The sequence below is a fragment of the Kingella bonacorsii genome, from assembly GCF_016623605.1.
In the GTDB taxonomy this organism is placed as follows: domain Bacteria; phylum Pseudomonadota; class Gammaproteobacteria; order Burkholderiales; family Neisseriaceae; genus Kingella_B; species Kingella_B oralis.
This window is the reverse complement of record NZ_JAEHNZ010000005.1, coordinates 53,769-110,644: the sequence shown is the minus strand read 5'-3', so window position 1 is coordinate 110,644 and position 56,876 is coordinate 53,769. Positions and strand designations below refer to the sequence as shown.

The window sequence follows — 56,876 nt, the reverse complement described above, 5'->3', positions numbered from 1 at the left end:
TGTCGCCCAAGCCCACGCCGCAGGCTTCGCCATCAAGCCGCTGGTTGGCGCAAGCAGCATCGTGCTCGCCCTAATGGCATCAGGCGCAAACGGGCAAAGTTTCGCCTTCAAAGGCTACATTCCTGCCAACAAAGACGAGCGCATCAGCAGCCTGAAAACGCTGGAAACCCGCTCACGCCAAGCCAACGAAACGCAAATATTCATTGAAACGCCGTATCGCAACGATGCCCTACTCGCCGACGCCATCGCCGTCCTGCACGACGAAACCCGCCTGTGCATTGCCTGCGATTTAACCCTGCCCAGCCAGCAAATCATCAGCCAAAGCGTGCGCCAATGGCGCAAAATGCCCGCGCTGCCAAGCTTAAAAAAACGCCCCGCGATTTTTGTATTACACGCAGGGCAATAGGCAGCCTGAAACGCAGTTTTAGTGCAACTCAAACCCATCCAACAAAAAACCGTTTGGCATCCACACCAAACGGTTTTGTTTTCGCATCACAACCGCGCTTCGCTACACAGATTGCCTTGGGGTAAACAACGATTTCAGGCTGCCCCACCATCGCGCCCGCGCCCATCCAATGCGCCATCCTTTGCCCACCATGGTTGTGGGCAAGCAAGCTCCCATTTTCAGGCTGCCTCCCCGCACACAAGGCAGCCTGAATTTTTTTGGATTTTAAACGACTGCCATGCACCGCTAAGTGCGTTGTAGCACTTCAACACGCCGTGTTCACCGGGCAAGCCGATGATGATTTTCAACGCTTCGGCGGCTTGCATCGTGCCGATGATGCCCACCAGCGGCGCGAACACGCCGAAGGTGGCGCAGGCGGTATCAGGGCTTGGCGTGTCGGGCGGGAACAGGCAGGCGTAGCACGGGGCGGCGGCAAGGTCGGGGCGATAAACGGCAAGCTGCCCGTCAAAGCGCACCGCCGCGCCTGATACCAAGGGTTTGCGCACGGCAACAGCGGCGGCGTTAATCGCTTGGCGCGTAGCGAAATTGTCGCTGCAATCCAATATCACATCGCAGCGTGGCGCGAGTGTTGCCAACGCAGCGGCATCCAGTTTGCCGTGCGTTTCAATGCGGCAGCCTGAATTTTGCTGCTGCAGAAATTGTTGCATAGCGTGGGTTTTCAGGCTGCCGATGTCTTGCTCGCGGTAGCTGATTTGGCGTTGCAAATTGGTTTCATCCACGCAGTCGTGATCGGCGATGATGAGCGTGCCGATGCCTGCGGCGGCAAGATAGGGCAAGGCAGCCGCGCCCAAACCGCCGCAGCCAACCACCAGCGCGGTGGCGTTGAGCAGTTTTTGCTGCCCTTCTATGCTGATTTCGTTGAGCAGAATGTGGCGGCTGTATCGTAGGAGTTGGGCGTCGTTCATGGATGGGGAAAGCTGGGGAAAGTGGAGCGCAGGGATGGAGAAAGAGAAATGTGTTTTAACTACGCTAAACTGCGTTTCAGGCTGCTTTTTATAATCAAATCAGTTTTAAAACACATACTAAACAAAAAGTAAACTATCTCATTAAACAAACATTTAGCAAAATACTATGATTTTATCTCAATCATCAAATGTTAGATTTCTTTCAAAAATACCTTTTCTTAAAAATACCCACCTTAAATTAAAATCAACAATATCATGTAAATTCTCCCCATTATCAGGAATAACTAAAATTTCCAAATCGCTTTTGTAGTAATGTGATGAAAGAACATATCCTTCTATCAATGAAAAGTCTTCCATCTCATCTTCAGTAGGATTGCAGTAAAAAATAGCAATTATTTTTAGACATTTACCATCAAAATTTAATGCAATTGCCCTTAAAGATTCTGTAACAACACCAATTAAGCCTTCTTGGATTGTGATAAATGCACTTCTCCATAAGAACATTAACTCCTCATATGTTATGTTGTTTTTTACATAGAAATTTTCATCAATCAGTGGAAAACTACGCGGAATTTCCATAAATATCAACACTTTCTAAACATTAAAACTCATTCATTTCACCATATTATTTGACTGCATTAAGGCAGCCTGAAAAGGGTTTAGCACGCCTGCGCTTACAGCTTGCATCCATGTTGGCAAGCCGCTGCTACGCCATTTTCAGGCTGCCTCATCTTCCAGCGCATCATTCAATCTGCGCTCAATCTCATCGGCATCAAACGCTTGGGCAATCAGCTCAAAACGGCTGTCGCGCCGCCATGCGATTTGGTTCGCGCCCCATTGCCCGTCTGTCCAGTTCAGCCACACCCATGTACCCAACACTTGAAACACGCCTTTGGCGCGCACCAGCCCTTGCGTAAACTGGGGCAAGTCGTTGAAAAATTGGGTGAGTTTTTCGCCATCAAAATTGCGCCCTGCGGGGAAGGTGTAGCCTTGCGATTGGTAGCCCAGCGTGTTTTCGGGCAGGGCTTGAATACGGTAGCGCGATTTTTCGGCGGTGGGTGTATCAAGCCAAGCGATGTCTAGCTCGGCGTTGCGCACTTCGGCAACCAGCGATTTGGGCGGAAACAACTGGGCGGCTTTGGCGCGAAAGGCGGCGATTTGCTCGCTTGTGCACAGGTCTAATTTGCTGGCAACCAACACATCCGCCACGCTGATTTGGTCGCGGTAGAGCGGATTTTGCGCGTAGTTATCGTCAATAAATTGGCGCGGGTCGATTAACGTGAACACGGCGGCGATGTCCAGCACGGCGGCAAATTCGGGCGTGCGCAGCTCATCAATGATGCCCGCTGCGTGCGCCAGCCCGCTGGCTTCAATCAAAATGCGCTGCGGCGCGTTTTTTTTCAACATGGCGCGGATAGTGCTGTCCATCTGCGCGCCCGCGCTGCAACACAAGCAGCCGCCTGATATTTCGGCAACGGGGATGCCGTTTTCCGCCAGCACCGCGCCGTCTATGCCAATTTCGCCAAATTCATTAACGATAATCAGCCATTGCTCGTTCTGCGGTTTTTGCGCAATCAGGCTGCGGATGGCACTGGTTTTGCCTGTACCGAGAAAGCCTGTGAATAGGTGGGTGGGGATTTTTGGGGGCATGGGGGTTCCTTTGGTTTGTAAGTTATAAGGTTGAGGCAGCCTGAAAACCATTCCCCATTTTCAGGCTGCCTTTCATCTGTTGCTGCCGCGTTGTGACTTACTGTTCCAGCTCAATCGCCGCCGCCAGCAGCGACAATCTTGCCATCACGCCGTAAACATACAAGCGGTTGCCCGCGCAATCGGGGCAATCGGGGTTGGGGCGCGGGATGCCCAGCTCGTCCCATTGCTCAAACACGCGCTTGCAATGCTCTTCGGTTGCCGCGTCCGCCGCGCTGCCTGCGCTGGGGATACTTTCGTTCAGCGGCACAAACACCATACCGCCTGCGTTCAGGTTTTCATCGTTGCCGCGCCCTTCGTGCACACGGAAAAAGCCGCCGATAACGAACCTGTCCATCATGTAAACCACAGGCTCGGACACAGCGCCGCCCAGCGTTTCGTAGGTATAAATCCCTTCTTGCACAATCACTTCGCTCACTTCTAAGCCTTCTTTCACCTTCGCCATTTTGTTGCGGTTTTTGCGGTTCAGCCCGCGCACTTCGTCGGCAGATTTCACGCTCATCACGCCCATGCCGTAAGTGCCTGCATCGGCTTTCACAATCACAAACGGCTTGTCGGCAATGCCTTTTTCGTTATATTTGGCTTGGGTTTTGGCTAACACGCGCGCCACCGCCGCCGCCAGCGCGTCTTCGCCCTCGCGTTCTTGGAAATCCAGCCCGCTCACCTGCTCAAAATAGGGGTTGATTTGCCATTCGTCGATGCCTAAAAGCGCGGCGAACTCGGCGGCAACTTGGTTATACGCGGCAAAATGGGCGGTTTTGCGCCGCGTGGTCCAGCCACCATGCAGCGGGGGCAGCACGGTTTGGCTGATGCCTTGCAGAATTTCGGGCACGCCTGCGGATAAATCGTTGTTAAGCAAGATAAAGCAAGGCGAAAAACCATCCGCCAAGTGAACGCGCTCGCGGGTGCGTTGCAAGGGTTCCAGCGTGATTTTGTCGCCCAAGGCGGTTTCAAATTCGGCGGGCGCGGTGATTTCGGGATTCAGGCTGCCAATGCGCACTTCAAAGCCCGCATCGCGCAAAATGCCCGCCAGCGCGTACACATTTTGCAGATAGAAGGTGTTGCGCGTGTGGTTTTCGGGAATCAGCAGCACCGATTTCGCGCTCTCGCAGGCGCGCTCCACCGCATCTTGCGCGGCAATGGTGCTCAACGGGATAAAGTTGGGGTTCAGATTATTGAAGCCGCCGGGAAACAAATTCATATCAATGGAAGCCATTTTGTAGCCCGCGTTGCGGATGTCCACCGAGCCGTAAAACGGCGGGCGGTGCTGCTTCCATTGGCTGCGAAACCATGCTTCTATTTTGCTGTGGTTTTGCAGCAGCGTTTTTTCAAAATCAAACAGATATGGGGCATATTCGGGTTGGATAACAGGCAGTTGCATGGCGTTTCCTTATGTGTGTGAAAGGGAAATTATAAACCAATGCGCACGGAAGATTGGGCAGCCTGAAAACGGTTTATCGGCGCAATAGACCGGCACGCGGCAAAGGGCAACAAGGCGGCGCGTTCAACCGCCGGCGCAATTTTCAGGCTGCCTTTCAATCCGCATCGCGCGTCATCAAAGGCAGCCTGAAATTCAAACCGCATCACAAACCGTTGGTTACCAACCATTCCAACACCGCCGTGCGCGAAAGCCCCGTTTCCGCCGCCAGCTTATCCAGTTTCTCAATCGTTTCCACTTTCAAGCGGAAAGAGCATTGGCGCACGCCGCGCTGCGCTTCTTTTTCCTTGCGCGACAGAGTAGGTTTTTTCGGTTTTACAGCTTGGTTCATGGTTGATTTCCTTTTATTTTTGTAAATTAAAACTATTGTTCTAAACAGCATTGCGCCCGCCGTTTATAAACGCAGCTTAACACAGATTAGCAAAATACAAATCTGATTATAAAGCAAAATCATATTTTAGGCAGCCTGAAAATCACCGCCCGTTTACATTTTAAAACCATACCCAACCCGCCATAATTTGTTAAACTCGCACCCGTCAAATTAACCCCCGTTTACACGCCATGCCCCACATCAAAGCCCTTGCCGCCCTAGCCCTTGCCACGCTGCTAGCCGCCTGCACCAGCGCTCCGCCCGAAGCCGAGCTGCCCGCCAAACCCGCGCAAGACCCGCTGATGGAAATGCTGAACAACCGCCAAGCCGCAGCCGAGCCGCCATTTTTCAACCAAGCTGCCGCGCCCGTGGCGCAAACAGGCTTTCTTGCCAACCCCAATGTGCAAGCCTTTATCCAATACCAACACCAGCACAACGGCTTGCCGCTGGATTATCTGAACAACTTTTTCGCCCAAGTGAACTATCGCGGCAACCTAATCAACACCATGAACCGCCCCGCCACCACCCAGCCGTGGTACAAATTTGCCGCCAACAATTCAGGCAGCCTGAAAATCAGCGCAGGGCGAGCGTTCTACGCGCAAAACCGCGCCGCCATCGACCGCGCCGCGCAGCAATACGGCGTGCCCGCCGAGTTAATCGTTGCCATCATCGGCATAGAAACCCAATACGGCAAAAATTCAGGCAGCATCCGCGTTGCCGATTCACTCGCCACGCTGGCTTTTGACTACCCCCGCCGCGGCGCGTTTTTCCAAAAAGAATTGGGCGAATTTTTGCAACTCGCGCAACAAGAAAACCGCGACCCGTTCAGCTTCACAGGCAGCTTCGCCGGCGCGATGGGCATGCCGCAGTTTATGCCGTCCAGCTTTCGCCAATACGCCGTGGATTTTGACGGCGACCGCCAGCGCAACATTTGGAGCAGCATCCCCGATGTGGCCGCCTCCGTTGCCAACTACATGAAACAATACGGCTGGCAAACGGGCAAACCCATGCTCATCGGCGCAAACGTTGCCCAAGAAACCCCGCAAATCCAAGCCCTGCTCAACGAAAAAACCGCGCTCAACCACACCATTGGGCAGTTGCGCCAAATGGGCGTGCAGCCCTTGGGCAGCGTTGCCGACAGCGAACCCGCCCTACTCTATCGCCTAGAAACCGCCCCCAACCAATATCAATACTACATCGGGCTCAACAACTTCTACACCGTGTGGCACTACAACCACAGCCGAATGTATGTAACCGCCGTGTGCGATATTGCTAACGGCATGGGCGGCGGGTTGTGAGCGTATGTCGTGCGCCAAAGGCAGCCTGAAAACGCCATTTGGCGAAATGAAGCCCAAAAGGCAGCCTGAAACACCATTCAACATAACCATCACCATGAAACTCAACCGCCCCTTCAACACCCTAACTCTGGCCCAATACCGCCAAATCATCCCGCAACACGCCCGATACGCCGACTTCAACCCGCTCGCGCTCTACCGCTCCATATTGGAAAACCACAAACTCGGCGAAACCGAAAAGCAAGCCGTGTTAGCGTTGACAAAGCAATATTTCCCCAAGTTCTACGATTTTTTGCTGGTCAAAGATTTCAACACCTACGTCGCGCTTTCCCGCCTCGGCTTGCCGCCGCTTAGCGCCGCGCAGCAATGGGATTACAGCGAGCAACTGCGCGCCCAAGCCCGAAAAATCCTCGCCCGCAAACGCATCCGCAACTGGCGCGTGGGTGCGGAAACCAAATCGTGGCGGTTGACCGTCAGCCGCAAACATCCCGAGCAAGGCTTGCAGTGCGTGCAAATCATGACGCAAGCCAAGTCCAACAAAAACATCTGGCGTTCCAACCAAATCGTCCATCGCCAACACCGCAAGCATCAAGCAGCCGAATTACGCGAAATTTGGCAAGAATACGAATAACCCCAAGGCAGCCTGAAAAAGACAACCCCATGATTTACCTAAAAAACATCATCTACTACATCGTTCTCGCCCTCACCCTCCCCATCATGTTTCTCTGCGCCGTGCTTGCCGCGCCGTTCCCCAAAGGCGTGAACCGCGTGGGCAAAACGTGGACAGCCCTATTATTGTGGGTGTTAGAACACGTTGTTGGGCTGCGCTACGAAGTGCGTGGCAGAGAAAACATCCCCGCTGCGCCCGCCATCATCTGCTCCAAACACCAAAGCGGCTGGGAAACCTTTGCCCTGCAACAAATCTTCCCCTTGCAAACCTATGTTTTAAAGAAAGAATTGTTCCGCATCCCCTTTTTCGGCTGGGCGCTGAAACTGGGCGGCGCCATCGGCATTGACCGCAAAGCAGGCGCAGATGCCATGCGGATGCTGTCCGAACAAGGCTTAAAGCGCAAACAGCAAGGCTTGTGGATTGTCATCTTTCCCGAGGGCACGCGCGTGCCGGCAGGCGAACGCGGGCGCTACAAACTGGGCGGCGCGCGCATGGCAAAACTGTTTGAAATGGACATCGTGCCCGTTGCGCTCAACAGCGGCGAATTTTGGGCGAAAAACGCCATCTGGAAAAAACCAGGGGTGATTCAAGTGGTAATCGGCGAGCCAATTTCCTACCAAGCCGCCGAAAGCGAAGCCGATTTGATGCAGCTTTGCGAAGATTGGATTGAAGCGCGGCAAGCAGAAATTTCCAATGTGAAGCCCAAACAGGCAGCCTGAAAATTGGCGATAGCTCGTCGCCAAATGTGTTATTCAATAGGGCTTTGCTGCTCAGAACGATGTCGGCGAGCCTTTAATGTTCAATCGTTGCAGGTTTGACAACAGTATCAACCTGAAACGAATAAGGCAGCCTGAAAACAAGAAATACCCCGCCCCCCGTTTTCAGGCTGCCCTTACCCACCCAACCCATGATTCAAATCCACACCCTAGCCAACCACGCCCCCATCGCCCTACACATCAAACGCAACACCCAGCGCAACATCATCATCCGCGCCCGCGATGCCAGCAGCCTCAACCTCAGCATCCCCAAATGGTTCAGCCCTGCCCAACTGCAAAACTGGCTGCGCGACAACGAAGCCACGCTTATCCGCATCCTGCAACAAGCCCACGCCGCGCTGGCAGGGCAGCCTGAAACCCTGCCGCCCAGCATCCTGTTTACAGGTGCCCCCTACGCCCTGCGCCCCGCCCCCGTCGCCCAAATAGAACGCTGCGACCGTCAACGCCTTTTCAGGCTGCCGCAGCAATCCAACCCCGCCGAGCAACGCGATTTGCTGCGCCAACACCTGTTTCAGGCTGCCCATGCCGCCCTGCTGCCCAAACTCGCCGCCCACAGCCAACGCCTGCAACTCATCCCCGCCGCCATCAGCCTTACCCGCGCCAAAACCTTTTGGGGCGTATGTCGCGCGCGCACGGGCATCAAGCTCAACTGGCGGCTGATTTGCGCCCCCGAAAGCGTGCAAGACTATGTGTGCATCCACGAACTCTGCCACCTGCGCCACCCCAACCACAGCCGCGCCTTTTGGCAACTGGTGCAACGCCACAGCCCGCAAAGTCCCGCCGCCCAAGCATGGCTCAAACAACACGGCAAAACATTATTCGCACTTGGTTGATTTTGCGGCGAGTTTCCCCATATAGCACCAACGCGATAACGCCGCCACCGCTTATCGCCCCCCATCCCCATCAATCAAATATCCCAAGGCAGCCTGAAAAGCCGAAAAGGACACCTTAAAATGAACAAATCTCTTCTCTCCCTAACCATCCTCGCCGCCCTCGCCCTTGCCGCCTGTGGCGACAACACGCCCACTCCCCCCGCCGCATCCGAGCCGCCCAGCATCATCAAACAAACCGAGCCACCCAAAGCCGATGGCACAGTGGGCATGATGCTGCCCGATTTTGCCCAACTGGTTGCCCGCGAAGGCGGCGCAGTCGTTAATATCCAAGCCTCGCGCGAACGCGATGAAGACGACAACAACGGCAACGAAGACCCATTTATGGAATTTTTCAAACGGCTCACCCCCAACGCCCCCGACTTTTCCGAAGACGACAACGCCACCAGCGCCAACTTCGGCTCGGGCTTTATCATCAGCCCCGATGGCTACATCCTCACCAACACCCACGTCATCAAGGGCATGACCAACATCAAAGTAACCCTAAACGACAAACGTCAATACCCCGCCAAGCTCATCGGGCAAGACGAAAAATCCGACGTTGCCCTGCTTAAAATTGAAGCCAAAAACCTGCCCACCGTCAAAATCGGCAACCCCGACGAGCTGAGATCAGGCGAATGGGTGGCGGCTATTGGCGCACCGTTTGGCTTTGAAAACAGCGTTACCTCGGGCATCGTTTCCGCCAAAAACCGCACCCTGCCCGATGATGGCTATATGCCATTTATCCAAACCGATGTTGCCATCAACCCCGGCAATTCGGGCGGCCCGCTGTTCAACCTGAAAGGGCAAGTGGTTGGCATCAATTCGCAAATTTACAGCCGCAGCGGCGGCTTTATGGGCATCTCGTTCGCCATCCCGATTAACGTTGCCATGAACGTTGCCGACCAGCTTAAAGCCACAGGCAAAGTGGAACGCGGGCAACTGGGCGTGGTGATCCAAGAAGTCAGCTACGATTTAGCCAAAACCTTTGGGCTAGACAAAGCCACAGGCGCGCTGGTTGCCAAAGTGCTGGCAGGCAGCCCTGCAGAACGCGGCGGCTTAAAAGTGGGCGATATTATTCGCAGCGTGAACGGCAACGAAGTGCGCTCATCCAGCGATTTGCCGATGACCATCAGCTCGCTCAAACCCAACCAAACCGTAAAACTGGGTGTGTGGCGCAAAGGGCAGATGCTGGATGTAGAAATTAAGCTCGGCACGCAAAACGACATCGCCGCCAAATCCGAACGCCAAAGCAGCGACCGCGGCGATAATGTGGACGATTTCCAATTTGCCGCCGCAGGCTTAACGCTGATTGTGAACAGCAACGGCAATATTGTGGTGAGCAATGTGAAAGGCATCGCCGCCAACGCGGGCTTGCGCCGTGGCGACATTTTGCTGGAAGTAGCGGGCAAAGAAGTGCACAGCCAAGAAGAATTTAACGCCGCTATTGAGAGCGCAGGCAAAAACATCCCCTTGCTGGTGCAACGCGGCAGCAGCAATTTGTTTATGGCGTTGATTTTGCCCTAATCGCCTAACCGTTTTCAGGCTGCCTCATTGCAATATTAAGGCAGCCTGAAAACATGATTAAGCCATTTCAGGCTGCCTTTATCACATCGTGTTGCCCGCTTATTCATCCGCCCCAAAGGCAGCCTGAAAACTATCAACCCCATTATGCAACCCGCCTTAGAAAGGTATCCACCATGACCGAACAAAAACCCCTTATCGCTTTCCCCACCCACTTTGACCTCAAAATCATGGGCGCAGCCCACCCCGATTTTGCCAGCGAAATCCTAAAAACCATCCAGCAACACGCGCCGGACACCACCGAAGAGCACGTCAAAATCCGCCCCAGCTCCAAAGGCAACTATCTGGGCGCAACCGTAACCGTGTATGCCGAAAACCAAGAGCATCTGGACAACATCTATCGCGCGGTAACCTCGCATCCGATGGTGAAAGTGGTGTACTAAATCTCTTTTAGTAGGCAGTCTGAAATATGAAAATCAAGAATCTAGGCATGGTGGACTACGCCCCCACGTTTGAAGCCATGAAACAATTTAACGACCACCGCACGCTCAACACCGAAGATGAACTTTGGCTGGTGGAACACCCCCCCGTGTTCACGCAAGGCTTGGCGGGCAAACCCGAGCATTTGCTGTTTTCAGGCAGCATCCCCGTGGTGCAGATTGACCGCGGCGGGCAAATCACCTACCACGGACCGGGGCAAGTGGTCGTGTACACCATGATAGACTTCAAACGCCGCAAAACCAGCGTGCGCGCCATCGTTTCCGCGCTAGAAAACGCCATCATCGCCACCCTTGCCGAATACGGCATCGCCTCCGCCAACGACCCTGCCCGCCCCGGCGTGTATGTGGGCGCGCGCAAAATCGCCTCGCTCGGGCTGCGGATTAAAAACGGCTCGGTGTATCACGGCTTGGCGTTGAATGTGAACATGGATTTAGAGCCGTTCCACCAAATCAACCCCTGCGGCTATGCGGGGCTGGAAATGGCGCAGATTGCCGACTTTGTGCAGCCCTGCCCCGGCTGGGACGAAGTGGCGGAAAAATTGGCGGCGCATTTGGTGCGCGAGTTGGATGATGAAAAACTAAAACAATAAATTTCAGATTTCAGGCTGCCTTAACATGAACCATCTGCTTATAGATTTTGAAAACATCCAGCCCAACAATCTAGACAAACTGGACGACGAAAACACTCATATCTGGCTGTTTCTCGGTGCAAACCAGCAAAAAAGCATATCGTTGGAATTTTGCCAATCACTCTGCCGTTTTGGTAAAAACGTTCACTTTATTCGCGTAAAGAAAACGGGCAAAAACGCGCTGGATTTTTATTTGAGTTTTTATCTCGGAAAAATTACCGAACAAGATCCCGCTGCGCTGATTGGCATCTTGTCCAAAGATGGCGGCTACGATGTTTTAACCGAACACATTAAAGACAACCAACTCGCCCAAAACATTGCCCGCATAACCTGTTTAGACGAAATCCAAAGCCTGCCCCATGCCAAACAGCTTGAAAAACAGCAGCCTGAAAACGACCAAACCACACTACCTGCGCCCAACAACAGCTATTCCAGCAAAGACCTAGCTGCCGTATTACGCGCTCTGCGTGAACCTGCCGCATTTTTACCACGCCTTTACAACAATTTAGTCAACCGCATACAGCACATTATTTTGGCAGACCAATGGGCAAACTATTCCGCCGATATGCGCCAAGAAAACGCCGAGAAACTCGCTGCCGCCTTGTTGCGCAAAGGCTTGATTAGCCAAGAAGCAGATGGATTGCTACGCTACCACCTAGATGCAGACTTCATACTCAACCGCGTGCAAGAACGTGTGTTAGCCAATAAAGCCTCTACTGTTGAAAAACTAAGCAACGTGATACGCAGCAGCCTATTGAGCTTTGCCATAGAAAGCAGCGCAGCAGATATTCAGCAATTTATTGAAAACTTGGTTAAACAAAATCTCATCAAAATCCAACAAAACAAAATCAGCTACGCCCCATTTAGGCAGCCTGAAAAGCCAAAAGCCTATCAACCCGAAACCGCTGCATGGCAGAAAATTACCCAACTATTAAGCAAAACCAACCGCCCAAACAAATTAAGCGGGCTACGCAATTTATTAAAATCACAAGAGAAATCACTCAATTTAAAAACTGGCGAGACCGAGCAAATCATTGCTTATTTGCAAAGCAAAAACCGCATTCAAATCAACAACGAAAAAATCATCTATCTATCATGACCCCCACCCACCACACCGTCCTTATCACCGGCGGCGCAACCGGCATCGGCTTTGCGCTGGCAAAAAAATTCCACAGCGCAGGCAACCGCGTGATACTCGTGGGCAGGCGCGAAGAAGCCTTGCGCCAAGCCGCCGGCCAGCTTTCAGGCTGCCTCATCGCCGTTGCCGATGTGTCGCAAGAAACCGACCGCGAACGCCTTGTGCGCGATTTTCCCGATGTCAGCATCTTGGTGAACAACGCGGGCGTGCAGTTCACCCAGCCTTTTGCCACGCAAACGGCAGAGCAAATCGCCCAAGAAATCAACATTAACCTCACCGCGCCCGCCCAGCTCACGCTCGCCTTTCTGCCGATTTTGACCGCGCAGCGCGAAGCCGCCGTGGTCAATGTGTCCTCAGGCTTGGCGATTGTGCCCAAAGAAACCTGCGCCGTGTATTGCGCCAGCAAAGCCGCGCTGCACAGTTTCAGCCAAACCCTGCGCTGGCAGCTGGAAAACAGCCCCGTGCGCGTGTTTGAACTGATGCCGCCGATGGTCGCCACGCCCATGTCGCAAGGCAAAGGGCACGCCCACCTCAAAATCTCGCCCGACGAATTGGCAAACGAATTTTGGCGCGACTTCCAGCGCAACCACTACGAAATCATGGGCGGCAAAACCAAGCTGCTCTATTGGCTCAACCGCCTCTCCAACACGCTGGCGCAACGCATCATGCGAAAAGGTTTATAATCGCCGCTTTTGGTTTAAGGCAGCCTGAAAACAGGTTTACCCAGCCGCAACCCCTTTCACGACAACAAAATCCTTCATTCCCTGTTTTCAGGCAGCCTGAAAACGCCACCCACACAGAAAGCAGAGCCATGCCCACCGAAACCACCAACCCGCTAGACAACGCCAAAGGCGTGAAACACAAAGGCGCAAGCAAAACCGCCCGCATCCCCATCAAAGTCGTTCCGCTGGAAGAAAAAATCAAAAAACCCGCTTGGATTAAAGCCAAAATCCCCACGGGCAAAAAATTCTTTGAAATTAAAGACATCCTGCGCACGCAAAAAATGCACACCGTGTGCGAAGAAGCCAGCTGCCCCAACATCGGCGAATGTTTCAGCTACGGCACCGCCACCTTTATGATTATGGGCGACATCTGCACCCGCCGCTGCCCGTTCTGCGACGTGGGTCACGGCCGCCCCAACGAGTTGGACAAAGACGAACCGAAAAACCTCGCCGAATCCGTTGCCGCCATGGGCTTGCGCTATGTGGTGATTACCTCGGTGGACAGGGACGATTTGCGCGACGGCGGCGCACAACACTTTGCCGATTGCATCAACGAAATCCGCAAAACCAGCCCCAACACCAAAATTGAAATTCTGGTGCCCGATTTCCGCGGCCGCTTAGACATCGCGTTGGAAATTCTGGCGAAAAATCCACCCGATGTGATGAACCACAATCTGGAAACACACCCCCGCCTTTACAAACAAGCACGCCCGGGCGCGGACTACAAACACTCGCTGGAACTCTTGCGCCGCTACCGCGAAATGATGCCGCACATCCCCACCAAATCGGGCATTATGGTGGGCTTGGGCGAAACCGACGACGAAGTGCGCGAAATCATGCGCGATATGCGTGCCAACAATATTGAGATGATTACCGTGGGGCAATATTTGCAGCCATCCAACAGCCATTTGCCTGTGCTGCGCTACGTTACCCCCGAGCAGTTCAAACAGTTTGAAAAAGAAGCCTACGCCATGGGTTTTACCAACGCCGCAATCGGCGCCATGGTGCGCAGTTCATACCACGCCGATATGCAGGCGCATGATGTGCTGGAAGAGCAAAAGCATAAGGGCGGGTGCGGGCATCACTAATCCATCACTAATCTCGCGTGAACACAAAAAGGCAGCCTAAAAACGCTTCAACACGTTTTCAGGCTGCCTATCCGTTCACGCCCTATTTAAACTGCTTGGACACATCCAAAAACACCCGATGGTTGTCGTATTTATAATAAAAATGGTTGCTGTCCACGTGCGACCACCTCCAATTCAAACGCGGCTCAAACCCGCGCCATACCAGTTTTTTATGCGACAGCGACAAGCGCATGAAATACTCTTCCTCGCTGCGCTTGATATTGAAAAAATCCGCCCCGCGATACTTGCGCTTTTGCACGCTGCCATGCAGCGCAGTGGTCAGATTATGCCCGCTGCCCCATTGCCGGTTCCAGCCCAAGCCCAAATTGCCAATTTTTCTCATAAGGAAAATTCTAACTTAAACAGGGTTTCCTGAGTTATCTAGGATAGTCTCTTACTATCTTACTAAATTAAGGAAACGTTTCAACATATAGCCGCCCGAAGGCGGCTGCAATATCATCTTGCGTATAAGTCGCTGCGTTGCCATGTTTCAACACACAGCCGCCCGAAGGCGGCTGGGGTTGCGTAGTGTTAGCAATCAATCCTACTTGCGGTTTCAACACACAGCCGCCCGAAGGCGGCTGGGTTTCCAGCGAAAACGCGCCTTTTGCCAACGCGATGTTTCAACACACAGCCGCCCGAAGGCGGCTGGGCGATTTGCGAGCGTTAGAAAACGTGTTATTTGCAGTTTCAACACACAGCCGCCCGAAGGCGGCTGGCAATATTTAACTTAATCATTTTCAATCCCATTATAGTTTCAACACACAGCCGCCCGAAGGCGGCTGGCGAGTATTTGTTGAGTTATGGCGTTATGGACAAGTTTCAACACACAGCCGCCCGAAGGCGGCTGGCAAGATTTAAAATTAGTGTATAATGTGAAACATGGTTTCAACACACAGCCGCCCGAAGGCGGCTGGTGGACAATACCATTTTACATTTAAAACCTTGTGGGTTTCAACACACAGCCGCCCGAAGGCGGCTGGTGTATTGTCCCTATGCGCCGACCTGAATATGCCAAGTTTCAACACACAGCCGCCCGAAGGCGGCTGGAGCCTCTCTCAAAAGCCTTGCTCCATCAGGTTTCGCAGCCCCGAGTTCGCTAAGCTCCCAAGAAAAGCGCGTGCGCGAGTATAACACAGCCTTTTCCGTTACACCCGCATTCGCAATATCCTGATTGTTAAAGAACAATCCCAATTCGCCAACCCTGCCGCATTTTCATGAGAACCGCAGGTTGGCGATTCACACAATCAACGTATCCTTAAACACATCCACCGCCGGTTTCGCGCCGTGGTGTTCCACTTTGCGCCGCCATTTGCTGCCTAAATGGTAAAAGCGCAGGCTGTCGGTTTCAGGGTTGTAGGTTTTCAAGAGTTTGTCTTTTAAAACAACCCACTGGTCGGGTGCGATGTCGCATTCGAACACTGAATACTGCACGCGCACGCCGTAGTCCAGACACAATTTCGCCACGCGCCGCAACCTTGCCTGTCCTTCCGCGTCTTCCAGCGAAATATCGTAAGTAATCAGCATCAGCATTTTGTATTCCCATGTGCAGGCTGCTTTAGAGGTCGTCTGAAAACATCCAACCCGTTTTCAGGCAGCCTGCAAACCTATCTCATCAAAAACGGTGGATATTCCGCCAAATCCCCGCGCAAATGGCGCGCCAGCAGCATTGCCTGAATATACGGCAGTAGCCCGATTTCCACTTCCTCCCCCAAAAACGGATGAACGATTTTTTCCTGCTTTTTCGCCTGCAAAGCTTGGAACAACAGCTTCCTCGCATCCACTTTCAAACTTACCGCACCACTTGCTTCGGCAACAAAATCATGTGGTTTGAGTTGTCCACGGTTAATTAGCGACAGCACCAGCCTGTCCGCCCACCACGCGCGGAATTCTTCCAAAATATCCTGCGCCAAACTGTCGCGCCCCGGTCGGTCGGCGTGCAGAAAGCCCACCTGCGGATCCAGCCCCACGCCTTGCAGCGCGCCGCTGATGTCCTTACCCAGAATGCTGTACACAAACGACAACAGCGCATTCACCCCGTCTCTGGGCGGACGACGGTTGCGCCCGTCAAAAGAAAAGCCGCTTTTTTCGCTCAAAAGCTGCCCAAATACGCCAAAATAACGCGCCGCCGCATCCCCCTCAATGCCGCGCACCACGTCCAGCTCCGCCGCGCTCTTCAACTGCCGCAGCGAAATGTTCAAAGAATCCACCGCACTTTGAATTGCCGCATTCTCGCCGTAATTGCGAATCTGCCGCTGAAGCACCCGCTTACTCGCCTGAATCTTCGCCGCAATGATATTGCGCGCAATCGGCACAGGATTTTGCTCCGACACCCGATACTGCGCCCGACGCAACAGCACATTACCGCTCTGCCGCCCCTGAAGTCGCCCCAAATAACGCCCATTTTCCGTAAAAAACGCCAAATTCACATTATTTTCGCCACAAAACCCCAACAAAAACGGCGACACCAGCACATTACCAAAACAGAAAATATGCCCGATGGAATGCACCGGCAACTGCGCCACCTTCTTGCGCTCCTGCTCCACCACCAGCGTCTCCCGCTCTTTATGCAGATAGCTGCCTTGGGTGGTGATGTAGAGCGTGTTTTGTAGTTTGCGCATGGGAAAATTCCTTGGGGTTTGACCACACTTTTTTGGGTATTTAACAGGGTTGATCCACCTGAAAAACGGTAGGTCGGATTCTCGAATCCGACATTTTCAAAATTACCGCAACAATTTCAAATCATATAAATATCAAAGTAGTTGTCGGATACAAGTATCTGACCTACACAAACTACACTTTGGGAATTGATTAAGTTGGGCTACCTGAAAATGGTACTAACTCATACTTATTTCCATCCCATAACTTAAACTCCAAAAATTTTGGCTTGCCCTCTTCTGTTAAATCAAACTTAGTAACTTCAATAGAAACATAATTTTTATTATTTTTTAATAAGCTATTTGCCAAATCAAAAATGGTTTTAGCAATATGTTGCGTATACGAAGTATGGCCTATACCATAACCTGCTAAAGTTTGCCCCAAATTAAAAGGCATATAAGTACTACCATCATCTAGTGTTATGGCACCATTGATATTTGAATTCCTATAAGACTTTATATCTTTTGTATCTGAAATAGTTGGAGATATATCAATCATATTCTCTACTTTACAATGACTAATGAGATTCGGTTTTTCCTTGTGAATAATTTCTAAAACATCTTTTTCATACCAAATATCTCCATATCCTTTTCCATGCTGTTTACTAACAACAAAAAATACCTCACTATCCGTTACAAGCCCCAAAGCAATTTCACCAGTCCTCTCAATAAAATCATTTTTTACCATTTCTCCAAGGTGGAAATGCTTAATACCAAAATTATCTAACATCCCATCAACTGAATTAGCAATGATTGATGACTTACTTAAATAAGCATTAACATCTTCTCCATTAATTAATTTTTCTTTTAATCTATCAAAGCCTTTTTTATTTTCGGGAGAAATAGAAAATTGCTTAGATAAAATAACATTTCTGGGTTTGGCAATTACTAATTTCGAACGATAATTAAGATATTGTATAAAATATGGAACTTCTCCAGATTCATCATAATCAATATTCTCTTTTATAAATTTATCTTTTGCCCAATTATTTACTATTAAAAGAGCATCATTATAAGTAAATTTCATTGATTTTTTGTGCATAATTTAAAATCCTATATTGTATTAATATTCCCCAAACAACCCCTCCACATACCTCACACTCCTATCCCGTTTCCCCAACAATTCCGGCTGGCAGATTTCCACCAGCGAGCAGGCTTTGCAGCGTTTACCGTAGTCGGGCGGCGGGGTTTGGCCGCTTTTTAAAAGTTCGCGCACGGCGGCGATGGTGGCGAGTGTTTGGGCGCGCAGGTCGTCTGAAAACACAACGGGGACGCGGTGGCGGGTTTGCATATACCACAGCGCGCCCTCAGAGACGGTTTGCCCCGTCATTTCTTCCAAACACAAGCCTTGGGCGCAAAGCTGGATTTCGTCCATCGGATCGGGTTTGGGCTTGCCGCGTTTGTATTCCACGGGTTTCAGACGGCCTGTTTTCGTTTCCACTTCCACCAAATCCAACACGCCGCTGATGCCCAGTTTCTCCGCCGACACATGTACCGTCCGCTCAAAGCGCACGCCCTTGCGCGTTTCCGGCTCACCCGAATCCACCCGCTCGTGCAGCGCCTTGCCCTGTGCGGTCAGATAGTTCTCCGCCCACGCCTGCTCGTTGTGAATCAAGGCGCATTGGCGCGGGCAGAAGGCGTAGTGTTGCAGGGCTGAAAGGGGAATCAGGCGCGTGTCCTGATTTTCCCCTTGGGTTTTGGTTAAAAGTGCGGTCATTTTCAGCCTAATTTACGCAGCAGCTTGGTTTCGCCAAGATTTTGATCGTCTACCCTGACAAGGTAATCGTCAAAACTCCTTGCTACTTCCACACCATCTTTTTTGGCTATCTGAATGCGTTTGAACAGACTATCAGCAGGTACGTCGCCCAAGCTGCCGCTGTGCTCAAACACATAAAGCCCGCGTGCATTCATTTGTCCGCGTGCGGCGGAATGGTCGTGGTCGAACATATTGACAAGTGCCTGCCAAAACAGCTCTAAATCGTTTTCGGAAAAGCCTGTTTGTTTGGCGAAATGGGCAGAAATGAAGCCGTGGCAGCGGTATAGGCCGTAGGGGACGGTGAATTTGCGCCCCATGGTGCGGTTGTCGCCGGTTTCACTGGCATCTTTTTCGTTGGTAACCGCCATGCGGGTAATGCTGTGTTCCAAGGTCATGATGGGATCGATAGAGCGAGAAAAAGTCAGTTGCACGGGACCGCGCACTTGTCCTGCATTTTTGCCGGTAGTCATCACTGCGCCGAATGTGCGGATGTCGTAATAACGGCTGCACATGTATTGGCGAGCAGCTTCGGTTTTCTCGCCTTTTTCTTTGCCTTTTACGTTTTCCTGCTCGTGGGCTTCGTCAATCAGGTTGTTCAAAATGCCTTTTTCGCGGATAAAGATATCGTGATGCTCGTCATTTTGGGTCATTTGGATAAAGTTGCGAACCTTGCGTTTTAAACAAACATCGGTTACCAAACCTTCGCCGGTTTGCGGGTCGATACGCGGCAGGTTGCCTGCATCGGGGTCGCCGTTGGGATTACCGTCTTGCACGTCAAATAAAAAGACAAAGTCGTAGCGTTTTTCAATAGTCATAGCGTTTGCTCCTTAGGCGGTTTTTGCTTCGTTAAACAGGTTTTTCAATGCATCTTTGGTGAACAGGAATTGGGTTTCGTGGTAGTAACCGATGGCGAATAGGCCTTGCTGTTCCAAATTCAGATGGTTGGGAAATTTCTGACAATGTTCCAAAATCTGGCGGATTTCCCATTGCAGTTGCACAGCACGACCTTCAAATTCCAGTTTGTTCAAATGGTGCGGCAGCAGGCGCATCAATGTGCCGAATACGGCAATCGGCGTGCTGCTTGCCGAACCGAAATAGCGGTCGGCAATGGTGGCGTTCAAGCCGGGATTGGCTTCGGCCTGTGTTTTTTCCAGCACGGCAAACAGCCGCCCCAGCACGTAGCCGATGTCTTGGCGGTTTCTATCTAAGCTCATAGTTAGCTCCTTCATGTTTTTCAGACGACCCGCGCGGATTGCGCGATTGATATAGGCTTTAAGCAAACTTGCCCTGCCATAAGTAATTTTCTGTTCCGCTTTATTACGCCGTAAAGCAGCCTGCAACAGGCTGACGGGTAAAACGCGGTTGTTAAGTGCGGCATCTGTTACTTGGGCGATTAGATCGGACGGCAGGTTTTCCATTTTGCCGTCCAACACCAAATTGCCCAGCAGGCGCGGCAACGGCATATATTCGGGGTATGGCGAGTTTTCGCCACGCACCATCTGCAAATCGTCATACCACGCAGCAATGCTTTCGGATAAGGCGGCAACAGTGGTTTCATGCCAAAAGCGGACGACAATCCGCGCGGAATTAGGAGACAAGCCTAAAAGGTAGAATTTTTCTTTGCCGTCTGGTTTTGTATATTTGCCGTTGTACAGGCTTTTATAAAGAGTTTTGACAGCATCGATATGCTCATCGGGATTGTCTTTACCGCCCCCGTTAATCATCGAAGCAAGACTCTCTTCCAACGGAGTCGGTTTCGCGCCCCAACATACAGTCGTTACATCGCCGATACGGAAGCGGTTTTCACAGGCAAGCAGGGTATTCAAGGCGGTGGTGTATTCGAACATGGCTTGCTTACCAACTGGAAATGCAAACCCCTGTTTCTTACCATAGGAATGAAATGCTGTACTTCCCTTATCAACCGCACAAAAAGGTGTTGGTTGTTTATGAATACCAGAAATTTGATGATGTTTACGAGCAACCAGTGTTTTTTTGCCTGTTATAAGACAGATTCCCTCTTTGAAATCATCCGTTTCTTCATTATTATCAGAAGAGACGGACAAATAATCCTGAACCATTTTAGATTGGCAAACCAAATCCACCGCTTCTTCTACCAATCGGAAGCTGAGATTGCAGCCTTTGACTTTGGCACATTCCACCCAATTGGTAGCCTGCATGACTTTGCTTTTTTCTTCCGCAGAAGACAAAAAGGCAGCAACTGCGGTAACACCTGCATCATCAGGCAGCACCTGTTTTAATTCGTTTACTTTGGCAGTAAAGCTGGCATGCTGTTTATCCGCCTGCTCCTGCCCTTTTTCTCCGGCATAGGCAAGCACATAACCGTAGTGATCCCACAATAAATTGCTTACTTCGTAGGATTTTGAACCGCTCCTGCCTAAACCTTTCGGCACCAAAAAAGTGCGGCCAACTTTCTTCTTACCTTTCAGCTCACGGGTATCTTCCAGCTGAATAAAATTACCCTGTTTGTCTATAACAATAATGAACGGGATTTCTTTGTTTTCAAACCCTTCCGGGGCAACACCACCATCGCTTTCGGCTTTGCGTTGGTAGTATTGGGTGAGTGCGTGCAGAATCATCGTTTCACCTCCTCGCTATTAGCTGGGGGTACGGTAATTACGCCATTTATCGCTTTGCATTGGTAAAACATGGGTTCGGCGTTATTGGAATCGCGCGGGTCGGATTTGCTGAAATCCATGTCGTACAGCATAAAGCCGAAATCTTGGGTGATGTCTTCGCGCGGCAAACCGTCTTCAACCTTTTCAAGCAGCCTGAAATGGCAGGGAAACTCTCGGCAACCCAAATAAGGCTGATGAAAATACTGCCCTTTTTTTGCGCGCCGTTTGAACATTTCGGCAAATTTGACGTAGTTGTCGCCCTCGCCTGCTTCATTTGTCATGTCAAAATCGGCGTGGATGCGATAGGCAACGTCTTTCAGCAGCATGGATGCGCGCTGCTGACGGTTGTCTTCAATATAGAGCGAGCCGCTGCGTTCACTCATTTTGGTTCCCACTTCGTTACGGCGGATGTTCGTCCACTTAATCGGTTTTAGGATTTCTATCTTCAAGACTCGCCAGCGGATTGCCGGCTTCCACAATATCGCCATTAGGATGTTTCTGGCGGCAGACGGTGTGATAACGGGGTAGCTTACCCTCTCCACCTTAAGCTCGGGCCTGGTGAAGCATGCCAAATCACCGCTGATTTCTAGGATAAAACTCATATCATCTCCTTATTGCTTTCATTTCATAAAACCGAATTTTCAGGCAGCCAGGCCGTATCGTCAAAATCCGCGCCAAGCACGGCTTTGTAATAGCCCTTATCTAACACCAGCAATCCCGCTCTGGAAAAAACGGCATGTTCAGGCAACTTTTTCAGTTCGTGTTCGTACACAGTAATCGTGTAGCGTTGCAGCTTGCGGTAAACCCATTTGTGTTTGAGCGGGTCGCTTTCCAACAAGCTGAACCAGCGTTCAAACGGCTCGGGCAGCGGTGGTTGGTCGGTTTGCCCGAAGAAATTGTCGGTAGGCTGCAAAAAGCGTTGTTTATCCAAAATATCCTGCCATTTTGAAACTTCCACATCGTCCAGATGTCGTCTGAAAAAATCGTCCAGCTCGTTTGCTTTAACGATTTGCGGACTGTTACCTTCTTCCTGATGAGCCAATGGGATAAACGGTACAATGAGCGCCACGCCTTGATTATCAATCAGGCGGAAACGTTCGGCAGCGGTGCGGAATTTGATTGCCAGCGGATTTTCATTAGATGATTCTGCCGTCAAAAGTCTTGTAATGTCGTGTTTATCCACATCTCCTTTGCCGTTGAACCGGCGGAAATATGCGGCAAATGCCGACGGGGAAAGCGGGTCGCCAAGCAGCCCTGCTTTCAGCATTTCCTCGGTAATGTCCTGCCCCTGTTTCAGGCTGCCGCTGGGTGCGCCTTCTTCGGCACGGAACACGACTACTTCGCCAAACGGCAACTTGCCTTCGCGGTTGCAGCGCCCCGCCGCTTGGGCAATACTGTCCAGCCCCGCCATCGCCCGATAAACGCAAGGGAAATCCAAATCCACGCCGGCTTCAATCAACTGCGTGCTGACCAGCCACAAGGGCTTGTGCAGGCTGCCTGCGCGATACAGTGCCAAATATCGGCGAACCAGCGCAATCACTTCGCTGCGGTGCGTGGCGCACATATTGGCGGACAAATGCAGTTTGATGCCGTCAGAAGGCAGGGCGGCAAAGAGTTTTTGGGCGTGCTTTCGCGTATTAACCACCGCCAAAACGCACGGACGCGCGGCGATTTCATCGGCAATTTCCTGCCAGCTTTGCGTTTCGCCGTTTGGCGGCGGCATTTTGATGCGGACGCGGCGCAGTTTTTCCGATAAGGCAATTTTATCCGCCACAATTTCGCACACGTCCGGCAGACCTTCCAAAACGGTGCGCCCGAATGCGTCGATATTTTTGCCAAGTTCGGGCTGAGTCGCCGTGCACAGCACAAAGGTAACGCCGTAATCACGCGCCAGCACCCGCATCATGTCGGTAATCGGCTTTTGGAAATCGCGTGGAAGCTGCTGGGCTTCGTCCAAAATCACCACACTGTCAGCAATATTGTGAACCTTGCGGCAGCGGCTGGTTTTCGCCGCAAACAGGCTTTCAAACAGTTGCACGTTAGTGGTAACAATCAGCGGCGCATCCCAATTTTCCGTGGCAAGGCGGGTTTTGGCGGTTTCTTTGTTATCGGCCACTTCCAAATTGCTGTGGTGTTCTAATACCACGTCATCGCCCAATGCTTTGCGGAAAACATCGGCGTTCTGTTCAATAATACTGGTGAAGGGAATCGCGTAGATAATGCGTTTTTTGCCGAATTTCAGCGCGTGCTTCAAAGCGAACCCCAAGCTTGCCAAAGTTTTGCCGCCGCCGGTCGGCACAGTTAAAGAAAACAAAGTGCGGTCGGTTTCGGCGGCGGAAAAACATTGCTGCAAAATGGCATGGCGTTCTTGATTTAAAGTTGAATTTTTATCTGCTTTTTCTAAAAGTTGTGCCATATATTGCTCATATCTCCGGTGCAACTCATCCAAACTGGGAAATTTCGGGCGCAATCCGGCTGCCTGCGCGGCATCCGCATCGGCATAGCCGTTCATAAAGGCTTCGGTATCCAAAAAATCGGCATCCACCAAACAGGAAAAGAGAAAACGCAGCCAAATATGCAGCTCCTTGAACAGCTTTTCTTGTTCTGGTTTTTCCCAAAAAGCAAGAAAATCTTGTGTTAAATCATTATTGGATAAAAGGAAAGAATCTTCAGACAAACCACTTTCCACCAAACCCGAAAAAGACGCCGTCAACTCGTCATCCGCCTGTTGTAGGCGGCGTTTCAGGCTGCCGTTGTCATACCAATCTGCCAGCCCCGCGTGATGCCCGGCAATCAAATACGCCAGCAAATGCCCAAAAAACGGATTAAGGTGCTCTACTGCATATTTGGCACCGGCAGTGGAATGCGGAATTTTGCGCAACTTGGTAGATTCGACATCTTCCAAATGGGCATTTTCTTTTTCAAAACCGGATGCATGACGGATATATTTCTGAAAAGCTTCCTGAAATTTCCCCAAATCGTGCAAAAGCCCCGCATATTCGGCAAACAACGCTCCGTAACGCCCTGCAAAACGCTTGGCGAGTTGGGCGACTTTTTGTAGATGTTTTTGCAGGGGATGGGAATGCCAATTTTCTGATGAGTCTTGGCGGGCGTGGGCTATATAGTTGAAATTCACATCGATTCTCCAAATTTGAAACGTGCAGAATTTAACGAACAAGCCATATAAATAGCTTGAAGTGTTGAAAAATCGAAAATCTGTGGAGTGAGGTCATCTGAAAACTCATCGGCAGTCAAGCGCATAACGGCGGCTTGGGCGGCAAGTTCAGGCGGGGCTTTCCATTTATCTTCTGGCGCGAATATCCAGACAAAGCTGTTTTCAGACGACCTTTTGCCTTCACGGTTGCAACGTCCGGCGGCTTGGGCAACGGAATCCAGCCCCGCTTCGGCACGCATCACAAACGGGAAATCCACGTCCACGCCCGCTTCAATCAAAGATGTGGCAATCACGCGGCAAGGGCAGCCTGAAAACAGCTTGGCACGGATTTCGTCCAGCACCTGCGAGCGGTGTTCGGCACACATCAGCGTGGTCAGGTGGTACACGCCGCCCAGATGTTTGGCGGCGTCATACAGGCTGCGGGCGTGGCGGCGGTTATTCACGATAACGAGCATCTGTTCGTGCTGCGACAGGATGTCCAGCAGCTCCGCATCGGTTTGCACGCCGACGTGCTGCACGCTGGTGCGGCGCAATGCGTCAAACAGCGCGGGCGGGTTGGGTGCCAGCTCGCGTACGTTTTGCAGACCCTTGTAGAAGCCGTGTTCGGACTGCACGGCGGGCTGGGTGGCGGTGCACAGCACCACCGAGCAGCCGTAGTTGCGCGCCAGCTCTTTCACCGCCTGCATAATCGGGCGCAGCAGGTTCAGCGGCAGCAGCTGCGCTTCGTCGAGAATAATCACGCTGCCTGAAATATTGTGCAGCTTGCGGCAGCGAGAGGAGCGGTCGGCAAAGAGGGATTCGAAGAATTGCACGGCGGTGGTCACGACAATCGGTGCGTCCCAGTTTTCCGAGGCAAGGCGCAGCTTGTCTTTGCTGTTTTCGCCTTGCAGCCTGGCATCGTCGAAGCTGCTGTGGTGTTCCAACACGGCTTGTTCGCCCAATTCGCCAAAGGCTTTACGAAACTCGGCGGCGTTTTGCTCGATGATGCTGGTGAACGGAATCACATAAATCACGCGGCGCAAACCGTGCGCCTTGGCGTGTTCCAGCGCGAACGCCATCGACGTGAAGGTTTTGCCGCCGCCGGTGGGCACGGTGAGGCTGAACAGCCCCGTGTCCTGCTGCGCCTGCGCCACGGCATAATCCAGAATTTCGCCGCGCAGGCGGTTCAGCGCGGCATTGCGCTGCTGCTCTTCCGTTTCCTGCGGGGCTTGGGTGGCACGCCGTCTGAACGCGTTGATAAAATCAAAAAAAACCGGCCGCAGCGTCTCCAAATCGGGATGGCCGCCGCGCACGGTTTCGCGCTGTTCCAGCTTGGCGTAAAAGACTTCGGTGTCGAGAAAATCAGCATCAACCAAACAGGAATACAGCATACGGATGAAAAAAGCGCAGGTGAAATGCGGATGGTCGCCAGCATCGGGTTTCACCGACGGAGCAGGCAGCGTTTCGGGCAAATCGATTTCCTGCCGCCAAACTTCATCAAGCTTGGGAATATCCGCACCAAACTGCCAGTCCAGCCGCTGCTGCAAAGTGCTGCGCCCGTCGCCCGCGCCTGCGCCGTTTGCCAGTCCGGCATGGTGCCCCGCAATGCAGAACGCCATCATCTTGCCCAGCCGCACGCCCCAGCGTTCAACTGCGATTTTCGCGCCCGCCGTGGAATGGTCCACCCGCTTCAGGTCGCCGTGCAGACGTTTGTCAAACAGCGGCGAATACTTGCCCACGTCGTGCAGCAGCCCAGTGGCGCGGGCAATTTCCTGCGCGCCGAAATACGCGGCAAAGCCCGCCGCCATTCCGCCCACATTGCGCGCGTGGCTTTCCATCGTCTGCCAATGTTCGTAGGGCAGGTTTCCGGCGGAGTGGGCGTAGTAGGTTTTTGAGGTCATGGTTGGATTCCTTTCGTTGCCAGCGGGTGCGGGATGCGGATAAGGCTAGGTGCGGATACTTGGCTGGATAGTCAGATAAGGCAGCCTGAAACCGCATCTACACGTTTTCAGGCTGCCTCATCCTTCGCCCATCATCACTTTTCAGGCTGCCTATTGTTCATATACAAAGGCAGCCTGAAACCCATCACGCCCCCAAAAACCAAAATTTCGCTAGCCAAGCCACCGCCACAAACCACACCATCGGCGGCACATCCTTGGCGCGGCGGCACAGCAGCTTCACCGCTGCATAGCTGATAAAGCCCATCGCAATGCCGTCGGCAATGGAATAAGTGAACGGCATGAACGCGATGGTGAGAAACGCGGGCGCGGCTTCGGTGATGTCTTTCCAGTTGATTTCAATGGCGGAGCGCATCATTTGCACACCGATATACAGCAGCGCGGGCGCGGTGGCAAAGGCGGGCACAGCCTTAGCCAGCGGCGAAAACCACAAGCACGCCAGCATCAGCACGCCCACGGTGATTGCCGTTAAGCCCGTACGCCCGCCTGCCGACACGCCTGAGGCGCTTTCAATATACGGCGTGGTGGACGATGTGCCCAAGCCCGCGCCCGCCACGATGGCGATGCTGTCGGCAAACAAGGCTTTTTTCAGGCGCGGCAAATGCCCGTTTTCATCCAGCAGCCCCGCGCGGTGCGACACGCCCACCAGCGTGCCCGTGCTGTCAAACAAATCCACCAAGAAAAACACAAACACCACCGCAATCAGGCTGCCTGAAAACAAGTGGCTAAAATCCATTTGCATAAAAGTAGGCGCGATGCTGGGCACGGCGGACACCACGCCACCAATCTGCGTTAAGCCCAAGCCAGCGGCAATGGCGGTAATCACAAAAATGCTGATGATAATCGCCCCACGCACGCGGTAATAATCCAGCGCGATGGTTAAAAACAAGCCCGCCAGCGTGAGCAAAACGGGGTAGTTCGGCAGCTTCGCGCCGTCGTGTTCAATGTACAGATTGCCCATTTTCAGCAGCGTGGCTTCGCTGGCGACCACCACGCCCGAGCCTTTGAGCGCAATCAGCGCGAGAAACAGCCCGATGCCCGCCGCAATCGCCATTTTTAAGCTCATCGGCAGCGCATTCACCAGCATTTCGCGCACTTTGAACAAGCTAAACGCAATAAAAATGCAGCCTGAAACGAATACGGCTGCGAGTGCGACTTGCCACGATACGCCCATGCCCATCACCACGCTGTATGTGAAATAGGCATTTAAGCCCATCCCAGGGGCGAGCGCGATGGGATAGTTCGCCAAGCCGCCCATCACAAAGCAGCCGATGGCGGAAGCGATGCAGGTGGCGACAAACACCGCGCCAAAATCCATGCCCGCTTGCGAGAGCACGCTGGGATTGACGATAGTGATGTAGCACAGGGTGAGAAAGGTGGTGAAGCCCGCCAAGAGTTCGGTGCGGACGGTGGTGCCTTTTTCGGCGAGCTTGAACCAGCGTTCAAGTAAAGAAGTGTTTGGATTGTTCATGGTTTTGTTAAGGCGAGTGAAAAAACGGGGCGGATTATAGCGGGATTTGGATGCGGGCGGGGGGAGTTTTGGCTTCGCTGAACACCGTTTCAGGCTGCCTTGGGGCGGGATAAGGTGTAGGAAATCTTCGCGTTGTTTACATCACAGGTTGGGAAAAATAGGCCTGCAAGACCTCAAACGGCGTATCGCCGTTCAAACTGCGGTGCGACTTCACAGTGTTATAGAAATTAACAAAGCAACACAGCTCCTTTTGCCGGTGTTCCGGACTGTCAAACGACTGTTTCTCATGCCACATCTCCATCAGGGTGCGGATAACCCGCTCCGCTTTGCCGTTGGTCTGCGGACGGGCAACCCGGGTAAACTTTTGACCAATCCCGTTCTCATAACAGGCTACACCGAAAGCATGGTTGGCCGAGCCTTTGTATTCCGTACCGTTGTCGGAGTAAACGCACTCGATCAGGTATGGGCAGGGATCAATCAGGTGTTCGGTCAGAAACTTGTTTGAAACGATTGTTGGTACTGGTTTGGGGTTTGAGCAGCCTGCCCCTTGCGGCTTTAAAGTGCGCGGTAGATGGTGACGCGGCTGACTTGGTAACGGCGTGCCAATGAGCTTACGCTTTCCTTCTCCTGCGTGTAGGCCAGCCAAATGGCTTGGCGGTGGTGCGGGGTGAGCATGATGGATTGGCGGGGCATGAAAAAGGGAGAGGCTACCTGAAAAATAGATTTTCAGGTAGCCTCAAACCGGTTTGGCATGCATCCGAAACGGAAAATTTGAGCGGTTACATACCTTGGGTTGGTGGCAGTGTTATTTCAACTTGGCTGCCAATTTGTCGAATTTTTGTTTGATGTCGGCCTTGAAGGCTTCCACTTTCTCTTTGCGCTCGGCTTTGCGCTGTTTTTTCCACGCTTCGTGTGCCTGACGTGCCACTTCTTCCTGCGCTTCTATTGCTGCCAATACGTCCTGTTGGGCAACGGCTGCATCTTGCCGGAGAATAACGGTTTTGAAACGGTGGAAGAAGGCATCCAATACAGCTTCGTCGGATTCTTGCGCCAAAATAATGATTGCAGTACTGCCGTTATCCAGTTTTTTGGCTGTATTTTCCAGCAACAACCCCTCTCCCAATGTTTGGGCAGTGCCTGCATCACTGCCGATGAGTGCGCCAGTAGCTCCACCCAACAGAACACCGATAGGACCGCCGAGAATGCCGACCAGTGAACCAATGAGGCCGCCCGTCCATGTGCCTTCGACCGTATTGGCGGTAAAGTCGGTGCTTTCTGCTGGGATAATCAGACCATTTTCCTTTTTAATCAAAACGGCTTGTGCCACCAAAGCATCTGTTATCTGCGAGTAAGCTTTCAATTCAGAAAAGGCTTGATAAGCTTCGCTGGAGATGTTGAATAAGACAACGATGATGTTTTGTTTCATAAGTCTACTCCTGTGGGTTGAAAGATTTAAGAACATACAAGTTGTATGCGGTGTCAGTGTAAATTGCAAGAGGGGGGGGAGCAATGCGGCAAACAAAACTTTACCTATGTAAAGCCTGAACACTGTGAAGCCGCACCGCAGTTTGAACGGCGATACGCCGTTTGAGGTCTTGCAGGCTTCACTCTCAACCTGTGGTGTAAACAACGCGACGATTTCCTACAGATTAAGGCAGCCTGAAACGAAGTTCAGCGTAGCCAAACCGCATCCGCATTTTCAGGCTGCCTGTATCCCCAATTCCGCCAGCACCCAATCCGCCAAGTCGGGGGTAATTTGCGCGTCAATTGGCAGCACCCAGATGTTGCTTGGGGCGTGCGGCGGCGGGGGCAGCTTGGCGGCATCTTTTTCGGTAACGAAAATATAGTCGGCAGCGGGCAGCGCGGTTCTATCCAGCGCGGCGTGGTCGGGCAGGGCGATGGTGTGCGCAAGGGGGACGCCCAGCGCGGTTAGGCTGTCAAAAAACCGCTGCGGGCGGGCGATGGCGGCGATGGCGATGCAGCGGGCGTGGGTTTTCAGGCTGCCTATATCCAGTTTTTCGCTGGGCTGGGCATAGCGATAGGGCGCGGTGGCGACAACTTGGCTGGTGAACAGGGCGATGCTTTGGGGCAGCCTGAAATGTTGTTGCGCGGCGGGGGCGATGGCGGGCGCAGCTTGGCTGAACACGATGGCGTTCACGTCGCGCAGGCGGGCGATGGGTTCGCGTAGTCCGCCGTTGGGCAGCACGTCTAAATCGCGGCGGGCGGCATCGGCGGCTGGGAAGACGCAGATTTCTAGGTCGCGAGCGAGCGCGTAATGTTGTAAGCCGTCGTCGGCGATGATGAGTTGCACTTCGGGATGGGCGGCGAGCAAGGCGCGGGCGGCTTCAACGCGGCGGCTGGCAACGGCGGTGGGCGCGTGAGTGCGGCGATAAAGCAGCAAGGGTTCATCGCCTGCTTCGGCGGCGCTGCTGTTGGCGGTTAAAACGTGGGGCGTTTTCAGGCTGCGTCCGTAGCCTCGGCTGATGATGCCAACGGCGATGCCACGCGCTTGCAAGGCGGCAACCAGCGCGGTGGTAATGGGTGTTTTGCCTGTGCCGCCTGCGTGGAGGTTGCCCACGATTACAACGGGAACGGGCAGTTTTTCGCTTTTCAGGCTGCCTGCCAGATAGCGCGCGCGGCGGCGGGCGGCGATTTTGCCAAACAAGATGGCAAGCGGGCGCAGCAATAGGCGCAGGATGGAGTTGGGGCTTTGCCAATGGCGTTCTAGGATGGCGTGGAGCATTTTCAGGCTGCCTTTGGGGGATGGGGTGGGGATTTTAGCAAATGGGCGCGGGGCGTAAAAAAGGCGCAGGGGGTGCGCCGCGTGGGTTTGGTGGTTGCCTAAGCGCGTAAACTCGTTTTCAGGCTGCCTGAATATGGCTTTGAATCAGCGTTTTCAATTCGTTGCGCTGTTTAGGCGTAAGCAAAAATAGGTTGATGCGCAGAGCGGGTTGGTTGTTTTTGCTGTGTACCAACAGATAGGGCAGCCTGAAAATGGGGACGCGGCGCGTTTCGGTGTGGCTGATGTCGCGCCATGCGAGAAATTGGGTGCCACCAAAGCCGACGATGCCGCTTGCGGTGCAGGTTACTTGGCGGCGTTGCCCGATAAAGGCGATAACAATAAACAGCGGCAAATTGTTGATCATGGCTTTAACAATGCTTTTAACATCGCTCTCGCCCCAAAATAGCCAAACAACAGTTATGTGAACAAGCGATGCGAGCATACCCGCACACAGCATGAGCACAATCAACCGCATCAGCGACTGATTAAAGCCGCGAATGGGCTGCTCCATCGGCTGCTGTATCAACTGCTCATCTTCGGCAACGCCCGCAATGGGTATCAACCCGCCATCCACCACTTCGCCATTCTCCACATAAATCTGTATACGGCTGCCAACGGTGTAGGGCGCGTAATACAACTGGGCGCGCGTAACGGAATATTGCTCGCCGCTGTCGGCTTGGGCGATGCCGTGTTCGCCATTCCATTCAGTAAGCGTGGCGGTGTGGCGGATGGCGGTCATGGTGGTCTCCTTGTAAACAAAAATCATGCAACAAAGGCAGCCTGAAAATCGGCAAAACTCGCTTTCAGACTGCCTTTTCGCTTTTCAGGCTGCCCAAATAAATCGCCAGCAGCGTTATCGCCGCGCCCAGCCATTGCAGCGCGGAAATTGGTTTGCCCAAAAAGGCGAAATCGATGAACAGCGCGGCAACCGGCTCGGTGAGCAACAGCAAGCCCGTTACGCTCAGCGACAGCAGCGGAATGCAGTAGGCAATCAGCCCCCATGCGAAGCATTGCATCGCCGCGCCGTAAACCAGCAGCCAGCCGATTTGCGCGGCGGTGGCGGGCAGGGCGTTGCCCGCGTTGAGCGTGAGCGCGGGGGCAACCAGCGCCGCCATGCCGCCGATGCTCACCAGCAGCATCAGGGCAAAGAGGGCGGTGGGCTCGGCTTGGTGCGTTTTGCGGATGAACACCATAGACAGCGACAGCATCAGCCCCGAGGCGATACCCGACACAAAGCCCCACAGCGCACGGCTGTTGCGCCCGAATTCGGGGCTGCCGATGACGGCGATGCCAACCAGCGCCAGCGCAAGGCTGGCAATTTGCCGGCGGCCGAGCTTTTCTTGAAACCACAGCACGCCCATCATGCTGAGCCAAAAGATTTGCAGACAGTTGAGCAGCGTGGAAATGCCCGGCCCCACGGCATAAATGCTTTCGTGCCACAGCGCCAAATCAAACGCGAGAAACACGCCCGACAGCAGGGCAAAGCCGACGGCGCGCGGGTTTTTGGGCAATTTTTGCGCGAAAAAACGCATCAGCAGCGCAAAAATCACGGCGGCGACGGCAAGCCGCCAAAAGGCAACCGCGTAGGCGCCCATGTGCAAACGGGCAACAATCACGCTGCCCAGTCCAAAGACAATGCAGCCGATAATCAAACCGAGGGAAGCGGTTTTGGAAGAGAGGGTGGGCATAAGCGGCAGCCTGAAAACAAAGGGGTTAAAAATCGAGCGTATTTTCAGGCGGAACCCTTCGCCAAAGCGCTGAGGCAGCCTGAAAGCTAAAATGGCGCGGCAACGGCTTGCCGCCAAATAGCGCAGTCAATCGATTTTACGGTGGGCGCGACACGGATGGTGCAAAGGTTTCAGGCTGCCTTTTCGCGCGTGCACACGCAAAGGCAGCCTGAAAACAGATGCGGGGCTATGCCGCCCACTCGCGCCGCACGCGGTCCAAATCTGCGGGCGTGTCCACGCCGGCGGGCGGGGCTTCGGCAAGCACTTCCACCGCGATGGGATAGCCGTGCCACAGCACGCGCAGTTGTTCCAGGCTTTCGCAGGTTTCCAGCGGCGAAGCACTCATGGCGGCGTATTGCTGCAAAAAGCCTGCGCGGTAGGCATAGATGCCGATGTGGCGCAGCGGCGCGGGCACAGGCAGCCTGAAATCGCCCGATTGCATGATGTCGCGCGGATAGGCGATGGGGGCGCGGCTGAAATAAAGCGCGTTGTGCGCTTGGCTGAGCACCACTTTCACGCAGTTGGGGTTTTGGAATTCGGCAAAATCGTGCACGGGATGGGCGGCAGTTGCCATCGGCGCGTGGCTGTTGGCAAGCTTTTCGGCAACGCGATTAATCAGCGCGGGCGGAATCATCGGCTCATCGCCTTGCACGTTCACAATAATCTCGTTTTCAGGCAGCCCTAGCAGTTGCACCGCTTCGGCAAGGCGCGAGCTGCCGCTTTGGTGGGCGCTGCTGGTAAGCATGCTGGTGATGTTGTGCGCGGCGCAGGCAGCCTGAATATCGGCGTGGTCGGTGGCAACGATGATGCGGCTGGCGTTGCTTTGCTGGGCGCGCTCGGCAACGCGCACCACCATCGGCTTGCCGTGGATGTCGGCAAGAGCTTTGTTGGGCAGGCGGCTGGATGATAGCCGCGCGGGAATGATGATGCTGAACGGTATCGCGCTCATGATTTAGCTTCCAAGTCGCTCAATTCGCGGGCTTCGTTTTCCAGCAAAATGGGGATGCCATCGCGGATGGGGAATGCAAGGCGGGCGGCTTTGCTCCACAGCTCTTGCTTGTCGGCGTGGTATTCCAGCGGTTTTTTGGTAAGCGGGCAAACGAGTTTGGCTAGGTATTTGGGTTGCATGGAATGTCCTTTGGAGAAATGAAAAGGTTGGATGGGTGTTTGGCGTTTTCAGGCTGCCTTGGGGGCAATGCGCATCAAGGCAGCCTGAAAACAGGGCTAGTGTATGTTTTCCTGCTGCACCGCTGCGGCCGCCTGAGGCGTTTCAGGCTGCCCTGCCTCTTGCCGCAACTGCTGAAATTCGGGCGACTGCTTCACCAGAATCTTCGCCGCCTCTTTCAAATCGTTGATGCTCTCGCGCGGCAGGTAATATGTGGTCGGGATGTTGAGCGCGCGCGTCCGTAACGGAGACGGCGGCAAATCATGCAGACTCAAGCTCACAAAATGCATCCGAATCGGCTTTTCCGCATCTTTTTGCGCCGCGTTCCAAGCATCCACCATCGCGCGAAATTGGCGCAACGATTCCTGCGAAGCCCGCGCAATCGGCACATCAATCGTTGCGTTAATCATGTCGCGGAACGATGGGATTTTCGCCTGCTGGCTAATCGTTTCGCTAATCTGGTTTTGCGCGTTCACGCTCACAACAATCACACGGTTGATGTTTTTGGCTTCCAGCATCGCCTGCAACGAGCTGTTCGGATAAATCTCCTGCCGGTCCAGCAGGCTGCGCAGCCCCAAATTATCCGTTAAACCGCCGTCCACCAAATGCAAAAACGGGCGCGCCTTGCTGTCGGCGTAATAACGGTTGTGCAGCATTTCGTGCCGCGTTTTCTGTTGCAGCGAAGCCGCGTCGTCGTTTAAGGCAGCCTGAAACGGTTCGGGCACGGTGTAACCGCAGTTGCCGCTATGGTTGTTCAGCGTCAGCGGCGAAAACACCACCGGCACCGCGCTGGAAGCCGCCACCGCCCGCGCCACGCGCAAATCCGACAAATTCAAACAAAACTGGTCAAAATTTTCCTGCGTAAAATCAATGCGCTGCCCAGAAGCCATATCCGTGGCGCTGATTACCGCAAACGGTCCTTTGCGGTATTTATTCAAATCGCCAAACGTCATGTTGCCAAACAGCGTATTCTCAAATTGCTCTTGCAGCAAATCGCCGCGCCCGTATTCAGGCGAAGCCAAGCGCGGCATGTTCACAAACGACAACGACTGCTTAAACATCAGCCGCTGGAAATTCTGCTTTAAAAACCGCTCCTCAAAACGCGGAATCACCTGCTCGCCATACATCGCATAATACGCCGCCAACACCGAGCCGCCCGACACCCCAAACACCACATCGCTGCTCGCCGTCAGCGTGGTGCGCCTGCCGTTGAGCATCATCGGATAATCGTTAAACGCCGCCAGCACGCCATACGCCAGCGCCGCCGCGCGCGTGCCGCCACCGGAAAACATCATAATCACCAGCGTGTTATCCTGATTACTGCGCTGGATGCTTTGCTCCAAACGATAGCCCTCATCCTTGCGGACACGGTCAATCGTTTGCGTCGGCTGATACGCCACCAACGAACACGCCGACAACAACACCGCGTTCGCCCCCCAAATCACACGTTTCAGGCAGCCTGAAAACCATACAGAATTGCTCATAAACCATACCAAAAGCAGCCCAAAAACCGTTTCACGCTGCCTTATTCATTTAAACTTTAATTGCCGGTGCAACGATTGCGCGATGCGATAAGCCTCGTCCGCCGAATCCGCCAGCACCGTGAAATGCCCCATCTTGCGTCCTTTGCGCGGCTCTGCCTTGCCATACACATGCAAATGCGCCTGCGGATGATTCAGCACCGCCGCCCAATTGGGCTCTTCCCCGTTCTCCCCCCACGCATCGCCCAAAATGTTCGCCATGCAGCACGCCGAAAGCAGCTTCGTATTCGCAGGCGGCAAGCCGCACATCAAACGCACCTGCTGCTGGAACTGGCTGCTCGCACACGCATCAATCGTATGATGCCCGCTGTTATGCGGACGCGGCGCCATCTCATTCACCACCAACCGCTGCTCATCCCCCACCACAAACATCTCCACCGCCAGCACGCCCACATAATTCAGCGCGTTTGCCAAACGAACCGCCATCTGCTTCGCCGCGGACAACAGATTTTCAGGCAGCCGCGCAGGCACAACCGAATACGCCAAAATCCCATTCTCATGATGATTTTCCGCAGGGTCAAACGTTGCAATCCGCTCATCATCCAAGCGACACGCAATCACCGAAATTTCCGCCCGCAAATCCACCAATTGCTCCAACACGCAGGGCACATTGCCCAACGTTGCAAACGCCGCTTGCAGTTGCGCCAGCGTTTTGACTCGGATTTGTCCCTTGCCGTCATAGCCCAGCATAGCCGTTTTCAACACCGCGGGAAACAGCGGTTCACACTCCGACGAAATATCCGAGGCAGCCTGAATCACACGATAAGGCGCAGTTTCCAACCCCGCCTTGCGAATCCACGATTTTTCCAAAATCCGATTCTGTGCAATCGCCACACAATCACCGCTGGGCGAAACTTGCATTGCAGCCGCCAAATCACGCATCGCATCCGCGTTCACATTTTCAAATTCTGTCGTAACCGCCGCACATTGCGCTAACTCTGCCAACGCGTTTTTATCATCAAACGGCGCACAAAGATGCTTATCGGCAAACCGAGCAGCGGGCGCATGGCCATCCGGTTCCAGCACCACCACCGGATAACCCATTGTTTTCGCCGCTAACGTAAACATACTGCCAAGCTGACCGCCACCTAAAATAGCCAATGCTTTGGGAGGATAAATGGCATTCATCAAATAATCACCAAAAATAAAACGTAAATTATAGCTTTAAACCATATAAAGCCCAAGACTAAACCCCTTTGGCTGTGATGGCAACCAAAGGGGTTTTGCATAAGGAGTTTGGCGATGACCTACTTTCGCATGGGAATCCATACTATCATCGGCGCTGGTTCGTTTCACTGTCCTGTTCGGGATGGGAAGGAGTGGGACCAAACCGCTATGGTCGCCAAACATAAACTGTCAAATTGGCAAGCCGTTTATCAACTTTTTATTTATTACTTTATTTTGTCTTATTTCGGTGATGAATGTATTCATCAGTAAGCTTTATCTTTGCTTCACTTTGTTTTATTGCAAAGTTCTTCAAATGATAGAGTCAAGCCTCACGAGCAATTAGTACAGGTTAGCTTCACACGTTACCGTGCTTCCACACCCTGCCTATCAACGTCCTGGTCTCGAACGACTCTTTAGGAGGATTAAATCCTCAGGGAAGTCTCATCTTCAGGCGAGTTTCGCGCTTAGATGCTTTCAGCGCTTATCTCTTCCGAACTTAGCTACCCGGCGATGCGACTGGCGTCACAACCGGTACACCAGAGGTTCGTCCACTCCGGTCCTCTCGTACTAGGAGCAGCCCCCGTCAAACTTCCAACGCCCACTGCAGATAGGGACCAAACTGTCTCACGACGTTTTAAACCCAGCTCACGTACCACTTTAAATGGCGAACAGCCATACCCTTGGGACCGACTACAGCCCCAGGATGTGATGAGCCGACATCGAGGTGCCAAACTCCGCCGTCGATATGGACTCTTGGGCGGAATCAGCCTGTTATCCCCGGAGTACCTTTTATCCGTTGAGCGATGGCCCTTCCATTCAGAACCACCGGATCACTATGTCCTGCTTTCGCACCTGCTCGACTTGTCGGTCTCGCAGTTAAGCTACCTTTTGCCATTGCACTATCAGTCCGATTTCCGACCGGACCTAGGTAACCTTCGAACTCCTCCGTTACTCTTTGGGAGGAGACCGCCCCAGTCAAACTGCCTACCATGCACGGTCCCCGACCCGGATTACGGGTCTGGGTTAGAACCTCAAAGCCACCAGGGTGGTATTTCAAGGACGGCTCCACAGAAACTGGCGTTTCTGCTTCTAAGCCTCCCACCTATCCTACACAAGTGACTTCAAAGTCCAATGCAAAGCTACAGTAAAGGTTCACGGGGTCTTTCCGTCTAGCAGCGGGGAGATTGCATCTTCACAACCATTTCAACTTCGCTGAGTCTCGGGAGGAGACAGTGTGGCCATCGTTACGCCATTCGTGCGGGTCGGAACTTACCCGACAAGGAATTTCGCTACCTTAGGACCGTTATAGTTACGGCCGCCGTTTACTGGGGCTTCGATCTGATGCTCTCACATCTTCAATTAACCTTCCAGCACCGGGCAGGCGTCACACTCTATACGTCCACTTTCGTGTTAGCAGAGTGCTGTGTTTTTAATAAACAGTCGCAGCCACCGATTCTCTGCGACCCTCAGATGCTTCCGGAGCAAGTCCTTTACATTAGAGGGCATACCTTCTCCCGAAGTTACGGTATCAATTTGCCGAGTTCCTTCTCCCGAGTTCTCTCAAGCGCCTTAGAATTCTCATCCTGCCCACCTGTGTCGGTTTGCGGTACGGTTTAATTCAAACTGAAGCTTAGTGGCTTTTCCTGGAAGCGTGGTATTTGCTGCTTCATGTCCGTAGACACTCGTCATCACGTCTCGGTATTAAAGAAGCGGATTTGCCTACTCCTTCTACCTACCGGCTTAAACAATCTATTCCAACAGATTGCCAGCATAACCTTCTCCGTCCCCACATCGCATTTGAATCAAGTACGGGAATATTAACCCGTTTCCCATCGACTACGCATCTCTGCCTCGCCTTAGGGGCCGACTCACCCTACGCCGATGAACGTTGCGTAGGAAACCTTGGGCTTTCGGCGAGCGGGCTTTTCACCCGCTTTATCGCTACTCATGTCAACATTCGCACTTCTGATACCTCCAGCATACCTTACGATACACCTTCTCAGGCCTACAGAACGCTCCCCTACCATGCACTAAAAGTGCATCCGCAGCTTCGGTTACAGATTTGAGCCCCGTTACATCTTCCGCGCAGGAAGACTCGACCAGTGAGCTATTACGCTTTCTTTAAATGATGGCTGCTTCTAAGCCAACATCCTGGCTGTCTGTGCCTTCCCACTTCGTTTACCACTTAATCTGTCATTTGGGACCTTAGCTGGCGGTCTGGGTTGTTTCCCTCTTGACACCGGACGTTAGCACCCGATGTCTGTCTCCCGAGGAGCAACTTGATGGTATTCTTAGTTTGCCATGGGTTGGTAAGTTGCAATAACCCCCTAGCCATAACAGTGCTTTACCCCCATCAGTCTCATACTCGAGGCACTACCTAAATAGTTTTCGGGGAGAACCAGCTATCTCCGAGTTTGTTTAGCCTTTCACCCCTATCCACAGCTCATCCCCGCATTTTGCAACATGCGTGGGTTCGGACCTCCAGTACCTGTTACGGCACCTTCATCCTGGCCATGGATAGATCACTCGGTTTCGGGTCTACACCCAGCAACTATGTCGCCCTATTAAGACTCGGTTTCCCTACGCCTCCCCTATCCGGTTAAGCTCGCTACTGAATGTAAGTCGTTGACCCATTATACAAAAGGTACGCAGTCACGGAATTATTCCGCTCCCACTGTATGTATGCATCAGGTTTCAGGTTCTATTTCACTCCCCTCCCGGGGTTCTTTTCGCCTTTCCCTCACGGTACTGGTTCACTATCGGTCGATGATGAGTATTTAGCCTTGGAGGATGGTCCCCCCATCTTCAGACAGGATTTCTCGTGTCCCGCCCTACTTGTCGTATACCTAGTACCACCAATCTGTTTTCGAATACGGGGCTATCACCCACTATGGCAGAAGTTTCCAATTCCTTCTTCTAACAGTTTGGCTATCTTATACAGGCTCCTCCGCGTTCGCTCGCCACTACTTGCGGAATCTCGGTTGATTTCTTTTCCTCCGGGTACTTAGATGGTTCAGTTCTCCGGGTTCGCTTCTCTTGTCCTATGTATTCAGACAAGGATACTTAGTAAACTAAGTGGGTTTCCCCATTCGGACATCACCGGGTCATTGCTTTATTGCCAGCTCTCCGATGCTTTTCGCAGGCTTACACGTCCTTCGTCGCCTATCATCGCCAAGGCATCCACCTGATGCACTTATTCACTTGACTCTATCATTTGAAGAACCTTTTGACTTCGTTATAACCAGCGTTGACTACCGCTATAACTTAGATTCCCTACTTTGATAAAGCTTACTGCTTTGTTGTGTCTTAATCCTGCCTTTTGTGTTTCAGGATTAAGTCGATACAATCATCACCCAAATTCTTTTGTTTGTTTCTTTTTTGCCTGTTTGCTTTTTAACTTGCGTTAAATGGCATTTCAGGCTGCCTGAAATGCTGTTGCACCAGCATTTCAAACCAATCCAAACTTTTGTCTTTGTTTGTTGATTTCGGCTTTCCAATTTGTTAAAGATCGATGCGTTGTTTTCGCAAATTAAAATAGCCTAACATGCTTTCAGGCTGCTTTGATTTGGGAAATCTTGGTGGAGGCAAACGGGATCGAACCGATGACCCCCTGCTTGCAAAGCAGGTGCTCTACCAACTGAGCTATGCCCCCAGTATTCTCTTTTCCTCTCATGAGGTTTTTTACTTGCGGCTTGCTTCTCTTGGTGGGTCTGGTAGGACTTGAACCTACGACCCCACGCTTATCAAGCGTGTGCTCTAACCACCTGAGCTACAAACCCTATGTGTCGCATCTTTATGTACAGTTTACCGATAAGTGTGAGTGCCTAATCGTCTCTTTTTCTCTAGAAAGGAGGTGATCCAGCCGCAGGTTCCCCTACGGCTACCTTGTTACGACTTCACCCCAGTCATGAAACATACCGTGGTAAGCGGCCTCCTTGCGGTTAGCCTACCTACTTCTGGTATCCCCCACTCCCATGGTGTGACGGGCGGTGTGTACAAGACCCGGGAACGTATTCACCGCAGTATGCTGACCTGCGATTACTAGCGATTCCGACTTCATGCACTCGAGTTGCAGAGTGCAATCCGGACTACGATCGGTTTTCTGAGATTGGCTCCACCTCGCGGCTTGGCTACCCTCTGTACCGACCATTGTATGACGTGTGAAGCCCTGGTCATAAGGGCCATGAGGACTTGACGTCATCCCCACCTTCCTCCGGTTTGTCACCGGCAGTCTCATTAGAGTGCCCAACTGAATGGTGGCAACTAATGACAAGGGTTGCGCTCGTTGCGGGACTTAACCCAACATCTCACGACACGAGCTGACGACAGCCATGCAGCACCTGTGTTACGGCTCCCGAAGGCACTCTTCCGTCTCTGGAAGATTCCGTACATGTCAAGACCAGGTAAGGTTCTTCGCGTTGCATCGAATTAATCCACATCATCCACCGCTTGTGCGGGTCCCCGTCAATTCCTTTGAGTTTTAATCTTGCGACCGTACTCCCCAGGCGGTCAATTTCACGCGTTAGCTTCGCTACTAAGGCATCAAGTGCCCCAACAGCTAATTGACATCGTTTAGGGCGTGGACTACCAGGGTATCTAATCCTGTTTGCTACCCACGCTTTCGAGCATGAACGTCAGTATTATCCCAGGGGGCTGCCTTCGCCATCGGTATTCCTCCACATCTCTACGCATTTCACTGCTACACGTGGAATTCTACCCCCCTCTGACATACTCTAGCTTACCAGTTCAAAACGCAGTTCCCAAGTTAAGCTCGGGGATTTCACATCTTGCTTAATAAACCGTCTGCGCTCGCTTTACGCCCAGTAATTCCGATTAACGCTCGCACCCTACGTATTACCGCGGCTGCTGGCACGTAGTTAGCCGGTGCTTATTCTTTAGGTACCGTCAGCAGATAATGGTATTAACACTATCCTTTTCTTCCCTAACAAAAGTCCTTTACAACCCGAAGGCCTTCTTCAGACACGCGGCATGGCTGGATCAGGCTTGCGCCCATTGTCCAAAATTCCCCACTGCTGCCTCCCGTAGGAGTCTGGGCCGTGTCTCAGTCCCAGTGTGGCGGATCATCCTCTCAGACCCGCTACTGATCGTCGCCTTGGTAGGCCTTTACCCCACCAACTAGCTAATCAGACATCGGCCGCTCGAATAACGTGAGGTCCGAAGAGCCCCCACTTTCCTTCTCAAAGCGTATGCGGTATTAGCTATCCTTTCGGATAGTTATCCCCCATTACTCGGTACGTTCCGATGCATTACTCACCCGTTCGCCACTCGCCACCAAAAGAGCAAGCTCTTTCGTGCTGCCGTTCGACTTGCATGTGTAAAGCATGCCGCCAGCGTTCAATCTGAGCCAGGATCAAACTCTTATGTTTAATCTCTAACTTACTTTATTCTGGTCTGCTTCAAAGAAACTGACAAGGCAATCAATAACAATTCAAACTAAAAGCCTAAATCATCATCAATCCTTCTTGTCTGTTTTTGTCGCAGTGTGAGACCATCAGGCACTCACACTTATCGGTAATCTGCTTTTTAAAGAACAAAAAAATTAGACCTCTTTGTGAGGCGGCTGCCGTAGCAGCGAAAGATGCGAACTATACGCACACAAACCAATATTGTCAATCTCTGCACCTGAAAATATTTCAACCAATTCGCTAAATCTCTGCTGAATAATGGGTTTTTGTTGGCAGAAAAATTAAAACTGCTGGCTTGCTGAACATCAGTGCAATGGTTCGTTCCCATCATTTCATGCAACTGCTTTGGGATTGGGGTGCTTATGCTTAAATAATAAATAATGAAAAGGCAGCCTGAAAAGACGAAATGTGTTTTTCAGGCTGCCTTAAATAAATCATAAACAGTGCTTACAATTTCCCTAACACAATTTTCAGGCTGCCTTTACTAACCACAATCCAACCAACCTTTATTTCTTCTCTTTCGGCGCAGGTGCTTCTAGCTGCTCCTTCCAACCACATTCTTTTTGTGGGCAAACGCGTTGCACGCCCCAGCGTTTAGTTACTTTGCGCATGGTAATTGCCCAGCCGCATTGCGGACAGGGTTGATTTAACGGCTCGCTGTTGATGGCGTATTTGCATTCTGGATAGGTGTCGCAACTATAAAATGTTGTGCCAAAACGGGATTTCCGTTCCACTAAGTGCCCTTTGCCGCATTGCGGACAAGTTATACCTGTATCTTTGGGCTTTTCTAGTGGCTCAACATATTTGCATTTGGGATAGTTGGCGCAACCGATAAATTTTTTGCCTGTGCGGCTGTTTTTGTACACAAGTTGCCCGCCGCATTGTGGGCATTGTCGCCCATTAAGCTCGGCTTGCATGGCTTCATCTTGGGCGATGCGTTCGGCAGCTTGCTCGGCGGTTTCGTTTACATTGCGCGTGTAGTCGCATTCGGGGTAGCCTGCGCAGGCGATGAATCGTCCTGCGCGCCCGAATTTGATTTGCAGCTTGTGATTGCCGCATTTGGGGCAGGTTTCGTCTAGCTCTTCGGTGGTGAATTTGGCGCGTTCTATGCCTTCTTTTTCTTCTACTTGTTTGTGGAAGCCTTGCCAGAAGGTGTCCATAACGGGAATCCATTGGCGTTTGCCGCCTGCAATTTCGTCGAGCTGGTCTTCCAATTTGGCGGTGAAGTCGTAGTCCACATATTGTTGGAAGTGTTCGGTGAGAAATTTGTTGACCACTTCGCCTGTGTCGGTGGGCAGGAAGCGGCGTTGTTCTACAATCACGTATTCGCGGTCTTTGAGCGTTTTGATGATGCTGGCGTAGGTGGAGGGGCGGCCAATGCCGTATTCTTCTAGGGCTTTAACGAGCGTGGCTTCGTTGAAGCGTGGCGATGGCTGGGTGAAGTGTTGTTCGCCGTATAGGTTATCCACGGGGAGCGCGTCGCCAACTGCCATTTCGGGCAGTTTTTTGTTGTTTTCGTCTTCGCTATCGTCTTCGTCTGCGCCTTCTTGGTACACGCTTAAAAAGCCTGCAAACACCAGCACTTGCCCTGTGGCGCGGAAGATGCCATCGCCCACGGCTATATCTACGGTGGTAGCATCAAATTTGGCTTCTACCATTTGGCAGGCGACGCTGCGTTGCCAAATCATTTGATAGAGCTTGAATTGGTCGGCGCTGAGAAAGGGTTTCACGCTTTCTGGCGTGCGATAAACGGATGTAGGGCGGATTGCTTCGTGCGCTTCTTGGGCGTTTTTGGATTTGGTTTTGTACACGCGGGGGCTGTTGGGGAGGTAGTCCGCGCCGATTTTGTTGTCAATATAGTGGCGGATTTCGGTGATGGCATCTTGCGACAGGGTTACGCTATCGGTGCGCATATAGGTAATCAAGCCAACTGCGCCTTGTCCTACATCTATGCCTTCAAAAAGCTGCTGGGCGGTGCGCATGGTGCGGTCGGTGGTGAAACCGAGTTTGCGCACGGCATCTTGTTGCATAGTGGAAGTGGTGTACGGCGCGGCGGGTTTGCGCGTGGCTTTCTTTTTGATGACTTCGGCAACGTGGGCTTCTTTGCCTTGCAGCGCGGCAAGGATGGCAGCTTGGCTGGCTTCGTTGGGCAGGGAGAATTGTTCTAGTTTGGTGTTTTGCCATTGGGTGAGTTTGGCGCTGAATTTGGTGCGCCCTTTGTGGCTGTCCATGTGGATAGACCAGTATTCTTGGGTTTCAAAGGCGCGGATTTCGTTTTCGCGTTCGCAAATCAGGCGCAAGGCGGGGCTTTGCACGCGCCCTGCGGATAAGCCACGGCGGATTTTTTTCCACAGCAAGGGCGATAGGTTGAAACCAACCAGATAATCCAAGGCGCGGCGGGCTTGTTGCGCGTCCACAAGGTTGATGTCTAGCCCGCGCGGGTGTTGGATGGCTTCTTGCACGCCTTTGGGGGTGACTTCGTGGAACACCACGCGTTGCAGCTTGTCGCCGATGTTTGCCATGCCGCGTTTGGATTTGAGAATTTCGGCGATGTGCCATGAAATCGCCTCGCCCTCTCTATCAGGGTCGGTAGCGAGATAGATGGTGTCGGCTTGTTTGGCGGCTTTGACGATTTCGTCCACGTGTTTGGCGGATTTGGCGGGGATTTCGTATTTCATGGCGAAGTTGTCTTCGGGATTGACTGCGCCGTTTTTCTTGATGAGGTCGCGCACGTGCCCAAACGAAGCGAGTACTTCATAATCACTGCCGAGGTATTTTTTGATGGATTTGATTTTGTTGGGAGATTCGACGATAAGGAGATTCTTTGCCATGATGTTGTTCTGCTTGTGAAGTGGATAGATAAGGATTCAGGCTGCTTTTGTGCGGTAATCGGTTTCGTGTTAAGGCAGCCTGAAAACGGATTTTTGGTTTTCAGGCTGCCTTTTGTTTGTAGCGGCTGCCTGAATGTTCTTTTTTTATTATTCTTAAAATAGATAGGTTTTGGCAAGGGGTTGGCGGAAATTGTTTTTCAGGCTGCCTATGGGCAGCAGGATAGACAGCCTGAAAACGCTTTCCCTTTCTTTTATAATTTGTTTTTTATCCGCCGATTTTGCCATGCCGACCATTCGCCATTTTGCCTGCGCCCAACATTTGGAAACGGGCTGCGTGTTGCAGCACAAGAAACTTTCATTCGCGCAATCGCAGTTTGACCAGCCGATGATTGTGCGCGTGTTGCATGGGCGCAAAACGCTGCGCTACGCGGGCGGCGAATTGACTGCAACGACGGGACAATGGCTGCTGATTGCGGGCGGGCAGTCGTTTGACGTGTTGAACGAACCCGATGCGGCGCAGGGCTATCGCACGGAATGGCTGATGCTGGGCGACGAATGGGCGGCGCAGTTTTTCGCGCAGCATCCCGCGCGCGAGACACTGGATTTGGCGCGCGTGCTCCGCCCTGATGCGGCTTGGAACGAAGCACTTTCGCGCGTGTTACAAGGCGTGCAGGCGCGACTGCCTGAAACGGTTTTGGCAGCGCGGACAATGGAATTGCTGGCTTGGCTGGCGCAAGCCAGGACGGTGTTCAACCCGCATTCGGCGCAACCTGTAAGCAAGCAGATACGCCAACTGATTGCGCAGGACATGGCGGCAAGCTGGCAGATAGCGGATGTGGCGCAACGGCTTGGCATGAGCGAAGCAACGCTGCGGCGGCGGTTGGCAAACGAAGGCGCGTCTTTCCGCGAACTGTTGGGCAACATCAAAATGATGCGCGCCCTCACGCTGTTGCAAACGTCGCCGTTGGGTGTGGCGCAGGTGGCGTATGCAGTGGGCTATGAAAGCCCTGCGCGGTTTGCGGCGAAGTTTCGCGCGCATTTTGGCTGCACGCCAAGCGATGTGCGCAAGGCAGCCTGAAAACATTTTTTAGCGGTGCGTTTTAGCTTCGCTCGTTTTCAGGCTGCCTCAAATGCCAAAGGACGCATCTTACTGCGTCCTTTTTGCTGCTTCATCAAACTGCTATCGCGCTTGGCGCACGGTAACTTTGGCTTTGCCCAGCGCGTGTGCGTTGGCGAAAAAGCCCACCAGCGCGGGCGTGGCGTCGGCGGTGATATTGGGCAAGGTTGCCACATCCACGGCGGTAACGGTGATTTCATAGCGGTGATTCTGCCCTTTGGGCGGACATGCACCCATAAAACCCGCTGTGCCGCCATCGGTGCGCGTTTGCAGCGTGCCTTGCGGCAAAGGTTGGTTTTCAGGCAGCGCGGACACGTTGGCGGGGATATTGGCGACCACCCAGTGCATCCAGCCCAAACCTGTGGGCGCGTCTTTGTCGTACATGGTTAGCACGAAACTTTTGGTGCCTTTGGGTGCGTTTTTCCACGAAATGGTGGGCGCGATATTGCCGCCCGTGCAGCCAAAGCCATAGGCTTCGCTTAACAAATGGCGTTGGGCGAAATGTCCGTTTTGCAAGCCGCCCATTTGCACGGAAAATTTGCCTTCGGCAGAGGCAGCGGTGGATAGTGCGGTTAAGCCCATCAGCGCAGCGGTGTAAAGCCATGTTTTCATAATATTTTCCTTGTTGAAATATGATTGAAAACACGGATTATAAGGATGAGCCATGCGTTGCATGATGCAGAAACGTGCAAATATTGTGCGGATTTGGGCAGCCTGAAACGAGTAATAACGTTTTCAGGCTGCCTTATATGATGACCCCACATTGAGGCAGCCTGAAACAGGCAATAGCATTTTCAGGCTGCCTATCGCGCACAAAAAACCGCAAACGCCCAAGCATTTGCGGTTTCGTGTTTGTTCAAATCAATCTTCGTAGCGCTTAAACACCAGCGTGCCGTTGGTACCGCCGAAGCCGAACGAGCTGGATGCTGCCACGCGGATATCGGCTTTGCGCGCTGCGTTGGCGCAGTAATCCAAATCGCAGCCCGCTTCAAAGTCTTGGTTTACAAGGTTGATGGTGGGCGGGGCGATTTGGTCGCGAATCGCCAACACGCTGTAAACGGCTTCCACGCCGCCTGCCGCGCCGAGCAAATGCCCCGTCATGGATTTGGTGGAGCTGATGAGCACTTTTTTCGCGTGTTCGCCCAACACCGATTTAATCGCATTGGTTTCGTTGGCATCACCCAATGGCGTGGATGTGCCGTGCGCGTTGATGTAGTCCACTTCGCTCGGTTGCAGCTTGGCATCTTTGAACGCGCGGGATAACGCCAGCGCGGGGCCTTCCATATTGGGTGCGGTGATGTGGTAGGCATCCGAGCTTGCGCCGAAACCCACGATTTCGGCGTAAATGGTTGCGCCGCGCCGTTTGGCGTGTTCCAACTCTTCCAGCACCAACACGCCCGCGCCCTCGCCCATCACAAAACCGTCGCGGTCTTTGTCCCACGGGCGGGAAGCGGCGGCAGGGTCGTCGTTACGGGTGGACAGGGCTTTCATGGCGGCAAACCCGCCGATGCCCAGCGTGCACACCGCGCCTTCCGCGCCGCCCGCAATCATCACGTCGGCATCGCCGTATTGAATCATCCGCATGGAATCGCCGATGGCGTGCGCGCTGGTGGTGCAGGCGGACACGATGCCGTAGCTAGGGCCGCGATAGCCTTTCAGGATGGTAACGTGCCCCGCAATCAGGTTAATCAGCGAGCTGGGGATGAAAAAGGGGTTGATTTTGCGCGCGCCGCCTGCGGCTACCACGTTTGCCGTGGCTTCAATGGCGGGCAAGCCGCCGATGCCTGAGCCGATGTTTACGCCCACGCGGTCTTTGTCTAACTCGGCAAACTCGTCCAAACAGGCATCGGCGATGGCCTGCATGGCACCTGCGATGCCGTAGTGGATAAAGGCATCCATGCGACGGGCCTCTTTGGGCGGGATGTATTGGGTTACATCAAAATCTTTTACTTCGCCTGCGATTTGGCAAGCGATGTCGGAAGCGTCGAATCGGGTGATTTTGCCGATGCCGCTTTTGCCTGCCAGCAGGTTTTGCCACGCGCTGGGCACGTCATTGCCCACGGGCGATACTTGTCCTAAACCTGTGATAACAACGCGTCGTTGAGTCATGGGATTCTCTTTTGATAAAAGGGGTTTAGCCAAACAGCCCCTGATTTGGGCAGGGCTGCCTGAAAATCAGAGGCTGTTTTGCCAAAAACGGCTTACGCTTGTTTTGAATTAACGTAATCAATCGCAGCTTGAACGGTGGTCAGTTTTTCTGCGTCTTCATCGGGGATTTCGCAGCCGAAGGCTTCTTCCAAAGCCATCACCAGTTCTACGGTGTCCAGCGAATCTGCGCCCAAGTCGTCTTGGAATGATGATTCGTTTTTCACTTCGCTTTCGGCTACGCCTAATTGCTCGGCTACGATGCTTTTCACTTTTTGTTCAATTGACATTATGTTCGTCCTTAAAAAATGCCTTGCGGCGGTTTGAATAAATCTCTATCAAGTTGTATAGAGTGGTTTCTCTAGTTTTGAGTTTGCGAATTTTAACCGCTTTTTTGCTGTTTTGACTACTCTTTACATGAAAATTCGTGCAAAGAGTTTTCAGGCTGCCTATTTGGGTTCGTCAATGGGAACGTAGCCTTGCACTTGGTCTGCGCCGTCGCCGAAAAAGTAGCTTTCCATTTGCTGCGCCAAATATTCGCGGGCGCGCGGGTCGGCGAGGCTGAGGCGGTTTTCGTTGATGAGCATGGTTTGGTGGCGCGTCCATGCGTCCCATGCTTCTTGGGAGACGTTTTCAAAAATGCGTTTGCCCAGTGCGTTGGGCAGCGGGGGGAATTTCATGCCTTCGGCTTCTTTGCCGAGCTTGACACATTGAACCATGCGGGCCATTTTGCTTTCCTCGTTGTGTGGTGTGAAATGGGCGGCATATTAGCAAATTTCAGGCTGCCTGAATAGTTGAGGCAGCCTGAAAAGGGTTATTTAAACAGCGAAGCCAGTTTGCCAAACAAGCCTTTGGGCTGGGTTTCGTTTGCGCTGTGGTTGGCTGCGTTATCAGCTGGGGCGTTGCCTGATGCGGGGGGTTTGCGGCTCACGGTGTGGGCGGCAAAAGTTTGGGCTACGGGCATGATTTCTATGGCGTTTACGTTCATGTGTTCGGGGCATTGGTAGAGCCATAGGGCGGTGCGGGCGATGTCTTCGGCGCGGATGTAATCCACGTTTTCATATAATTGGTTTACACGCGCTTCGTCGCCTTTGAAGCGGACGTTGGAAAATTCGGTGCCGCCGCACAAGCCCGGTTCTATGTTGGTGATGCGGATGTTTTTGCCGGCCAAATCGGCGCGTAGATTGAGGCTGAATTGGCGCACAAAGGCTTTGGTTGCGCCGTACACGTTGCCGCCTGCGTAGGGGTATGTGCCTGCGATGGAGCCGATGTTGATGATGTAGCCTCGGTTGCGCTCCACCATTTGTGGCAGCACTTGGCGGGTTAGGTAAATCAGCCCGAGCACATTGGTTTGCACCATGGTTTCCCAATCTTCAAAGCTGGCTTGATGGGCGGGTTCTAGCCCAAGGGCAAGCCCTGCGTTGTTAATCAGGCAGTCTATGCTTTGGAAGGCTTCGGGGAGTTGAGCGAGGCTGGCGAGGGCGATATTGACGGAATTTTTGTCGCCCACGTCCATTTCTAGCGGCTGGAACATAAAGCCGAGCTCGTTTTGCAACTCGGCGAGTTTGTCTGCGCGGCGGGCTGCGCCGATAACGGGATAACCCGCTTGCACGAATGCACGGCACATGGCTGCGCCGAAGCCTGCGGATGCGCCTGTAATCAAAATGGCCATGATGTTTTGTCCTTTCTTGGGTGGTGGGGTATGATTTGGTTCATTTTAATGGTTTTCAGGCTGCCTTGATATAGTGTTCGGCAGCCTGAAAACGGGTTTGCAAGGATGAAGCGTTATGGCAAAACAAAAACCTGCTTTTGCGGTTACTTGGGCATGGCTGTGGCAACGCCCTGTGTGTTTCGTTGGATTTGGCTTTGGCACGGGGCTTGCACCCAAAGCGCCGGGCACGGTGGGCACGCTGCCTGCGGTGTTTATAGCGGGGCTGCTGTTGGGCTGTGGCATGAGCAAGCTGGCGTTGGGCTTGCTGTGCATTGCTTTGTTTTTGATTGGTATTTGGATTTGCAATGTAACCGAGCGTGCGCTGGGGGTGCATGATTATGGCGGGATTGTGTGGGATGAGATTGTGGCGATGATGCTGATTTATGCGTGCGTGCCGCAGGGATTGGGCTGGTGGGCGGTTTCGTTTGCGGTGTTTCGCTTTTTTGATGCGGTGAAGCCGCCGCCGATTAAGTGGTTTGACCAGCGCGTGCGTGGGGGGCTGGGCGTGATGTTGGATGATTTGATTGCGGCGGTGTTGAGCATTGCGGTAGTTTGGCTGTTGGTTTGGCTGTGTTGATGGAGGCAGCCTGAAACGGGGTTTTATCGGTTTTCAGGCTGCCTGTTGTGATGCGAACGGTTGTACCCGTTTGTATGTATTCAAGCAAAGGATGGGCGGATAACCGCGCCCTATTCTTCTTTAATCTTGTGTTTTAGAGCGATTTGCCATGACGGAAAGCATTATTGAACTGCGCCATTTGCGCACTTTGCTGGCGTTGGAAGAAACGGGCAGCGTTTCCCTTGCCGCGCAACGGGTGTTTTTAACCCAATCGGCGCTGTCGCACCAGCTTCGCGTGTTGGAGATTTATTTTGACACGCCGCTGTTTGAGCGCAAAACCTCGCCGATTCGTTTCACGCCGGCGGGCGAGCGGCTGCTGAAACTGGGGCATGAACTGCTGCCGCGCGTGGCGGCGGCGGAGCGGGATTTGATGCAGATTGTGCAAGGCGAGGCGGGCGAATTGCGCATTGCGGTGGAATGCCACACTTGTTTTGATTGGCTGATGCCTGCGATGGGCGTGTTTCGCCCGCAATGGCCGCAGGTGGAATTGGATATTGTGTCGGGCTTTCAGGCCGACCCTGTGGCGCTGCTGTTATCCCATCGCGCAGATTTTGCCATTGTGTCGGAAGCCGCGCCGCAAGCGGGGGTGGCGTATCAGCCGCTGTTTGCTTATGAGATGGTGGGTATTTGCGCGCCAGACCATCCGCTTGCCAACAAGCCTGTGTGGCAGGCGGAGGATTTTATGGATGAAACGTTGATTACCTATCCCGTGCCCGATGATATGCTGGATTTGTTGAAAAAAGTGCTGCTGCCGCGCGGCATCAACCCCAAGCGGCGCAACAGCGAGCTTACGATTACCATTGTGCAACTGGTTGCCAGCAAACGCGGCGTGGCGGCGTTGCCTTATTGGGCGGTGATGCCGTATGTGGAGAAAAATTATGTGGTGCATCGCCCGATTGGCGAAAAGCCATTGCAAAGCGAGCTTTACGCCGCGATGCGCGAGGAAGACAGCGAGCGTGCTTATATCAACGATTTTTGCACGATTATTCGACAAGAGAGCTTTGCTAATTTGCCTGCGTTGAGCGTGTTGGCGATGTGAGGGGGGGGGTTTCGTTTCAGGCTGCCTTTGGGGAATGGCAAAGACAGCCTGAAAAACAAAATCGCTTGGTGTTTTGCCACGCGGTTTTTTGTTGAGATGATTGGATTTCAGGCTGCCTAATCCCACCACACTCGTTTAATGCTGCCATCCTCTCCCCTACATCCAGCCGAACGCAGCATTCTTTTTTCGGAAACAAGCGTGCGCTTGTCCGACGACGCGCAAAGCGCGGCTAGTTCGCACGCGCCGAAAAAAGGATGCAGCCTTCGGGAAGCATCTGCACATCGGGGTCGCCTTTCTTTTGCTTAGAACCTGTATTCGTTATCTGCACGAGCGGATTTTGTATTCAGTGAATACGAATACAAGGCGACAAGCCAAGTTAATAGTGGTTCTATTAGCTTGGCTTGGCAACGCAATAGGCGTGTTCAATGAATACAAAAGCAACCGTGCAGATGGCGAATACAGGTTCTCATCTTTGGCGAAGCAAAGAAAAGTAAGTGCCCCGTCGGCATGAGACGCATGGTTAAAACCACACCCAAAGCCAACCACAAAGCAGCAACCCAAAGCGTGGTGTGCGGCGCAACGCACGTTCTAGCCAATCCATTCTAGTTACGCTGAACTGAATTTCAGGCTGCCTCGTTTACATCCATCAAGGCAGCCTGAAACCCATTTCACCCACCACCCCAAAAGGCAGCCTGAAAATATTTCGGTATAATTTCCCCCTTTTCCATCCATTGCAAAACCCCCGTGAAAATCCTCATTTTAGGCTGCGGACAAGTCGGCTCCGCCATCGCCGAAGAACTCGCCGCCATGCCCAGCAACGATGTAACCATTGTGGACACCGATGAACAAGCCCTGAAAAACATCGCCAGCCGCCTTGATGTGCAAACGCTGGTGGGCAACGCCGCCTCGCCCGTTTTGCTGGAACAAGCAGGCGCGCCCGACACCGATATGCTGCTCGCGCTCACCCGCAGCGACGAAACCAACCTCGTTGCCTGCAAACTCGCCGCCACGCTGTTCAACATCCCGCAGCGCATCGCCCGCGTGCGCAATTCCGCCTACCAAGAATACGGCGAAACCGATCAAGACCCCGACACCCTATCCGCCAGCCTCAAAGCCTTTGACATCACCGATTCCATCCACCCCGAGCATCTGCTCACCGAACACGTCGCAGGCTTGTTGAGCTATGTGCGCGCCCTGCAAGTGCTGCCTTTTGCCCACGACAAAGTGCGCATGGTGGTTGCCGAAGCCAAAGCCGATGACTGGCTGGTGGGCAAAAGCCTCGTGCAAATCAACGCCCAGCTGGGCGAAACCCTCGACTGCCAAATCTCCGCCATCTACCGCAACACGCGCCTGATTGTGCCGCAGCCTGAAACCGTCATCGAAGAAGGCGACGAAATCGCCTTTATGGTTGATTCCAAACACATGGCGGCGGTGATGTATGTGCTGTTTGAATACAACCAATCCAATCATCGCGTGATGATTGCGGGCGGCGGCAACGTGGGCTTTCGGCTGGCAAAAAAAATGGAACACAAGTTCAACATCAAAATCATTGAAGAAGATGCCCAACGCGCCGAATGGCTTGCCGAGCAGCTAGACAACACGCTGGTATTGTACGGCTCTGCCACCGATGAAAGCCTGCTCACGCGCGAATACATCAACGAAATTGACGTGTTTTGCGCCCTAACCAACGACGATGAAAACAACATCATGGCAGGCCTGCTCGCCAAAAACCTCGGCGCAAAACGCGTCATCAGCGTCATCAACCGCGCCCGCTATGTGGATTTGCTCACCGGCAACCAGCTGGACATCATCGTTTCGCCGCACCAAATCACCATCGGCAGCGTGCTCGCCCATGTGCGCCGCGGCGACATCGCCGCCATCTATCCCCTGCGGCGCGGCGCGGCGGAAGTCATCGAAGCCGTTGTGCACGGCGACCGCGCCACCTCATCGCTGGTGGGGCGGCGCGTGGACGAAGTCAAATGGCCCTCCACCTGCCACATCGCCGCCATCGTGCGCGGCGACGAAGTCATCATGGGGCGGCACCACGACCAAATCCTTGCCGACGGCGACAGGCTGGTGCTGTTCGTTTCCCGCCGCCGCGTCTCGCGCGAATTGGAAAAATTGATACAAGTGAAGATGGGTTTTTTTGGCTGATGATTTGTTTTCAGGCTGCCTTTGGAACGCGCATCAAGGCAGCCTGAAAAACGCAAACCAAGCCCATCCCAATATTCCATCCCGTTTTCGTTTCGCAAAAATCCGCCAACCCTTTTGAGCTTCGCCAAGCCCGCCAACCCGATTTCAGGCTGCCTCTTGCCGCCCATTCCCAACACCATGCCACCCATCCAATCCCCGCAAAACCCCCAGCTCAAACACCTCGCCAAAATCCTAACCGCCGCCAAACACCGCCGCGAACACCGGCAAGCCGCGCTGGAAGGCGCGCACCTGCTCGCCGCCTATTTAGACGCAGGCAACACGCCGCAGCAGGTATACATCCCCGAGCCAAAATTACGGCAGCCTGAAACCGCCGCGCTCGCCGCAAGGCTGCCTGAAAACCGCATCACCCCCGTCGCCCCCCATTTGCTGCAAAAAATCAGCAGCCTGAACCACGCCGACGACATCATCAGCCTCATCGCCCTGCCCTGCCCCGCGTCGCCCGCCCGCGAAGATTGCATCGTGTTAGACGCGGTGCAAGACGCGGGCAACGTGGGCACGGTGCTGCGCAGCGCGGCGGCGGCAGGCATCCGCCATGTGGTGCTGGGCGCGGGCTGCGCCGATGCCTATTCGCCCAAAGTGTTGCGCGCGGGCATGGGCGCGCATTTTGCGCTCACGCTGCACGAGCGCGTGAATTTGCGCGACTGGCTGGCAGGCTACCCCCACCGCACGCTCGCCACCGCGCTCACCGAACACAACAATTTTTCCTTATACGACTTGGATTTGCGCCCACCATCCGCATGGATTTTCGGCAACGAAGGCAGCGGCGTGTCGCCCGACATCCTTGCCGCCGCCGATGCCACGGTCAAAATCCCCATGCAAGGCGCGGTGGAATCGCTCAACATCGCCCAAGCCGCCACCATCTGCCTGTTTGAACAAATGCGGCAACGCTTGGCAGCCTGAAAAACCCAATCTTTAAATCTGCCGCGCCAACATTATTTTCAGGCTGCCCTCGGCGGCGCAAAAGCCTCGGCCGGCAACGCCGTTGCACCAAGCTGCCAACCCGCCCAAAAGTTGCCCCCGCCCGCAATACTCTCTACAATGCCCGTGTGCCGCCCGCTGCGGACTATTTTTATAACGAACGAAAGGACAACCCCATGAAACAAAAATTCACCTTAGCCGCGCTTACGATTGCCCTGTTTACCGCCCCCGCGCTTGCTGCGCCCACCGCGCAACAAGAGCAGCTCAACGAAGACTGCGCCATTGTTGCCAACATCGCCTTGGATTCTATGGGGCAGTTTCAAGCAGGCAAAAACCAATCTACCGCGCTGAAAATGCTGCAACAAAAATACGTTAAGCCCGCCAAGCCCGAAGCGCAAAAATTGGTGGGCAACATCGTGGAAGGCATCAACAATATGCTCTACAAACAACCCAAAGGCACAATTGAAATCGGCAAAACCGATGCCGAACGCCAAGACCATATGCAAGCATGGGCAGCCGCGGTTTACACCACTTGCATCAACAATGGCAAATAACACGGCTGCCCGCCATCAAAAAACGCCCGTCAAATGGTTTGACGGGCGTTTTGGCTTTTCAGGCTGCCTCAGGCTGTGCGCGGCAACGCCATGATGCGTTGCAAAAACAAAAAGCCCATGCGCGCGCATAGGCTTTTTTGATGGGGCAAAACGAATACGGTCAGTTGCCGCCGCGCCGGTAATTGGGGCGCATCACCAAGGTAATATCGCCCGCTTTCGCCCATTCGCCCATTTTGTGATCCGTAACGCCCGCGCCGGAGGCAACGCCGTAAGAATCGATTACCCAGTCGTTGCCTTGCGCGTCTTTGCCGTAATACATGGCAACGTGATACACGTTGGCAAAATATTTGCCGCTTGTGCCCGCGCCTTCGGGGTTTTGTTTGGAATAGGCTAATAAATCGCCGCGCTCAAACTCATTGGTTTCGTTAATCCACACGTCGCCGTGGGCAAAGAACCAACGCGCCACGCCATAGGCTTGATGCGGCGGATAGGTGTAGGCGGTGGGATCTATGCGTTCGTTTTTGTCGCTGGCATAGGTTGAGTGTTGATAATCATAGCCTTGCAGCACCAAATTGAGGAATGCCGAGCAGGTGATGGGATAGGGTTTTTGGTAATTGGCGCGCACATTAAAGGTGAATTTGTCGCGCACGGGAGATGAGCGTGAAGCGTCCCAAATCAGCTCGATGCCTGCATCGGCAAAGGTTTGCGCGCGTTCCATTTGGCGTTGAATACCCAATACATCTACAGGCGTGCTCGGTGCGGTTTTAAAACCATAAGGCACCGCCCATTTGCCATCTGCCAAAGGTACTGCCATGCGCCCCAATCGGCTATCGGGCAGGGTGTCTTCAATGGTGAACGTCATGCCTGCGCCATCGCTAACGCTTTCATGCCCTTTGGTGCGCACTTTGCCGCGCAAACCGTGAACAGACATCGGCTCAACGGTGATGTCGTATTCGGCAATTTTTTCGGGTTGGGGTGTGGGAGTCGGCTGCGGAGCGGGGGCGGGCTCAGGCGTTGGAATCGGGGTTGGTTGCGGTGTGGGCGTGGGTTGTGGAGTCGGTTGCGGCGTAGGTTGGGGGGTAGGCGTGGGGGGCGGCGGGGTCGGGTTGCTGCCCGTTGTTTTGATTGTTTTGGTCTGCGCCTTTGTTGTTTTTGCCTGTGATTAAAAGCGCTTTTGAATTGTCGCCGCTGCGGTGCCGTTTGGTGTCCACGCTGACGGATTTTTTGCAGGCGGTAAGTGCCAAAGCGCAGCTTACGGCAATGGCGACGGGCTTGGTAACGTTCATGATGGTGTTCTCCAAAAAATTAGGGGGAAAAGTGCGCAATCTGCGGCATAAGCGCGTTAGGCTGCGCTGGCGATGCTGTTTGCTGTTTTTGTTGCCATCAGAACGATAAGAAATTGGCGTACAAAAAATGGAGACGGGTATTTGGATGCAATAAGGCAGCCTGAAAACGGGAAACGGATTTTCAGGCTGTCTTGACTGCGTTCATCGCGGGAACGGCACGGCAGGGGGCAAAACTTTCCAGCTTCTCGGGCGCTAACCAACCGGCATGCTGTTTGAGAAAACAAAGGCTGGCGGAAAGCTGCGCCGTCGGCTTTTAATGAGCGGGCAAAAGGACTAGAATCCTGCTTGCAACACCCGATTGGCTTTAACTTTCAAGGAGAATGATGATGCGCAATATGAAAACCGCCGCACTGCTGTGCGCTGTCGTGCTGAATGCCTCTGCTTGGGCTGCACCGTTGGTAAAAACCTTGCCCGGCGACCTGACTTTGGAGCAGGCGCAGGCTGTGGTGAGGGCTTCGGTGCGCAAGGCGGAAGCGATTAAAGTGCCGATGAACATTGCCGTGATGGATGCGGGCGGTAACCTGAAAGCGTTTGCCCGCATGGATGATGCCTTTCTCGGCAGCATCGACATCGCCACCCGCAAGGCCAGAACGGCACGCTATTTCAATATGCCCACCCGCGATTTGGGCAAAGCCGCGCAGCCCGGTGCCGAGCTGTACGGCATTGAGGCGACCAACGGCGGCTTGGCGATTTTTGCCGGCGGCGTGTTGCTGGTCAACCGCTCCGGCGTGATTGTGGGGAGCATCGGCGTGAGCGGCGGCTCGGTGGACGAAGACGAAAGCGTTGCCAAAGCCGGCGCAGCCGCCCTG

The 56,876-nt window shown here is 53.2% G+C and carries 51 protein-coding genes, 2 tRNA genes, 3 rRNA genes, 2 pseudogenes and 1 CRISPR repeat array (2 of these 59 cut by a window edge); of the genes and pseudogenes, 19 read left to right on the top strand and 39 right to left on the bottom strand.

The window, feature by feature from the left end; genetic code table 11:
* Positions 1–406 carry the 3' portion of an SAM-dependent methyltransferase gene (locus JDW22_RS12470; protein WP_200523307.1) on the top strand. Its footprint begins 305 nt before the window's first position, so 406 of the gene's 711 nt are visible here — the last part of the coding sequence; its start codon lies off the left edge, out of view; it ends in the stop codon at positions 404–406.
* A 218-nt stretch (positions 407–624) separates the two neighbouring features.
* On the opposite strand, the gene JDW22_RS12465 is transcribed toward JDW22_RS12470, so the two are convergent.
* The 6 genes from JDW22_RS12465 to JDW22_RS12440 all read right to left on the bottom strand — a co-directional run bounded on the left by JDW22_RS12465 (position 625) and on the right by JDW22_RS12440 (position 4,847).
* Complete coding sequence (locus JDW22_RS12465; RefSeq protein ID WP_200523306.1) at positions 625–1,371, bottom strand: HesA/MoeB/ThiF family protein; 747 nt, start codon at positions 1,369–1,371, stop codon at positions 625–627.
* A gap of 177 nt (positions 1,372–1,548) precedes the next feature.
* A complete protein-coding gene (locus JDW22_RS12460) occupies positions 1,549–1,950 on the bottom strand; it encodes a hypothetical protein (RefSeq protein ID WP_200523305.1) in 402 nt (133 codons plus the stop codon).
* A gap of 138 nt (positions 1,951–2,088) precedes the next feature.
* Complete coding sequence (locus JDW22_RS12455) at positions 2,089–3,021, bottom strand: CobW family GTP-binding protein (RefSeq protein ID WP_200523304.1); 933 nt, start codon at positions 3,019–3,021, stop codon at positions 2,089–2,091.
* A 97-nt stretch (positions 3,022–3,118) separates the two neighbouring features.
* A complete protein-coding gene (gene gshA, locus JDW22_RS12450) occupies positions 3,119–4,459 on the bottom strand; it encodes a glutamate--cysteine ligase (protein WP_200523303.1) in 1,341 nt (446 codons plus the stop codon).
* 29 nt (positions 4,460–4,488) lie between these two features.
* Positions 4,489–4,686: a hypothetical protein gene (locus JDW22_RS12445; protein WP_200523302.1), complete on the bottom strand. Its 198-nt coding sequence runs from the start codon at positions 4,684–4,686 to the stop codon at positions 4,489–4,491.
* Positions 4,662–4,847 carry a ribbon-helix-helix protein, CopG family gene (locus tag JDW22_RS12440; RefSeq protein WP_040558801.1) on the bottom strand — a complete coding sequence of 62 codons (186 nt, stop codon included), beginning with the start codon at positions 4,845–4,847 and terminating at the stop codon, positions 4,662–4,664. Before JDW22_RS12440 ends, JDW22_RS12445 begins: the two co-directional genes overlap by 25 nt.
* Positions 4,848–5,077: 230 nt before the next feature.
* Here JDW22_RS12440 and mltB point away from each other — a divergent pair, with 230 nt between their 5' ends.
* From mltB to lipA, 10 genes are all read left to right on the top strand, one after another.
* Positions 5,078–6,184 carry a lytic murein transglycosylase B gene (gene mltB, locus JDW22_RS12435; RefSeq protein ID WP_200523301.1) on the top strand — a complete coding sequence of 369 codons (1,107 nt, stop codon included), beginning with the start codon at positions 5,078–5,080 and terminating at the stop codon, positions 6,182–6,184.
* 4 nt (positions 6,185–6,188) lie between these two features.
* Positions 6,189–6,812, top strand: coding sequence for a hypothetical protein (locus tag JDW22_RS12430; protein WP_200523300.1), 624 nt, complete (start codon positions 6,189–6,191; stop codon positions 6,810–6,812).
* A gap of 29 nt (positions 6,813–6,841) precedes the next feature.
* Positions 6,842–7,570, top strand: coding sequence for a lysophospholipid acyltransferase family protein (locus tag JDW22_RS12425; RefSeq protein WP_200523299.1), 729 nt, complete (start codon positions 6,842–6,844; stop codon positions 7,568–7,570).
* Between the two features lie 188 nt (positions 7,571–7,758).
* A complete protein-coding gene (locus JDW22_RS12420) occupies positions 7,759–8,460 on the top strand; it encodes a M48 family metallopeptidase (protein WP_200523298.1) in 702 nt (233 codons plus the stop codon).
* Positions 8,461–8,580: 120 nt separating this feature from the next.
* On the top strand, positions 8,581–10,023 hold the full coding sequence (locus JDW22_RS12415; protein ID WP_200523297.1) for a DegQ family serine endoprotease: 1,443 nt from the start codon (positions 8,581–8,583) through the stop codon (positions 10,021–10,023).
* A 173-nt stretch (positions 10,024–10,196) separates the two neighbouring features.
* The gene (locus JDW22_RS12410; protein WP_003797724.1) at positions 10,197–10,463 is read left to right on the top strand and encodes a YbeD family protein; all 267 of its coding nucleotides are present in this window, start codon (positions 10,197–10,199) and stop codon (positions 10,461–10,463) included.
* 26 nt (positions 10,464–10,489) lie between these two features.
* Positions 10,490–11,110 (top strand): lipoyl(octanoyl) transferase LipB, encoded by a 621-nt coding sequence (gene lipB, locus JDW22_RS12405; protein ID WP_200523296.1) that lies wholly within the window; start codon positions 10,490–10,492, stop codon positions 11,108–11,110.
* 25 nt (positions 11,111–11,135) lie between these two features.
* Positions 11,136–12,248, top strand: a complete 1,113-nt coding sequence (locus JDW22_RS12400) for a PIN domain-containing protein (RefSeq protein WP_200523295.1) — start codon at positions 11,136–11,138, stop codon at positions 12,246–12,248.
* Positions 12,245–12,970 carry an SDR family oxidoreductase gene (locus JDW22_RS12395; RefSeq protein ID WP_200523294.1) on the top strand — a complete coding sequence of 242 codons (726 nt, stop codon included), beginning with the start codon at positions 12,245–12,247 and terminating at the stop codon, positions 12,968–12,970. The genes JDW22_RS12400 and JDW22_RS12395 overlap by 4 nt, the downstream gene beginning before the upstream one ends.
* Positions 12,971–13,098: 128 nt before the next feature.
* Entirely contained in the window at positions 13,099–14,097 is a 999-nt protein-coding gene (gene lipA / locus JDW22_RS12390; protein WP_200523293.1) for a lipoyl synthase, read from the top strand.
* An 82-nt stretch (positions 14,098–14,179) separates the two neighbouring features.
* On the opposite strand, the gene JDW22_RS12385 is transcribed toward lipA, so the two are convergent.
* The 13 genes and pseudogenes from JDW22_RS12385 to JDW22_RS12325 all read right to left on the bottom strand — a co-directional run bounded on the left by JDW22_RS12385 (position 14,180) and on the right by JDW22_RS12325 (position 29,194).
* Positions 14,180–14,479 carry a surface lipoprotein assembly modifier gene (locus tag JDW22_RS12385; RefSeq protein WP_235965509.1) on the bottom strand — a complete coding sequence of 100 codons (300 nt, stop codon included), beginning with the start codon at positions 14,477–14,479 and terminating at the stop codon, positions 14,180–14,182.
* Positions 14,480–14,556: 77 nt separating this feature from the next.
* A CRISPR array of direct repeats spans positions 14,557–15,186; the repeat unit is 32 nt; unit sequence GTTTCAACACACAGCCGCCCGAAGGCGGCTGG.
* Positions 15,187–15,375: 189 nt separating this feature from the next.
* Positions 15,376–15,669, bottom strand: a complete 294-nt coding sequence (gene cas2 / locus JDW22_RS12380; protein ID WP_003685729.1) for a CRISPR-associated endonuclease Cas2 — start codon at positions 15,667–15,669, stop codon at positions 15,376–15,378.
* 74 nt (positions 15,670–15,743) lie between these two features.
* The gene (cas1c, locus tag JDW22_RS12375) at positions 15,744–16,757 is read right to left on the bottom strand and encodes a type I-C CRISPR-associated endonuclease Cas1c (RefSeq protein WP_009311475.1); all 1,014 of its coding nucleotides are present in this window, start codon (positions 16,755–16,757) and stop codon (positions 15,744–15,746) included.
* A gap of 190 nt (positions 16,758–16,947) precedes the next feature.
* Positions 16,948–17,835 (bottom strand): hypothetical protein, encoded by an 888-nt coding sequence (locus tag JDW22_RS12370; protein ID WP_009311474.1) that lies wholly within the window; start codon positions 17,833–17,835, stop codon positions 16,948–16,950.
* A 21-nt stretch (positions 17,836–17,856) separates the two neighbouring features.
* Positions 17,857–18,510: a CRISPR-associated protein Cas4 gene (cas4, locus tag JDW22_RS12365; protein WP_009311473.1), complete on the bottom strand. Its 654-nt coding sequence runs from the start codon at positions 18,508–18,510 to the stop codon at positions 17,857–17,859.
* A 2-nt stretch (positions 18,511–18,512) separates the two neighbouring features.
* A complete protein-coding gene (gene cas7c, locus JDW22_RS12360) occupies positions 18,513–19,364 on the bottom strand; it encodes a type I-C CRISPR-associated protein Cas7/Csd2 (protein WP_009311472.1) in 852 nt (283 codons plus the stop codon).
* A gap of 12 nt (positions 19,365–19,376) precedes the next feature.
* Entirely contained in the window at positions 19,377–21,146 is a 1,770-nt protein-coding gene (gene cas8c / locus JDW22_RS12355; protein WP_200523292.1) for a type I-C CRISPR-associated protein Cas8c/Csd1, read from the bottom strand.
* Positions 21,143–21,787 carry a type I-C CRISPR-associated protein Cas5c gene (cas5c, locus tag JDW22_RS12350; protein WP_101755121.1) on the bottom strand — a complete coding sequence of 215 codons (645 nt, stop codon included), beginning with the start codon at positions 21,785–21,787 and terminating at the stop codon, positions 21,143–21,145. The genes cas8c and cas5c overlap by 4 nt, the downstream gene beginning before the upstream one ends.
* A gap of 23 nt (positions 21,788–21,810) precedes the next feature.
* Positions 21,811–24,321 carry a CRISPR-associated helicase Cas3' gene (cas3, locus tag JDW22_RS12345; RefSeq protein ID WP_200523291.1) on the bottom strand — a complete coding sequence of 837 codons (2,511 nt, stop codon included), beginning with the start codon at positions 24,319–24,321 and terminating at the stop codon, positions 21,811–21,813.
* Complete coding sequence (gene cas3 / locus JDW22_RS12340) at positions 24,318–26,240, bottom strand: CRISPR-associated helicase Cas3' (protein ID WP_235965508.1); 1,923 nt, start codon at positions 26,238–26,240, stop codon at positions 24,318–24,320. Before cas3 (JDW22_RS12340) ends, cas3 (JDW22_RS12345) begins: the two co-directional genes overlap by 4 nt.
* Positions 26,241–26,424: 184 nt before the next feature.
* Positions 26,425–27,768 carry an NCS2 family permease gene (locus JDW22_RS12335; protein ID WP_200523290.1) on the bottom strand — a complete coding sequence of 448 codons (1,344 nt, stop codon included), beginning with the start codon at positions 27,766–27,768 and terminating at the stop codon, positions 26,425–26,427.
* A gap of 89 nt (positions 27,769–27,857) precedes the next feature.
* Positions 27,858–28,461, bottom strand: a pseudogene (locus JDW22_RS12330) (integrase core domain-containing protein).
* Positions 28,462–28,573: 112 nt separating this feature from the next.
* Positions 28,574–29,194, bottom strand: a complete 621-nt coding sequence (locus tag JDW22_RS12325) for a DUF1269 domain-containing protein (protein ID WP_003797759.1) — start codon at positions 29,192–29,194, stop codon at positions 28,574–28,576.
* A gap of 118 nt (positions 29,195–29,312) precedes the next feature.
* On the opposite strand from JDW22_RS12325, the pseudogene JDW22_RS14225 reads away from it, so the two are divergent.
* Positions 29,313–29,414, top strand: a pseudogene (locus JDW22_RS14225) (IS481 family transposase); the annotation flags it as partial.
* A gap of 53 nt (positions 29,415–29,467) precedes the next feature.
* Here JDW22_RS14225 and lpxK read toward each other — a convergent pair.
* The 13 genes from lpxK to topA all read right to left on the bottom strand — a co-directional run bounded on the left by lpxK (position 29,468) and on the right by topA (position 44,407).
* Positions 29,468–30,511 (bottom strand): tetraacyldisaccharide 4'-kinase, encoded by a 1,044-nt coding sequence (gene lpxK, locus JDW22_RS12320; RefSeq protein ID WP_200523289.1) that lies wholly within the window; start codon positions 30,509–30,511, stop codon positions 29,468–29,470.
* A gap of 118 nt (positions 30,512–30,629) precedes the next feature.
* Entirely contained in the window at positions 30,630–31,289 is a 660-nt protein-coding gene (locus JDW22_RS12315) for a hypothetical protein (RefSeq protein WP_200523288.1), read from the bottom strand.
* Between the two features lie 64 nt (positions 31,290–31,353).
* Positions 31,354–32,238, bottom strand: coding sequence for a DMT family transporter (locus JDW22_RS12310; protein ID WP_200523287.1), 885 nt, complete (start codon positions 32,236–32,238; stop codon positions 31,354–31,356).
* Positions 32,239–32,464: 226 nt separating this feature from the next.
* A complete protein-coding gene (kdsB, locus tag JDW22_RS12305) occupies positions 32,465–33,226 on the bottom strand; it encodes a 3-deoxy-manno-octulosonate cytidylyltransferase (protein WP_200523286.1) in 762 nt (253 codons plus the stop codon).
* Positions 33,223–33,405 (bottom strand): Trm112 family protein, encoded by a 183-nt coding sequence (locus JDW22_RS12300; protein WP_003797777.1) that lies wholly within the window; start codon positions 33,403–33,405, stop codon positions 33,223–33,225. Before JDW22_RS12300 ends, kdsB begins: the two co-directional genes overlap by 4 nt.
* A 96-nt stretch (positions 33,406–33,501) precedes the next feature.
* Positions 33,502–34,926 (bottom strand): patatin-like phospholipase family protein, encoded by a 1,425-nt coding sequence (locus JDW22_RS12295; protein WP_207748842.1) that lies wholly within the window; start codon positions 34,924–34,926, stop codon positions 33,502–33,504.
* Between the two features lie 45 nt (positions 34,927–34,971).
* Positions 34,972–36,111 carry a 5-(carboxyamino)imidazole ribonucleotide synthase gene (locus tag JDW22_RS12290; protein WP_200523285.1) on the bottom strand — a complete coding sequence of 380 codons (1,140 nt, stop codon included), beginning with the start codon at positions 36,109–36,111 and terminating at the stop codon, positions 34,972–34,974.
* A gap of 106 nt (positions 36,112–36,217) precedes the next feature.
* A 5S ribosomal RNA gene (gene rrf, locus JDW22_RS12285) occupies positions 36,218–36,330 on the bottom strand.
* Between the two features lie 138 nt (positions 36,331–36,468).
* Positions 36,469–39,357: ribosomal RNA gene (locus JDW22_RS12280) — 23S ribosomal RNA — on the bottom strand.
* Positions 39,358–39,726: 369 nt separating this feature from the next.
* Positions 39,727–39,802 (bottom strand) — tRNA-Ala (locus JDW22_RS12275).
* Between the two features lie 50 nt (positions 39,803–39,852).
* A tRNA-Ile gene (locus tag JDW22_RS12270) sits at positions 39,853–39,929 on the bottom strand.
* A gap of 67 nt (positions 39,930–39,996) precedes the next feature.
* Positions 39,997–41,537: ribosomal RNA gene (locus tag JDW22_RS12265) — 16S ribosomal RNA — on the bottom strand.
* Together the 16S, 23S and 5S rRNA genes with 2 tRNA genes alongside form the textbook arrangement of a ribosomal RNA operon.
* A 545-nt stretch (positions 41,538–42,082) precedes the next feature.
* The gene (gene topA / locus JDW22_RS12260; protein ID WP_200523284.1) at positions 42,083–44,407 is read right to left on the bottom strand and encodes a type I DNA topoisomerase; all 2,325 of its coding nucleotides are present in this window, start codon (positions 44,405–44,407) and stop codon (positions 42,083–42,085) included.
* Between the two features lie 283 nt (positions 44,408–44,690).
* Between topA and JDW22_RS12255 the strand changes: the two genes are divergently transcribed.
* On the top strand, positions 44,691–45,485 hold the full coding sequence (locus JDW22_RS12255; RefSeq protein WP_200523283.1) for a helix-turn-helix transcriptional regulator: 795 nt from the start codon (positions 44,691–44,693) through the stop codon (positions 45,483–45,485).
* A gap of 102 nt (positions 45,486–45,587) precedes the next feature.
* Here JDW22_RS12255 and JDW22_RS12250 read toward each other — a convergent pair whose 3' ends face one another.
* The 5 genes from JDW22_RS12250 to JDW22_RS12230 all read right to left on the bottom strand — a co-directional run bounded on the left by JDW22_RS12250 (position 45,588) and on the right by JDW22_RS12230 (position 49,341).
* On the bottom strand, positions 45,588–46,136 hold the full coding sequence (locus JDW22_RS12250; protein WP_200523282.1) for a YbhB/YbcL family Raf kinase inhibitor-like protein: 549 nt from the start codon (positions 46,134–46,136) through the stop codon (positions 45,588–45,590).
* 249 nt (positions 46,137–46,385) lie between these two features.
* The gene (gene fabF, locus JDW22_RS12245) at positions 46,386–47,633 is read right to left on the bottom strand and encodes a beta-ketoacyl-ACP synthase II (protein WP_200523281.1); all 1,248 of its coding nucleotides are present in this window, start codon (positions 47,631–47,633) and stop codon (positions 46,386–46,388) included.
* 92 nt (positions 47,634–47,725) lie between these two features.
* On the bottom strand, positions 47,726–47,962 hold the full coding sequence (gene acpP, locus JDW22_RS12240; RefSeq protein ID WP_200523336.1) for an acyl carrier protein: 237 nt from the start codon (positions 47,960–47,962) through the stop codon (positions 47,726–47,728).
* A 156-nt stretch (positions 47,963–48,118) separates the two neighbouring features.
* Positions 48,119–48,397, bottom strand: a complete 279-nt coding sequence (locus JDW22_RS12235; protein WP_200523280.1) for an oxidative damage protection protein — start codon at positions 48,395–48,397, stop codon at positions 48,119–48,121.
* Positions 48,398–48,483: 86 nt separating this feature from the next.
* Positions 48,484–49,341, bottom strand: a complete 858-nt coding sequence (locus JDW22_RS12230; protein WP_200523279.1) for an SDR family oxidoreductase — start codon at positions 49,339–49,341, stop codon at positions 48,484–48,486.
* 115 nt (positions 49,342–49,456) lie between these two features.
* Between JDW22_RS12230 and JDW22_RS12225 the strand changes: the two genes are divergently transcribed.
* The 5 genes from JDW22_RS12225 (at position 49,457) to JDW22_RS12205 (ending at position 54,721) form a co-directional block, all read left to right on the top strand.
* Positions 49,457–49,957, top strand: a complete 501-nt coding sequence (locus JDW22_RS12225) for a phosphatidylglycerophosphatase A family protein (protein WP_200523278.1) — start codon at positions 49,457–49,459, stop codon at positions 49,955–49,957.
* A gap of 148 nt (positions 49,958–50,105) precedes the next feature.
* Positions 50,106–51,035, top strand: a complete 930-nt coding sequence (locus JDW22_RS12220; protein WP_003797848.1) for a LysR family transcriptional regulator — start codon at positions 50,106–50,108, stop codon at positions 51,033–51,035.
* A gap of 744 nt (positions 51,036–51,779) precedes the next feature.
* Positions 51,780–53,189 (top strand): Trk system potassium transporter TrkA, encoded by a 1,410-nt coding sequence (trkA, locus tag JDW22_RS12215; protein ID WP_200523277.1) that lies wholly within the window; start codon positions 51,780–51,782, stop codon positions 53,187–53,189.
* 177 nt (positions 53,190–53,366) lie between these two features.
* Complete coding sequence (locus JDW22_RS12210; protein WP_200523335.1) at positions 53,367–54,149, top strand: TrmH family RNA methyltransferase; 783 nt, start codon at positions 53,367–53,369, stop codon at positions 54,147–54,149.
* Between the two features lie 194 nt (positions 54,150–54,343).
* The gene (locus JDW22_RS12205; protein WP_200523276.1) at positions 54,344–54,721 is read left to right on the top strand and encodes a hypothetical protein; all 378 of its coding nucleotides are present in this window, start codon (positions 54,344–54,346) and stop codon (positions 54,719–54,721) included.
* Positions 54,722–54,881: 160 nt separating this feature from the next.
* Here the strand turns inward: JDW22_RS12205 and JDW22_RS12200 are convergent, their stop codons facing one another.
* Together JDW22_RS12200 and JDW22_RS12195 are read right to left on the bottom strand one after the other, a co-directional pair.
* Positions 54,882–55,652, bottom strand: coding sequence for a hypothetical protein (locus tag JDW22_RS12200; RefSeq protein WP_200523275.1), 771 nt, complete (start codon positions 55,650–55,652; stop codon positions 54,882–54,884).
* 76 nt (positions 55,653–55,728) lie between these two features.
* Positions 55,729–56,007 (bottom strand): hypothetical protein, encoded by a 279-nt coding sequence (locus tag JDW22_RS12195; RefSeq protein ID WP_200523274.1) that lies wholly within the window; start codon positions 56,005–56,007, stop codon positions 55,729–55,731.
* A 386-nt stretch (positions 56,008–56,393) separates the two neighbouring features.
* Between JDW22_RS12195 and JDW22_RS12190 the strand changes: the two genes are divergently transcribed.
* On the top strand, positions 56,394–56,876 hold the 5' portion of the coding sequence (locus tag JDW22_RS12190; protein ID WP_200523334.1) for a GlcG/HbpS family heme-binding protein. 12 nt of this gene lie beyond the right edge of the window; 483 of the gene's 495 nt are visible here — the first part of the coding sequence; its start codon is at positions 56,394–56,396; its stop codon lies beyond the right edge, outside the window.

Excerpts from the sequence above, each read along its gene's own strand:
- JDW22_RS12255 (WP_200523283.1), top strand. The coding sequence starts at position 44,691 with ATGCCGACCATTCGCCATTTTGCCTGCGCCCAACATTTGGAAACGGGC.
- JDW22_RS12230 (WP_200523279.1), bottom strand. The coding sequence starts at position 49,341 with ATGGCCATTTTGATTACAGGCGCATCCGCAGGCTTCGGCGCAGCCATG.
- cas2 (WP_003685729.1), bottom strand. The coding sequence starts at position 15,669 with ATGCTGATGCTGATTACTTACGATATTTCGCTGGAAGACGCGGAAGGA.
- cas3 (WP_235965508.1), bottom strand. The coding sequence starts at position 26,240 with ATGACCTCAAAAACCTACTACGCCCACTCCGCCGGAAACCTGCCCTAC.
- JDW22_RS12395 (WP_200523294.1), top strand. The coding sequence starts at position 12,245 with ATGACCCCCACCCACCACACCGTCCTTATCACCGGCGGCGCAACCGGC.
- JDW22_RS12300 (WP_003797777.1), bottom strand. The coding sequence starts at position 33,405 with ATGCAACCCAAATACCTAGCCAAACTCGTTTGCCCGCTTACCAAAAAA.
- JDW22_RS12440 (WP_040558801.1), bottom strand. The coding sequence starts at position 4,847 with ATGAACCAAGCTGTAAAACCGAAAAAACCTACTCTGTCGCGCAAGGAA.
- lipA (WP_200523293.1), top strand. The coding sequence starts at position 13,099 with ATGCCCACCGAAACCACCAACCCGCTAGACAACGCCAAAGGCGTGAAA.
- JDW22_RS12410 (WP_003797724.1), top strand. The coding sequence starts at position 10,197 with ATGACCGAACAAAAACCCCTTATCGCTTTCCCCACCCACTTTGACCTC.
- topA (WP_200523284.1), bottom strand. The coding sequence starts at position 44,407 with ATGGCAAAGAATCTCCTTATCGTCGAATCTCCCAACAAAATCAAATCC.
- JDW22_RS12310 (WP_200523287.1), bottom strand. The coding sequence starts at position 32,238 with ATGCCCACCCTCTCTTCCAAAACCGCTTCCCTCGGTTTGATTATCGGC.
- JDW22_RS12290 (WP_200523285.1), bottom strand. The coding sequence starts at position 36,111 with ATGAATGCCATTTATCCTCCCAAAGCATTGGCTATTTTAGGTGGCGGT.
- JDW22_RS12370 (WP_009311474.1), bottom strand. The coding sequence starts at position 17,835 with ATGCACAAAAAATCAATGAAATTTACTTATAATGATGCTCTTTTAATA.
- mltB (WP_200523301.1), top strand. The coding sequence starts at position 5,078 with ATGCCCCACATCAAAGCCCTTGCCGCCCTAGCCCTTGCCACGCTGCTA.
- JDW22_RS12325 (WP_003797759.1), bottom strand. The coding sequence starts at position 29,194 with ATGAAACAAAACATCATCGTTGTCTTATTCAACATCTCCAGCGAAGCT.
- JDW22_RS12295 (WP_207748842.1), bottom strand. The coding sequence starts at position 34,926 with ATGAGCAATTCTGTATGGTTTTCAGGCTGCCTGAAACGTGTGATTTGG.
- JDW22_RS12225 (WP_200523278.1), top strand. The coding sequence starts at position 49,457 with ATGGCAAAACAAAAACCTGCTTTTGCGGTTACTTGGGCATGGCTGTGG.
- JDW22_RS12425 (WP_200523299.1), top strand. The coding sequence starts at position 6,842 with ATGATTTACCTAAAAAACATCATCTACTACATCGTTCTCGCCCTCACC.
- JDW22_RS12400 (WP_200523295.1), top strand. The coding sequence starts at position 11,136 with ATGAACCATCTGCTTATAGATTTTGAAAACATCCAGCCCAACAATCTA.
- JDW22_RS12220 (WP_003797848.1), top strand. The coding sequence starts at position 50,106 with ATGACGGAAAGCATTATTGAACTGCGCCATTTGCGCACTTTGCTGGCG.
- gshA (WP_200523303.1), bottom strand. The coding sequence starts at position 4,459 with ATGCAACTGCCTGTTATCCAACCCGAATATGCCCCATATCTGTTTGAT.
- kdsB (WP_200523286.1), bottom strand. The coding sequence starts at position 33,226 with ATGAGCGCGATACCGTTCAGCATCATCATTCCCGCGCGGCTATCATCC.
- cas1c (WP_009311475.1), bottom strand. The coding sequence starts at position 16,757 with ATGCGCAAACTACAAAACACGCTCTACATCACCACCCAAGGCAGCTAT.
- JDW22_RS12235 (WP_200523280.1), bottom strand. The coding sequence starts at position 48,397 with ATGGCCCGCATGGTTCAATGTGTCAAGCTCGGCAAAGAAGCCGAAGGC.
- JDW22_RS12430 (WP_200523300.1), top strand. The coding sequence starts at position 6,189 with ATGTCGTGCGCCAAAGGCAGCCTGAAAACGCCATTTGGCGAAATGAAG.
- JDW22_RS12445 (WP_200523302.1), bottom strand. The coding sequence starts at position 4,686 with ATGGTTGGTAACCAACGGTTTGTGATGCGGTTTGAATTTCAGGCTGCC.
- cas8c (WP_200523292.1), bottom strand. The coding sequence starts at position 21,146 with ATGATTCTGCACGCACTCACCCAATACTACCAACGCAAAGCCGAAAGC.
- cas7c (WP_009311472.1), bottom strand. The coding sequence starts at position 19,364 with ATGACTATTGAAAAACGCTACGACTTTGTCTTTTTATTTGACGTGCAA.
- cas4 (WP_009311473.1), bottom strand. The coding sequence starts at position 18,510 with ATGACCGCACTTTTAACCAAAACCCAAGGGGAAAATCAGGACACGCGC.
- JDW22_RS12460 (WP_200523305.1), bottom strand. The coding sequence starts at position 1,950 with ATGGAAATTCCGCGTAGTTTTCCACTGATTGATGAAAATTTCTATGTA.
- JDW22_RS12420 (WP_200523298.1), top strand. The coding sequence starts at position 7,759 with ATGATTCAAATCCACACCCTAGCCAACCACGCCCCCATCGCCCTACAC.
- fabF (WP_200523281.1), bottom strand. The coding sequence starts at position 47,633 with ATGACTCAACGACGCGTTGTTATCACAGGTTTAGGACAAGTATCGCCC.
- JDW22_RS12315 (WP_200523288.1), bottom strand. The coding sequence starts at position 31,289 with ATGACCGCCATCCGCCACACCGCCACGCTTACTGAATGGAATGGCGAA.
- JDW22_RS12200 (WP_200523275.1), bottom strand. The coding sequence starts at position 55,652 with ATGTCTGTTCACGGTTTGCGCGGCAAAGTGCGCACCAAAGGGCATGAA.
- JDW22_RS12455 (WP_200523304.1), bottom strand. The coding sequence starts at position 3,021 with ATGCCCCCAAAAATCCCCACCCACCTATTCACAGGCTTTCTCGGTACA.
- cas5c (WP_101755121.1), bottom strand. The coding sequence starts at position 21,787 with ATGAGTTTTATCCTAGAAATCAGCGGTGATTTGGCATGCTTCACCAGG.
- JDW22_RS12195 (WP_200523274.1), bottom strand. The coding sequence starts at position 56,007 with ATGAACGTTACCAAGCCCGTCGCCATTGCCGTAAGCTGCGCTTTGGCA.
- lipB (WP_200523296.1), top strand. The coding sequence starts at position 10,490 with ATGAAAATCAAGAATCTAGGCATGGTGGACTACGCCCCCACGTTTGAA.
- JDW22_RS12415 (WP_200523297.1), top strand. The coding sequence starts at position 8,581 with ATGAACAAATCTCTTCTCTCCCTAACCATCCTCGCCGCCCTCGCCCTT.
- JDW22_RS12210 (WP_200523335.1), top strand. The coding sequence starts at position 53,367 with ATGCCACCCATCCAATCCCCGCAAAACCCCCAGCTCAAACACCTCGCC.
- JDW22_RS12465 (WP_200523306.1), bottom strand. The coding sequence starts at position 1,371 with ATGAACGACGCCCAACTCCTACGATACAGCCGCCACATTCTGCTCAAC.
- JDW22_RS12250 (WP_200523282.1), bottom strand. The coding sequence starts at position 46,136 with ATGAAAACATGGCTTTACACCGCTGCGCTGATGGGCTTAACCGCACTA.
- lpxK (WP_200523289.1), bottom strand. The coding sequence starts at position 30,511 with ATGCTCCACGCCATCCTAGAACGCCATTGGCAAAGCCCCAACTCCATC.
- JDW22_RS12205 (WP_200523276.1), top strand. The coding sequence starts at position 54,344 with ATGAAACAAAAATTCACCTTAGCCGCGCTTACGATTGCCCTGTTTACC.
- JDW22_RS12335 (WP_200523290.1), bottom strand. The coding sequence starts at position 27,768 with ATGAACAATCCAAACACTTCTTTACTTGAACGCTGGTTCAAGCTCGCC.
- JDW22_RS12385 (WP_235965509.1), bottom strand. The coding sequence starts at position 14,479 with ATGAGAAAAATTGGCAATTTGGGCTTGGGCTGGAACCGGCAATGGGGC.